Consider the following 57,671-nt stretch of genomic DNA (forward strand, 5'->3'; position numbering starts at 1 on the left):
ATTATATGTATGGTTACTATTGAGCCATACAGTTTTTTAATAATAAATTTAAAAATAAAGAAGATGAAGAAAAATTAATATCATGAGTTAAAATTTTAAATTCAGATTTTAAAGAACCATTACCAAATATTAAATTTATAACTTCAGGTACTCAATTTAGTGGTGATTTTACTCAAGGTTCAAAAGGCTCACAAGCAATTAATGATGATCTTGCTCGACAAAAAACTAATATTATTTTTCCGGTAGCAGGACCACAAACTGAAGATACTTTATCATCATTAAAAAAATCTGGTCAAGGTAAAATTATTGGTGTTGATACAGATCAACAACTTCAATACCCACAATCTGCAGATAGGTTTATTACTTCTGCAGAAAAAGATTTAATTAGTTCAATTAAACTTATGCTCTGAAAATCAGTTGGTAAAACTGATCAGAATCCAGAGCATCCAACTGATCCAACTGCCGATCAAACATTTATTGATGATGCACCATACAGAGGTGGGCCTAATTTTACTGGAATAGCACCAAATAAAGCAATTAAAAATGGTGATAAAGATATTTACACACCATTAATGACAGAAACTACTAATTGATTAGATAAAATTTCTGCTGGATGACAAAAAGTACTCAATTTAAAAGATCATTATTGAATTAATGGTATTAAAAAAGAATATGATCCATTTAAATAATTAAGAGGGGTGATAAAATGCAAGTAAATATTGAAAAACAGAACTTACAATATGCTGTTGAAATGGAAAGTATTACTAAAGTTTTTTTAGATACTATTATTGCTAACAATAATATTTCTATTAAAATTAAAAAAGGAGAAATTCACGCTTTGGTTGGCGAGAATGGTGCAGGTAAATCGACACTAATGTCAATTTTATTTGGACTATATCAACCAACAAAAGGTATTATTAAAATTAATGGTAAAGAAGTAGTAATATCAGGACCAATTAGAGCAGGCGAATTAGGTATTGGAATGGTACATCAACATTTTAAATTAGTTGATAACTTCACTATTTTACAAAATATTATTTTAGGTAGTGAGCCAGTTCATAAATGACAGTGAATTAATTATAAAAAGGCTAAATCTAAAATTTTAGAAATTTCAAAAAAATATAAATTAGACATTAAACTTAATTTAAAAATTGAGAATGCTAGTGTTGGTATGCAACAACGTGTTGAAATTTTAAAAGTTCTTTATCGTGGTGCTAGTATTATTGTACTTGATGAACCAACCGCAGTTTTAACACCACAAGAAATTACTAGTTTATTAACAATTATTGAAGAACTTAGACGTGATGGTAAAACTATTATTTTTATTAGTCATAAATTAGAAGAGGTTAAACAAGTTGCTGATAATGTTACAGTAATTCGTTTAGGTAAAGTTATTGAAACTTTTGAATCTAAAAGTAAAACTAAAGAAGAAATTGCTACTTTGATGGTTGGTAGAGATTTAGTTGATATTAGAAATCAAGGTAATGTTGTATTAGGGCCAGTATTATTAAAAATTGATAATTTATTTGTTCATAAAATTGGTAATAGGAAATCAATAATGGGTCTTTTTGATTTTAGTTTAGAAGTTAAGTCACGAGAAATTGTGGCTATTGCTGGTATTGAAGGTAATGGTCAAACTGAATTAATTTCAGCAATTACTGGTTTGATTAAGCCAGAAAAAGGTGATATTTTTTTTGGTAATAAGAATATGAAACACAGTTCAATTCGAAGTTTATATAAAAGTGGTTTAAGTCATATTCCTGAAGATCGTCATAAATATGGACTTGTTTTAGATTATAATGTTATTGATAATATGGTTTTACAAAATATTAGCGAATATCCTTTTTCTAAACATGGTTTGATTCGCAGTAAAGCTATTCAATCTTATGCACAAAATATTATTAATAATTATGATGTTCGTGGTAGTAAAAGTGGTTTTGCTTTAGTTAGAGGTTTGTCAGGTGGTAATCAACAAAAAGCGGTTGTTGGTAGAGAATTAACAAGAAAACATAAAATTTTAGTTGTTGCTCAGCCAACACGTGGCTTGGATATTGGTGCTATTGAATATATTCATAGTCGTATTCTTGATGAAAAAAATGAAGGTAATGCAGTATTATTAATTTCTTATGAATTATCAGAAGTTATGTCATTAGCAGATCGAATTGTTGTTTTACATGCTGGTAAAATTACTGGTAATGTTAGTGCTAAAAATGTTACTCGTGAACAATTAGGATTAATGATGGCGGGACAAAAAATGTTAATGGAAGGAAATGAAGATAATGTTTAAACAAAAAACATGATTTTTAAAACGACGAAGTCGTTTATATCTTGGTTCAAAAGAAATGAATAGTAGTCTTACTAAATTTAAGGGTTCAATTTTTGCCATTATTTTTGGATTAATTATTGCTTGTTTTGTTATAATTGGTTCAGGTCAAAATGCTTTTACTTATTTTCAGTTGTTATTAACATATGCTTTTACAAGTTGGCCAGCTAATAATTGAGATAATACTTTAGTTTGATGAGCAATTTATATTGTGGCAGGATTAGCGCTAGTTATTTCTTTCCGTTCAGGAATGTTTAATATTGGAGTTGCGGGTCAAATGTTAGCAGCAGGAGCTGTTGTTATCGCAATTGGTGTCCGTTATGACTTATCACAACCATTAGCTATAATTAGCGCGCTTTTTGCTGGAGTATTAGCAGCAATATTAGTGGCGTTGGTAACAGTGTTATTAAAAGTTTTTTTTAATGTTCATGAGGTTGTTACTTCTATTTTATTAAATTGAACAATTTGATATTTAGTAAAATGACTATTTAAAATCAATAAAGATTTATATGATGCTGATCATGGAACATCAGCAACTATTCATGATAGTATGAGTATGAGTATTAATGGTTATAATTGTATACTACCATTATTAATTTCTATTATTTTAATAATAACAGTTTGATTCTTATTGAAAAAAACAACTTTAGGTTATAAAATTCGAACAGTAGGTTTAAATCCATTTGCTGCGGTTTATAGTGGTATTAATCATAAACATTATTGCATAACATCATTTGTTATTTCAGGAGCATTAGCAGGAGTAATGGCTATTATTTATTACATTGCCAAAAATCCTTCAATTAGTTTTTTAACTGATGATTTACCAACTATCGGTTTTGATAGTATAGCTGTTGCCTTAGTTGGTCAAATTAATCCAATAGGTGTTGTGGGTTCTGCTTTTCTTTGAGGCTTAATTAAGAGTGGTGGTTCAATTGGTTCAGTATTAACATTACCAACAGCAACTGGTGATATTATTTTTGGTGTTATTATTTATTCAGCTGCTTGTGCAGTTTTATTATCTCGTTTACAGCCAATTAAATTTTTAATTCGTTATTTAAATATAACCTTTGATGGAGAAAAACGAAAAGTTACAAATAGTTTTATTGCCAAGATGTACTATCATTTTATTGAAAATTTTAAAATAAAGAGACAATATAATAAGTTAAAATTAGATTTAATTAAAGAAAAAAATAATAAAATTAATCACTTAAAGATAGAATATAATAAGTCATTATCAGATTATGAGTCAAAAGTTAAAAATTTAAAACAAAATCTTTCACAAGAAATTAATAAAGTTAATAGTGATATCAACTTACAGTTACAAGCAGTTATTAATAATAAAAATGATAAAGTTGGTGTTAATTGAGCACAATTTTTCCAAGAAAATAAAGCTTTAAATCATTATATATGTAAACAATATGATGCAATTTGAAAAAAAGGTAAAATTGGTAATTGAAATAATTTTCAACAAAAAATAAAAACGATTTATGGTGAAAGTTTAAATATGTATATTAATGAAAAAATGAAATATGAAAATAATGTTTATAACTATAAGCAAGATTTAATTCGAGAAATAGTATTATTAAAAAAACAAAAAGTAATATTAGATAAGTCAAGAGTAAAAGACTTAAAATTAAATCTTTATCGAGAAATTAATAAATTGAAACAAGAATTAAGTGATGAATTAAAGTTATTAAAAAATCAAACAGTTAAAACTGACGATAAAAAAATAAAAAAACAATTAATTTTAGCAAAACATCAACTTCAAACTAATTATAAAAATAATGTTAAAAACTTAATTAAAAATTATAAAATTGACAAACAGCAATTAAAAAGTCAAATTATCCCAATTAATAGTAATATTAATATATTAACTAAACAATTTACTAAAAAAGCGGAATTTGAAAAGACAACTTTTATTAATAAATTTACTGATATATTTAAAAATGAACAACAAGCAATTATGAAAATAAAAACTGAAAGAACAGGAGGAAAAAGTTAATGGAAGCACTCAAAATAATTTTTGAACATTCTAGTTTAATTTTTGTTGTTTTAGTACTTGGTGCATTATCTGGATTAATTTCAGAACGTGCTGGTGTTGTTAATATTGGTATTGAAGGAATGATGACAATTGGTGCACTTGCTTTTTCTTCATTTGGAAAAAATATAGGTGTTAATTGAGGTAATTGATCACAAATTGTTGCTTTATTAGTAGCTGGATTAGCGGGAATGGGATTTGCTTGTTTCCATGCTTTTGCATCAGTTACTTTAAAATCTGATCAAATTATTTCTGGCGTTGCAATTAATATTTTAGCAGCAGCAATTGCAGTTTTTGTTGTTCAGTTACCAGGGAATAATGGTTTTATTTCATTAACAAATATTTATCAATTACCAAAAATTGGTAATAATGAATTTTTTAATTTATATTTATTTTTAGCAATTATAGTTTTAGTAAGTATTGCTATTATTCTAAAATATACTAAATGAGGATTACATCATGTTGCGACTGGTGAAAATCCCAATGCGGTTGATGCTACAGGAATTAATGTTATTAAACAACGATATGTTGCTGTATTATTATCTGGCTTTTTAGCAGGAATTGCTGGTGGTATTTTTCCAATGTATGCTAGTCAAACTTTTCGTGGGACAGTTAGTGGAAATGGTTTTATTGCTTTAGCTATTTTAATTTTTGGACAATGAAGAGTACCATTGATTACAATTGGTGCTGCCTTATTTGCTATTGTTGAAACAACAGGTGCCAGAATTACGTTTTTACCAAATATTCCTCAATGAATATCAAGTAATTCTGATATATGGAATATATTGCCTTTTGTAACATCTTTATTAGTTTTAGTGTTTACATCAAAATGAAGTAAAACACCAAAAGCATTGGGTATTGCTTTCAATAAATCTAAACGATAAAATTAGTTATTAATAATTTTAATGATGAATTAATTTTGAAATTAAATTTTACTTTTTTAGTAATATTTTCTAAGATTTAATTAAAAATGATATAAAAAATAAAAAATTTTATGGGTATTTTATACTATAAAATTTTTTATTTTATTAAGAATTTGAAAAAAATGCAATAATACAGTTTTATTTATTAAAAAAATAAATATAATTTTTGATAGATAGAAAAAATGTGGTAAAAGTTTAAATTAAATTTAATTAATTATATTTAGAGGGAAAAATCATGAATAATGGAAATATAGTTATTAATACAGTTTATTCATTTCAAATTAATGAAATAGTTAATAAACAATCTAATAAAGAAAAACAGCAAGAATATAAAAAAAGATTATGTCAACTTAATAAGAAACGGGAAATGAAAAAAAGTAAAATATGATATCAAAAGAATAAAGAAAAAATGAGAGAATATGCTCAAAGGCCCGAAATAAAAGCAAGAAAACGAGAATATGATCAAAAACCCGAAGTGAAAGCAAGGAGGAGAAAATGTGATCAAGAGTTATATCAAAAAAACAAAGAAAAAATGAGAGAATATGCTCAAAGACCTGAAGTAAAAGCAATAAAGAAAAAATATGTTCAAAGGTCTGAAGTAAAATTGAAAATGCGACAATATGCTCAAATGTCCGAAGTGAAAATAAGAAAAAAAAGAATATAGACAGACATTATATAAAACCAATAAAGAAGAGAAACTAAAAAATAATCAAAAATAAAGATATCAACTTAATAAAGAAAGAATACGACAATATGCTCAAAGGTCCGAAGTGAAAGCAAGGAGGAGAGAGTATGATAAAAAGAGATGTCAACTTAATAAGGAAAAAAAGCAAAAACAAAGAGAATTACAATCTGGGTATGTTTCTACTTTAGAACAAAATTTTGAGTTAAGCAATTTTAATTGTGATGATATGTGTAGTGAACAAATAAAAATATTCCATGAGATGTTTTAGAATTACAACTTTATTCAGAAACACAAGAAACAGAATTAGATAAGTTGTTAGAGGAAGCAGAATTTGAATATATGGTTAATGAAGAACAAAGTTCGGTAATGAGTAGTGAAAATTTGTCATCTAATTTAATTTTTGATGATGTGTATGGTGAACAAATTGTAAAAGATGTATCAAATAATTTAGAATTATCTCAATCTGGTGAACAATTATTAGTTAATAAAAAAATATCACAACAAAATTTTAATTGAAATAGTAATATTATACTTACAAGTAATTTAAACAGTGATAATTGTGATTATAATTTGGCAACTGGTTTTATCTTTAATTAAATATTAAAAAAACAGTTAAAATTGGTAAACCTAATTCATATATTTATTAATATAAAATTTAATTAATTATATTTAGAGGGGAAAATCATGAATAATGGAAATATAGTTATTAATGAATTTTATTTATTTCAAAAGAATAAAGAAAAAATGAAAGAATATGTTCAAAGACCTGAAATGAAAGAAAAACTAAGACAATATGCTCAAAGGTCCGAGTGAAGGCAAGAAGGAAAGAATATAAGAAAATAAGACAGCAACTTAATAAGCAAGAAAAGGAAAAACAAATAGAATTGCAATCTAGTCATGTTTCTACTTTAGAACAAAATTTTGATTTAGGCAGTTTTAATTGTGATGATATGTGTAGTGAACAAATAAAAAATATTGCATGAGATGTTTTACAATCACAACTTTATTCAGAAACACAAGAAACAGAATTAGATAAGTTGTTAGAGGAAATAGAATTTGAATATATGGCTAATGAAGAACAAAGTTCGGTACTAAGTAGTGAAAATTTGTTATCTAATTTAATTTATAATGGTGTATTTGGTGAACAAGTTATAAAAGATGTATTAAATAATTTAGAATTAGATCAATTAAATTTATTAGATAAAGCTATTGAACAATTGTTAGTTAGTGAAAAAATAGCAAAACAAAATGTTGAATGAAATAACAGTATTCTATTTGTAAGTAATTTAGATAATGATATTTATGATTATAATTCAGTAACGAGACTTATTCCTTAATTAAATTTATTTTTAATTGTTAATAATATTTTTTAAGTTTAAATTTATTTAAAAAAGTATAGGAGTATAAGAAAAATCAAAAATAATAAATAATATTAATTTTGTTATAAAATATTTTTTATTTGTAAAATAAAAAAGTAGTAAAAATTCAAATTAAATTAAATTAATGGGGGAAAAAATATGGATAATGGAAGTGTAGTTATTAATGAAATTTCTTCATCATTTTGAAATGAAGAAGTTAATAAACAATTTATGCTAGGACAAAAATTAAAAAAAAGTCAAATATGATATCAAAAAAATAAAGAAAAAAAACTAGAGTATTCTCAAAGGCCTGAAGTGAAGGCAAGAAGGAAAGAATATGAGAAAAAAAGATATCAACGCAATAAAGAAAAAATACAAGAATATAGAAAAATGTTATATAAACTTAATAAAGAACAGAAACTAAAAAATAATCAAAAATGATATAAAAAAAATAGAGAAAAAAAACTAGAGTATAATCAAAATTCTGAAGTAAAGATAAGAATGCAAGAATATTATAAAAAAAGATATCAACTTATTAAAGAAAAACAAAAAAATATGTTCAAATGCCTGAAGTGAAAGCAAGAAGGAAAGAATATAAACAAAGGCCAGAAGTGAAAGCAAGAAATCGAGAATATGCTCAAAGACCTGAAGTAAAAGAAAAAAAACGAGAATATGAGAAAAAAAGATATCAACTTAATAAAGAAAGAATGCAAGAATATTTTAAAAAATCTGAAGTGAAGGCAAGAAAGCAAGAATATAGAGGCTTTTTAGTAATCTGTGTTTCTTTGTTTTACAAAGTACTAGTTCAGATTAATTCTGTCTTCAAATTTTATCATAAAATGAGCAATTGCTGTATTTCAATTTTGAATAGGCAATGTTCATTTTTTTGTGATATTTTCAATTGCTAAGTAAAAAATTTTAAAAACTGCCATATCATTAGGAAAAACTTTTTTATTTCTAATAACTTTTCGTAATTGGCTATTAACAGATTCAATAGCATTTGTAGTATAAATTACCCTTTTAATTTCTGCTGGATAACTAATAAAAACCATTAAATTTTCTCAATTTTTATATCAAGATTTAGCAATTTGTGGATATTGTTTATTTCATTTACTTTCAAATGATTCTAAAGCTTGCATTGCTTGTTCTTCACTACATGCTGTATAAATTGGCTTTAAATCGATAACTAGAGACTTTCGATGTTTGTATGAAACATATTTTAAGCTATTTCTAATTTGATGAACTATGCATAATTGATGTTCAGTTTTAGGATAAACTGATTGTATTGCCTCTGACATGCCTGTTAAATTATCACTACAAGCAATAAGAATATCATTTAAGCCTCGATTTTTCATTTCTGTAAAATTATTTAATCAGAATTTAGCACCTTCATTTTCACTAATTCATAAACCTAAAACATCTTTTTTACCTTCTAAATCAACTCCTAAAGCTATATAAACTGATTTGTTAATAATACGTTTATCCTGACGTACTTTAACTACGATACAATCAAAATAAATGATTGGATAAACACTATCTAATGGACGATTTTGCCATGCTTTGACATCATCAATGACATCATCAGTAATTTGACTAATTACGCTTTCGCTAATATCTGCGCCATCATATAACTCTTGCAACTGCATTCTAATATCTGATAAAGTCATACCTTTTGCATATAGTGAAAGAACTTGTTGATCAAAACCATCAAATCTTCTCTGTCTTTTTGTGATTATTACTGGTTCAAAATTACTATTACGATCTCTTGGTACATCAATTTCAATTTTACCTTGTTGAGTTATTAATTTTTTTGATGTTGTACCATTACGAACATTGTCATTATTACTGCGTTGATTTCTTTCGTGTCCTAAATAATTTTGCATCTCAGAATTCAACATTTTTTCTACCAATCGTTTAGTTAATTCTTTATATAAGCCTCACTCTTTAAAAACTGTTGTTAAATCCTCAGTATTTTCTAATAATAAATCTACTGCTTTTGATATTGGATCATTGTTATTAAGATTATCTTTTTTAGCCATCTGTAACTCACTCTTTCTAGATATATAAATTATATTTACTAGAATTAATTAAACATAGTTATTTTTGTAAGTCACACAGATTACTAAACATTCCCAGAATATAATAAAAATGATATCAACTTAATAAGGAAAAAAAAGCAAAAACAAATAGAATTGCAATCTAGTCATGTTTCTACTTTAAAACAAAATTTTGATTTAGGCAGTTTTAATTGTGATGATATGTGTAGTGAACAAATAAAAAATATTGCATGAGATGTTTTACAATCACAACTTTATTCAGAAACACAAGAAACAGAATTAGATAAGTTGTTAGAGGAAATAGAATTTGAATATATGGCTAATGAAGAACAAAGTTCGCTACTAAGTAGTGAAAATTTGTCATCTAATTTAATTTTTGATGATATGTGTGGTGAACAAGTTATAAAAGATGTATTAAATAATTTAGAATTAGATCAATTAAATTTATTAGATAAATCTATTGAACAATTGTTACTTAGTGAAAAAATAGCACAACAAAATGTTGAATGAAATAATAGTATTCTATTTGTAAGTAATTTAGATAATGATATTTATGATTATAATTCAGTAACGACACTTATTCCTTAATTAAATTTATTTTTAATTGTTAATTTTTACTTAAACTTAAAAAAATAAAATTTTATAGTTGAATTTTTGGGAAACACAAAGTACTTTTTTAATCACAAAACAAGTCTAGTGTAAAATAATTAGGTATAGGAATATTGGGGGTGTTTATTTTATGGCATTATTAGTGGCACATCGTGGATTTCGTTCTACAGAAGGTGAAAATCGAATCATTGATTTCCAAAATGCTTTGAAAATTTGCCAAGCAGTAGAGTTTGATATTCGATTAACAAAAGATAATAAAGTAATTATTTTTCATGATGATACATTTGAAAGAATTGCCAATAATAAAAGTGAGGTTAGTAGTTTATTATATGAAGAAATTATTAATTTGGAATTTTTTAAAAATAATAAAGAATGAATTCCACCATTATTTAATGATTTTATTGAAAAATTAAGTAAAAATTATCAAATGATTAATGTTGAAATTAAAGAAGAAATTAATCGTAAATATACCTCAAATCAATTAATGGTTATTTTTTCAGAAATTAAAAAATTAGAAAAAAAAAGTAAAGCTGAAATTATTGTTTCTTCCTTTAATCACCAGTTATTAAACGAAATTGTTAAAAGAATTAAATATCCTATGAAAAAAGGTTATTTATTTGAAAATAAAAATGATTTTAGTGAAAGGTATATTAAAAACTTTGATTATTTGCATCCTTCAATTTCCGTAGTTTTAGATTTTGAAATGATTAGTAAGTTAAAAAAATTAAAAAAACCGTTAAATATATGAACATTTAAGAGTGATGAAGAAGCTGTGAAGATAAATGAAATCTATGGTAATCAAGTAGCTGGCTATATTAGTGATAATCCTAAATTATTATGAAAGCAGAAAAATAAATAATGAAGATATTTTTAAGTAAATGTTGAAAAAGTTTTAGGAAATGTTTAGTAATCTGTGTGACTTACAAAAATAACTATGTTTAATTAATTCTAGTAAATATAATTTATATATCTAGAAAGAGTGAGTTACAGATGGCTAAAAAAGATAATCTTAATAACAATGATCCAATATCAAAAGCAGTAGATTTATTATTAGAAAATACTGAGGATTTAACAACAGTTTTTAAAGAGGGAGGCTTATATAAAGAATTAACTAAACGATTGGTAGAAAAAATGTTGAATTCTGAGATGCAAAATTATTTAGGACACGAAAGAAATCAACGCAGTAATAATGACAATGTTCGTAATGGTACAACATCAAAAAAATTAATAACTCAAACAAGGTAAAATTGAAATTGATGTACCAAGGGTGGTTGCTACTTAGCCCTTTTTACTAGACCATTAATTTAAAAAAAACTTGAATGTATTCGAAAAACAATTGTGTTATACAATTAACACTAATTTTGACATGAAAGGATTTTTAATAATGGATAAAATTAAACAAATAGCATTAGTAATTAACAAGTTAAATATCAAACAAAAAATTCAAATTATTGATGATAGCAAAAACCAATATTCAATTAGATATCTTTGCCAACATCTTCAACTAAACCGATCAACATATTATTTTGTAAAAAACAAACAAAACCCTATTAAAAAAGAAAAAAATCAAATTAGTAATTGTACACATAAATATCAAGAATTATGCCAACTTTTACTTGAATTTCATTTTACAAGAAAAGGACAAATTTATGGCTATTTACGAATTTTTTCAGCATTTAAAGAATGATTAAAACAATACAAACATATTATTTTAAATCTAGAATTATCAACAAAACAAATGCGAAAAATTATGAAAGATCACAATCTTCAAGGATTAAAACAAACTAAAAATAACTATCCTAAAAACAAAAAAAATCCAAATAAGTGAATACCTACAATGGATAAAGTAAACAAAGATTATAAAAGTACAACCTCTTCAAATCAAATTTGATCAATGGACACTAAACAAATAAATACTAAAGAAGGTTGATTATATCTTTTTGTAATTATTGATTTTTATTCAAATAATATTGTAAGCTATAATACATGTTCAAACAAATCCTATCAAGATTTAATCCTTCCTGCACTTGAAAAAATAAATCAACAATTCTCTTGAAACCAAGTAAAAAACGTTATTTTACACTCAGATAACGCCAACGAATTTTATTGTCAAGACATCACAAATTGAGCTGCTGATAAGCAAATAATTTTAAGCAAAAAACAACCTTATGATATTGGTGGCAATGTAATATCTGAAAACTGATTTTCTCATTTATCTCAAGAATGACTACCTAAAGGTTCAAATCAATATTTTTCTCTCAATGAAGCTATAAATGATGTAAACCAATATATTATGTTTTATAATTACGAAAGAATACATTCTAAATTTCTAAAACCACCAATTTCACAAATAAAAATTTAAAACTGTCTATCCAAAAGTGGTCCAGTATTTAGGGCTAACCACCAACCACCTTTTTAGCTCCAGGACAAAATAATATCAATCGCTTACAAGCACCATGAATTAGCGATGAAGATGTTTCAGAATTAATAAAGTTTATTAAAGAACAATCTTCGGTTAAATATGATAATAATTTTATTGAAAAAATGAAAGAAATTAAAGATTCAAAAAATAAAATAATTATTTTATTATTGAGGTAATTTTATATCTTCATAAATGGGAAATTTTTTTAAAAGCATATCAACTTTTTTTCTTAATTCATTTAAACCATCATCATTAATACCCTTAGGTAATTTTCAAGCACTAATAATAATCTTTCCTAATTCAATAAACTGCTCTTCTTTAAAACCTCTAGTTGTCATTGCTGGACTACCAAAACGAACACCACTAGTAATAACAGCTGGTAAAGGATCAAAGGGAACACCATTCTTATTAGCAACAATATTAATCTTTTCTAAAATATCAACAGCTTCTTTACCATTTAAACCGTTAATATTAGTAACATTAACAGTTAATAAATGATTATCAGTTCCACCCGCCACTACATGAAATTTTGCGTCAAGAAAAGTTTTCGCTAATGCTTGAGCATTTTTAATTACTTGCATTTGATAAGTTTTAAATTCTGGCGTTAATGCTTCATAAAAAGCTTGTGCTTTTGCTGCAATAATATGTTCCAATGGCCCACCTTGATTACCGGGAAATACCGCACTATCAATTTTCTTTTTTAATTCTTCGGTGCAAAGAATAGCACCACCACGTGGTCCTCTTAATGTTTTATGAGTTGTTGTTGTTGTAATATCAGCATAACAAATAGGATTTTGATGTAATCCAGCAGCAATTAATCCAGCAATATGCGCCATATCAACCATTAAATATGCTCCAACAGTATCGGCAATTTTACGAAACTTTGATCATTCAATAACTCTTGAATAAGCACTAGCTCCTGCTACAATAATTTTTGGTTTACATTCTTTAGCAATTTTTAAAATTTCATCATAATCTAAATATTCATCCTTTTTACTTACGCCATAATTAACACCGTGATAAATTTTACCAGAAAAATTAATTTTATAACCATGAGTTAAATGACCACCGGCATCAAGTTCCATACCAAGAATAGTATCACCTGGACGTAATATAGCAGCATATGCTTCAGCATTAGCTTGACTACCAGAATGAGGTTGTACATTAGCATGAAAATTACCTTTTTTACATTGACCTGGTTTATGATTACAATTAAATAATTGTTTAAAACGCTCTATTGCCAAATTTTCAATTTTATCAACATTTTCGCAACCATTATAATATCTTCTGCCAGGATAACCTTCTGCATACTTATTAGTTAATATTGTTCCAGCAAATGTAAGTACAGCTGGTGATACATAGTTTTCTGAAGCTATTAATTCAATATGATTTTGTTGACGTTGTCATTCATCTTTCACAATTTTTTTTAATTCTGGGTCAAGACCCTTATTAAAAGATTTATCCATTTTTAAACATCCTCTCTTTAATAATTTAATAGTAAAATTATTTTAGTTTTGCAACTCTTAATTGATGTCTTTTTTCATCACTTGTTTTAGTATTTAAAAATAATTTCACAAGTTCTACTGCTTTATAATCAGAAATAATTCTAGCACCTAGTGCTAAAACATTAGCGTCATTATGAAGCCTTGCCAATCTTACTGTTTCTTCTTCATAGCAAAGGGCACAACGAACACCATTAATACGATTGGTAGCAATGCTAATACCAATACCAGTACCACAAATTACAATACCAAAATCTGCTTTTTTACTAACAATAGCATTAGCAACATTAAAACCAAAATTAGGATAATCAACAGGCTCACTGCTATTTGTTCCTAAATCTAAAATTTGATAGCCTTCTGTATGTAAAAATTTAATAATTGGTTGTTTAAATTCATAAGCGGTATGATCATTACCAATAGCAATTACTAAACCATTAGTTTTCAACTTTATCACTTCCTTAGTTTAAATATTAGTTTTATTATACCTATTAATTTTAAAATTAATATATTTTCTTTTTAAAATAATTTTTATTACAAAAAGAAAAATATTTTTTCCTATAATAATCAAATTTAATCATTATTGCTATTAATAAATATGTTAAAATACTGCTAAAAGAAAGGTGAGATTCTTATTATGAAAATTAAAAAAATGATCGGAAATAAGTATGCATTAATTATTGAAAAAGATGAAATGATTATTAAAACTTTAGAGCAATTTGCTATTAAAGAAAATATAGGAATGGCACAATTCCAAATGATTGATGCTATTACTAATGTCACTTTAGGCTATATTCCTAAAAAAAGTACTGATTATGTAAAAAAACTTTTCTTGAACAATATGAATTGTTATCAACAATTGGAACAATCATTTGAGATGAAAAAGATAGAAATAAACCAATTATTCATTGCCATACTACTTTTGGTGATGATAATTTTAACGTAATTGGTGGGGTCATATGTTAGACGCGAAAGTTGCTATTAAGGCTGAAGTAATAATTGATATTTTAAGTAATGAAAAAATATCACAAGTTATTGATAATAAAAGTAATTTTCATATTTGAAATTTATCTTAATTTAAGGAAAATTATTTAAAAATGGTCATATTAATAATAATATGACCATTTTTTTAAGATTTTCCTAATGAACCAAATTCTGTTAATAATTCTTTAGCTTTAAGTTTAATTGCTTCCATTCCTGGCTTAAAAATTTTTCTAGGATCAAACCCTTTATCTTCATTAAGTTTTCCTTCCGTAACATATTTTTCAATAGCTGCGGCGAACACTTCTTGTAATTCAGTATTAACATTAATTTTACTAATTCCTAAATTAATAGCTTTTTTAACCTGATCTTTTGGAATTCCAGAACCACCATGTAATACCATTGGCTTATTTGAAGCTACTGATAAATTTTTTAACACATCAAAATTTAAACCATCTCAATTTTTAGGATACTTTCCATGAATATTATTTATTCCGGCTGCTAAAAAGTCAATTCCTAAAGCTGCTAATGATTTACAATCTTCCTCACTAGCAATCTCACCACTACCAATAAGTCCATCTTCTTCACCACCAATAGTACCTGCTTCTGCTTCAACAGATGCATTTTTTTTCTTAGCATAAGCAACTACTTCTTTGGTACCTTTTATATTTTCATTAAAATCTAAATGAGAACCATCAAACATAACAGAACTAAAACCAGCATCTAATGCTTTCTTACAAGAATCTACTGATTGACCATGATCTAAATGTAATGCCACTGCAATAGTAATATTTAAATCATTCAATAACGCTAAAGTCATACTAGCAACTGTGTTAAATCCACCCATGTATTTAATAGCACCTTCTGAAACACCTAAAATAACAGATGATTTAGTTTCTTGTGCAACTTCAAGAATAGATCTTGTTCATTCTAAATTATTAATATTAAAGTGAGCAACGGCATATTTACCTGCTTTTGCTTTATCAATCATATTTTTTGCACTAACAAATTTATTCATTTCTTTTCCTTCTTTCTTAAAATATTATAACCTTATATTATATATTTTCATAAAAAATCTAGTTGCATATATATTTTGAGAATATACAATTCATAAAAATTATAACAATTTTAAAATTAAATTTTCTTACTTTATCATTATTTTTTAATAATACTTTTAATTAATCCTAAAAATAAAGGATTTGGTTTATTAATTCTTGATGTGAACTCAGGATGAAACTGACTTGCAATAAAGAATGGATGTACTTCTTTTGGCAACTCAATCATTTCTACCAAATCTTCTTTATTATATATACCACTAAAAATTAATCCATTTTTTGCAAGTAATGTTTTATAACTATTATTAAATTCATAACGATGACGATGACGTTCAATAATAATAGTTTGTTTATAAAGAGATTTTGCTAATGAATCATTAATTAAAGTGGTTGGATAATTACCCAATCTTAAAGTTCCCCCGATTTGATCATTTTTATTTTTGCCACGTAATAAATCAAAAATAGGATTTTTAGTTTTTTCATTAAATTCAGTAGAATTAGCATCTTGTAAATTACATACATTACGAGCATATTCAATACAAGCTAACTGCATACCTAAACATAATCCTAAGAAAGGAACTTTATTAACTCGAGTATAATTAATTGCATTGATTTTACCTTCAACACCACGATTACCAAAGCCACCAGGAACAATTATTGCTTGAAAAGCAGAAAGCATAGAATTAATGTTTTTACTATCTAAACTTTCAGCGTTAATAATTTTATAATTAACTTTAGTATTAAGACTATAACCTGCAATTTTCAATGATTCAATTACTGATAAATAAGCATCACTTAAATTCGAATATTTTGCCACAATACCAACAGTAACTTCTTGATTAATATTATCTAACTTTTTAACAATTGTATGTCATTCTGACATATCTGGTTTAGTTTTATTTAATTTTAATAATTCTGAAACTACTTCATCAATTTTTTGTTGTTCTAAAGATAATGGCACTTTATAAATATTATCACAATCAGGAATTGCTAAAACATGCCTGCGTTTAATATTACAAAATAAAGATAATTTATCAAAAATATGATCAGGTGGCATAGTTTCACTACGACAAACCAAAATATCAGGTTGAATACCTAATGATAATATTTCTTTTACTGAATGTTGACTGGGTTTCGTTTTAAATTCACCAACCGAATGTAAATAAGGAATTAATGTAGTATGAATAACAATAACATTTTCATGACCTTTTTCGTTTTTAACTTGTCTAATGGCTTCAATAAAAGCTAATGATTCAATATCACCAACTGTTCCACCAATTTCGGTAATAATAACATCAGCCTTACTATTAATTGCGGAATTAAAAATATGTTTTTTAATTTCATCAGTAACATGTGGTACAACTTGTACAGTTTTCCCTTCATAAAAACCATCGCGTTCCTTTTTTAAAACAGTTTGGTATACTTTTCCGGCAGTAATATTGGAGTCTCTAGTCAGATTTTCATCAATAAAACGTTCATAATGACCTAAATCTAAATCAGTTTCAGCACCATCACTAGTTACATATACTTCACCATGTTGATAAGGACTCATAGTACCTGGGTCAACATTAATATAAGGGTCAAATTTTTGCATAAAAATCTTAATATTTTTTTGCTTTAATATACGCCCAAGCGATGCTGCTATAATTCCTTTACCTAAAGATGATACAACACCACCAGTAATAAATATATACTTTGAATTCATTAGTTTTCTCCTAAATATTAATTAATAATATCATTATTATTCATCATCATAACTATCTTCTAATGGTTGAATACTAATGGTATTTAAATCATCATCTTCATCTTCTACGTCTTCACTTAAATCTATAGTTTCATCATTATCTGTAACTGTTTCAGTACTATCAATTTCTTCTTTTGTATTACTTGGAATTTCTACTCTTGTCATATGTTCTTTAATTTCCTCTAATGAGACTTCATTACGTGGATATCAAAGTTTATCATTTTTTAAGAAAAAATTGGTATTTAAAATAATTCCAGTATAAAGTTCACCAGCAATTTTTTCTTCATCTTCTTTAGAAATATTACATTGTTTTTTAACATGTGTTCAAATTTCATTAAAACTACTTTTTTTCTTTTTGCATAAAAAACTATATGCTACTTCTACTAATGTTTGTTTGTTTTGCATTTCTTAATCACCTTCTAAATTGTATATTATAAATAATAAAAAATATATTTTTTACATCTTTTTAGGCGCATCCACACCAATTAAATTTAAAGCATTTGCCATTATTTGTTTTATTGCTAAAAATAATGTTAATCGTTGAGTTGTTAATTGTTGATCTTCACTAATAACTTTATGTTTATTATAATAAGAATGAAATAACTTAGCTAATTTTTGAATATAATTTGTAAGCAAATGTGGTTGATGCTGTTTTTCAATTTTTTGCAAAATAATTATATATTCATCTAATGTAATCAATAATTCTTTTTCCTTTTGTTCTATTAATAAATTAATACTATTTGCAATTTCAAATTTTGGATAATTCTCTATAATTTGATTTATACGCGCATGAACATATTGAGCATAATAAACAGGATTTTCGTTAGACTGTTGTTTAGCAAGTGCTAAATCAATATCAAGATGTGATTCAACTGATCTTGATACTAAAAAATAACGTAAAGCATCCTTTCCAATTAAATCTATCATATGTCTTAAAGTTATTGATGTTCCTGCTCTTTTTGACATTTTTTGTTCTTTACCATTATCAATAACCTTTACCATTTGCATACATAAAATATCAAGTTTAGTGGCATCATTATTAAGCATATATAATCCCGCTTTAATTCGTGGAATATAGCCATAATGATCTGCTCCTCAAATATTAATTAACACATCACTACGTTGAAATTTAATATGATGATAAGCCAAGTCAGGAAGCATATATGTATAAGTTTTGTCTTTCTTAACAATTACACGATCTTTATCATCTTCAAATAAAGTAGTTTTTAAAAAAATAGCACCATCAAGTTGATAAGTATTGCCTTGCATTTCAAATTGTTTGATTAAATTAGAAATAATATTTTCTTTATATAAAAATGATTCAGAAAATCAAATATTAATTTTAACTTTAAATTTTTGTAAATCTTTTTTAATTTCTGAAAGCATATAATTAATACCAAATTCTTTAAAAATTAAAGAAGAAGTTTCATCAAAAGGTTTATTTGCAAATTTATTACCATTTAATTTCAAAAATGATTGTGCAGCAGCTAAAATTTCAGAACCACGATAACTTTCTTTTGGTAATTCAACAGCATTGCCACAAAGATTTTGATAATTTATGAAAATTGAATTGGCCAAAACATTAATTTGATTACCAGAATCATTAATATAGTATTCTCTAACTATATTATATCCTCTATGTTCTAATATATTAGCTAAACTATCACCAATAGCAGCATTTCTTGCATGTCCTAAATGTAAAAGTCCGGTTGGATTAGCACTAATAAATTCAATATTATAAGTAATATTTTTTTTATTAGATTGACCATATAATGATTTCTCATTAATAATTTTCATTAATAATAAACTAAATACTTCAACATTAATATTAATATTAATAAAACCAGGAGTAATATAATCAATTTTTTTAATTAATGGGTGTTTCTGATGAATATTTTTAACTATAATTTCAGCAATGTCTAATGGTTTTTGTTTATATTTTTTTGCTAATATCATTGCTATTGATGTAGAATAATCACCTAAGTCATTATTTTTATTAATTTCAATAACAACCTGATTCAATTCTATTTCATAATTTGCAAATGCTACTGCATCAAGAATAATAGTAGTGAGTTCATTAATAACATAACTGTCCACAGTTCAGACCCCTTTCAATATCTAAAATATTATACTCATAAATTTAATTTATATCATATAAAAAAGTAAAAATAAATACTTTTTTATAAAAGTTGTTCAATTGTATCATTAACATACTGTATAAATCCAATTCTGATTAAAAATTCCAAAATAGCAACATCATTGTAATTTAAATCAATTAATTCTTGATAGTTACCAAAAATTTGATTATCAAGCACATTTCTTAATTTATCATTAATTTTTTTTGGATCATCTTCGATTTTAATTCCTGAAACTTTAAATAATTCTAAATCAATTTTTTTTTGAATTTTAACTTTAGTATTATCATCTTTATATAATTCTATTAATTTTAAATATAATTCTTGTAATAAACTTAAAGCCTTGACAAAATTACTTATTAATTCTTGTTCATTAATTATATACGAATTTAAATTATGAAAATAATTATGATTTATCTCAGCTTCATATCTTGCTGCTTGACCGCCAGGATTAATTTGTTCAAAATAACGCAAACGTTCTCTTAAGTTTAATAATATTTTACTCATTTCCTCACTTTCAACTCTTGTAGTACTAATTAATTTAATCAATCGTATTAAATTATGAAAATTAAATTTTTTCTTATTAGCTGAAGGTTCAACTTGAATATATTTTCTTAAACACTGCTTTAATTTTAATTCTAACGATTGATATACTGAAAAAAGAGTAATATGAAAATTATCATATCCAATCCCTTTTTTAATATTTAAAATAGCGTTAACTGCATACATATTAGCGCGATCATTATCATTACCCAAAACATTAGTTAAATGCAAAGTTCTTGGAAACTTATTAATCATTGTAAGTAATGTTTCTTTAAATTTAATTTTTAACGTACTATCTTTAAATTTAATTTGATTTATTTTAACTGATTTTAAATCATTATATTCATTACCTATTATAAGGTAGGCAAAAATAGAAAAATAAACAATTACTTTTTCTTTAAAATTTATTCAAGTAAAATTTAAAGTTTTAATAGCATTTTCAATTTTTTCTTTATTAATTAATACACCCAATATCACTATTACTTCTTGCGTTGCTAAATGATACTCATGTGAATTTAAGTAAAAATCTCCTGGCGTTAAATCTAAAATATTTGGATACTCAAAAACTTTATTAATTGATTTTAAAATTTTCATAATTACCTCATTTTATAATACTTTTAAATTTCTATTTCTTTTTTAAAAAATAAATTGTATTTGGTGCTTTAATTGGATCTTGCAAAATTTGTGAGATTTTTTCTAAAGTAATATATTCTTCGTTTTTTGTTTTAATAATAATTGGATCTTTTTTAAAATAATAAAGTACATTTTTTAAATCTTGTTTAACGCCAATAACATTAGTGTTATTTTGACTTGTTAATAACAACAATTCATTTTCTCAGTTAAAACAAAATAAAATTACTTTTGATATTTTTACTAACTCATTATCTTTTTCAAAATTAATAATATCTTGCATTAACTTAATTAAAGTAGCATCTGTTCAATTTAAATATGTTTTTATTTCAACGCTTTTTCCCTCAAAAATAGCAATAAAATCATGAATATTGACTTTAAATGAATAAGTTTTATCAAAATATAATTCAGTTATTCTTGAAAATAATTTTTGTAAATTAAGATCAAAAAGAATTCCGCTTTTATGATAATAAACTTGAGAATACATATGGAACCTTGTGATTAAATAATTTTCAATAGCAGAAATTGCCTTGTATGAAAAAACTAAACCCTCTTTAATATCAATTATCATATTCGTAATAATTCAATCAATATCAATACTTCCATAACCAACTCCTGTAAAATATCCATCACGCATTAAATAATCAATACGATCACAATCTAATTGCGATGATACCAATTGAATTTGATATTTAGGATAATTTTTATAATCCTTCTTAAGAATACCAATAATAGCATTAATATTAATATTAAATTGTTTTAAAATCATGTTAATTTCAGTACTATTATCATTAATAATAGCACAAGTATAATCTTCATGAGTAAAATTTTCTTTTTTATTAACATTAAGGTTTATGATTTTTTCAAAAGTGTGTGAAAAAGGACCGTGTCCTAAATCATGTAATAAACCAGCAATTTTAATGTTTGTTTTTTCCTCTTTAGTTAATAAAGAAGAGCCTTCAACTTCACTAAGAACACGATTTAATATATGGTAAACACCAATACTATGAACATATCTAGTATGAGTTGCATTAGGAAAAGCAATTTGCACACCACCAAGTTGATTAATTCATCTTAATCTTTGAAATTCTTTACAAGATATTAATGCCTGAATAACAGGTTCGCTGATATTAATATTTTTGTGTATAGCGTCACGAATAAAAGTTACTTTATAATTATTGCTTGACATAAATTTTAACCTCTCATTAATATCTTATAAATTTTAGGTATTATTAATTTTTTATTTTAATAGTAACATAATATAAAATTTTTCTTCTATTTTAGTAATTATTTTGAGTAAAAAGAACAATTTTATAATTTTTATTTATAACAAAAGCAAATATTATATTTTCTATATAAGTAATAATATTTATTTTTCTTTAATATTTAAAATTTAATTTCACATTATTAATAATGGTATCATAACCTAATAGTTTAATAGTGCTAACTAAATCAGGTCCATGCATTTGTCCTGTCGTAATAATTCTAATTGGCATAAATAATAATTTACCGTTAACATTAGTTTCTTTTTTAACTTCATTAATAATGTTTTTAACATTATCACTAGTTCAATTTTTACAATCAATAATCTTTTTAATAAATACTGTACAAACTAAGTTACATTCATTATCATTCAAAAAAGTTTTTGCTTCTATATCTAACTTAAAATTATTTTTAAAAAATAAACTTACCAATTCATTAATTTGACTACCATATTCTAACTGTGATTGATAAATTAATAATACTTCTTTTCATCATTCGATAGTTTTGCTATTTCAATTATATTTTTCTTTAATAAAAGGTGTAACTAAAGCTAAGTATTGTTCAACATTTAATCTTTTAATATAATAATTATTCATTCACACTAATTTTTCTGGATCAAACATACTTGGTGCTTTACTTAAATATTTTGGGGTAAATAATTTAATTAATTGTTCTTTAGTATAAATTTCTTTTTCTTCATGTGAACTTCATCCTAATAAAGCAATAAAATTAAAAATTGCTTCTGGCAAATATCCTTCTTTACGATATTGATGAATAAATTGGATAATGCTACCATCACGTTTTGATAATTTTTTACGTTTATTATTAACAATTAATGTTAAGTGGGCAAAAATTGGCATTTTCCAATTAAAATATTCATAAATAACTAATTGTTTTGGTGTATTTGACAAATGTTCTTCACCACGAAAAACATGACTTATTTCCATTAAATGATCATCAATAACAACAGCAAAATTATAAGTAACCACTCCATTTGATTTAATAATAATATAATCTCCTAAGTCTACTGAATTAAATTCAACATTACCACGAACTAAATCTTTAATTTTATAACTTTTATTAGTGGGGATTTTAACTCTAATAGCATATGAAATTTTATTTTGTAAATTTTCTTCAATTACAGACTGCTCTAATTTTGAACATGTTCCATCATACTGGAAAGCTAAAATATTTTTATCTGCTTGTTTCTTACGCATTTCTTCTAGATATTGAGGTGTACAAAAACAATAATATGCTTTTTTTTCTTTTATTAGTATTAATGCATGTTGAATATATATATTTAAACGTTCAGTTTGTTTATAAGGACCATATTTACCTGGTAAATCAATAGTTTCATCAGGAATTATTCCCATTCAACGTAAATTATCTAATTGTGAACTAATTCCATCTTCAATATTACGTTCTAAATCAGTATCTTCAATTCTAACTATAAAATCTCCTTTGTTATTTTTTGCAAATAAATAATTAAATAATGCTGTTCTAGCACCACCAATATGTAAATACCCAGTAGGACTAGGTGCATATCGTACACGAATTTTCATATTTTCACCATCTTTATTTAATTTAAGATTTTTTAATCTTATTAACTTTTTTTTCTACTTTATTAGTCTTATTTTTAGAATTTAATTTTTTTTATTATTTTTAGAGGATTTCAATGCTTTTTTACGATTAGTTTTTGATTGTAATTTTTCATTTACTTCTTCATCAAGAAAAATTGTAATAGTCTGTGTATCATTTGGATCAAATTCATTAGAACTTGGTAATGGTTGTTTTAATTCTGGTTCAAAATCAATTGCTGCTTCAATACGTTGACGATAAAAGTGATATGTTTGAACATTAATTAAATTTAATTTAAGTAATAAAATAACTGCTGCAACAAGTAATGCAAAATAAAAACCAAAAATTGATCAAACAATAGTTGAAGAAACTCAATTTCTATAATAAAAGCTTGGTACTTTAATCGTTCCTCCTCTATTAGGTATTATTTGTGCACTATCATTACTTCATTCACAATAAAGCAATTGACCAGAAAAACTTATCAAAAATCCAACAACAAAAATTATAAAGTTTACAACTAAAAATACAAATTTAAAACGAGGAGATTTTTCAAGAAAAACTCTTGCCGTAAAAATACAACCAATCAAACCGAAACTGCTTACAACTAAACCTATTACTGGTAAATAATAAATTGCAGTATAACTTGAAGGATTAAAACTTGGTGAAGGTTCTGCAATTTGAAAACCATAATAATATAAATCTTTTAAAACTGTATTTTTTGACAAAGGAATTAAAAAAAATAATTCATAAATAATAAATGTGCTTAATAATAAATAAAAACTAATAAACCACCAATTACGAATTCTCATAAATCTACCCCCCCTTATTTAATATTCAAAGTTTTTTTTACTAAATCCCTTTTCTTGTTTTTTATTTTTTTAATTCTTGTTTTCTAATTCGTATTTGTTTTTTTTCCATACTTCTAGTAGTATAAATTTCATAATCTGAGTTCATAAATGTAAACTTTCTACGCATAATTCAAAAAAATAGTTGTGTAATCAAAATTAAAAAAAGACTAAAAATAATAAATATTCTTGCAATAATTGGATTAATTCAATGATAATTTTCATTATATAATATTCCAGATTGTGAAATATAAGTTAATTGTACTTCTGAACTTAACATTACACTAAGAATTAATAATCAAAAAGTAGTATAAAACATTCTACTGCTATACTTTGAAGAGACAATACTTACTCTAGGAGCAAATATTAATAAAATCATACTTACAGTAATTGCAATTAAACAAACAATTGGAGCATAAAATAAATTCAAAATAGGATAATTAAAATCAGTAAGTTTTACATTATATAATTTATATTTTGATACATTAATAGCAGCAAATAAAGAAAAAATAAAAACTGATAAAAAAAGAACTATTGATATTGTCAAATAAACAAAATATGCATTTTTAGTCTTTTGTTCATATGGAATAAAATATGTTTCTTTGTTTTTAATATTATCTAAATCTTTAATTTTCATTATTTTCACCTACTTTATTTTTCATTAGGTAATTCTTCAACTACTAAAATTAAAATAATCGCTGCTATTACTTCACATATTCATACAATTAATGATATTAATGAAAAAAATAGTAATACTGGTATTGATCAAAAAACTAGACTACCGCTTAACATTAATGTTGATAATATTAATGTTAAAATAGCAGTAATTCTAAATGAAGATTTCTTTTTAAGTTTCTTTGCTGGTATCATAAAACAAATAATACTGACTAAAATTGCAATTCCAACATATGATAATGATAAAGCTAATTGCAGTTTACTAAATTCAAACCCCATTTTTTGCCCAACAAATGCATTAACTATTAATAGTATTAAAAAAGCAATACTACCAATAATTTGCACAATTGGTGATCAAAAAAGTAAAGCCCTTGAAACTTTTATTTTATTAAGAACATCAAACTTTTTAGTTTTTTTATTTGGAACATAATTGTTTTCTTGAATGTCAGAATCAGGATTTTGTAAATTACTTTTTAACATAATAATTTTTTCCTTTCTTGCTAGTATATTTTCAAATTAATTATAACAAAACTATAACCTTTTTATAATTAATATTATCTTAAAACTAAACATTAAAAAGGAAATGACAAATATCACCATCTTCAACTATATAATTTTTACCTTCAACTCTTATTTTTCCCTTTTCCTGAACATTTTTTTCACTACCCAATAATTCTATATCTTGATAATTATAAACTTTAAGTCTAATAAAACCTTTCATGAAATCTGTATGAATGATACCAGCACACTCTGGTGCTTTCATTCCTTTAATAAAAGTTCAAGCATGAACTTCTTTGGGTCCAACAGTAAAATAAGTACCTAAATTTAATAGTTTATAAGTTGCTAATACAATTTGATCAATTCCTGATTCAAAAATATTTAACTCTTTAAACATTTCTTTTTTTTCTTCTGCTTCTAATTCAGAAAGTTCACATTCTGTCTTAGCACAAACAACAATTACAGTAATATTTTTTTTGCTCATATATTGTTGTAATTGTTCAACATATTTATTGGTTTTAGTTATTAAATCTTTTTCATTAATATTAGCAATAACAATTATTGGTTTAGCAGTTAAAAAATTATAAGGTTTAATCATTAGTAATTCTTCTGAACTTAACTTTTGATTACGAATAGCAACACCATTGTTTAATTCATTATTTATTTTTTCTAATAAAGCTACCTCAGCAATACCTTGTTTATCTCTAGTTATTTGCGATTTTTTACGAACTTTTTCTTTTCGTTTACTTATTACTTCTTGATCAGCTAAGATTAATTCCAATTCAATAATTTCAAAATCATTAATTGGATCAATTTTATTTTCAACATGACTAACATTAATATCATCAAAACAACGAATAACTTCGCATATTGCATCAACTGTTCTAATATTAGCAAGAAATTGATTACCTAATCCTTCACCTTTACTAGCATCTTTGACAAGTCCGGCAATATCATGTAATTCTAAAATTGTTGGTACAACTTTTTGTGGATTAAAGATTTTTATTAAATTTAAAATTCTTGAATCATTGACTGGAACGCTACCAATATTTGGTTTTATAGTAGCGAAAGGATAATTTTCAATTAATACTTGTGAATTGGTAATGGCTTTAAATAATGTTGATTTACCTACATTAGGTAAACCAACGATACCGGCAGTTAACATATAATATACACCTGTTTCTTTTACTTATATGATTACATCGTATCATAATAAATTATAAAGAAAAATATAAAATTAATTATCAATTAAGAAAAATTTAATTTTGAAGTTGATTTGGATGGTAATGGTACAGTATTTACTAAATTATTAGATTCATTAATAGTATTACCAGCAAGTTCTTCATCATCGCTTTCATCATCAAAAGGATTTGTACTAACTGGTTTAGGAGTAATCTGACCAGAACAAATGCCACTATCACTAGATGCTGTTCTAATAAGACAATGATTAAATTCTTGACGAGATGATTCAGTACTGCTTTCTAAATCACTATACTGTGGAAAACTATAACTATTAAGTTTTCTTAATATTTTATCGATATCAATAATAGAATAATCATTTTCTTCAAATTCAGAAGAAAGTGAACTTATCGCACTATCAGTACTATTTGAACGTGATAATTTAGGTTTTTTTTCAATTATTCATTCATCTCAAGGCTCAGATGTTGGTAATAGTTCTGGTATACTTTGTCTTTGATAAGGTACGCTTATTTCATCTATTGATGTTTTATTATCATTTAAATTTGCAATTAAAGTTCCAAAATTTTTTGTATTATTTTCTTTAACTGTCTTAATAGCTATTTTTGTTTTTTTTCATGTTCAAGATATTTTATTTATTATTTTCTGTCATCAACTAAGTTTTTTAAATTTTGTTTTTGATAATTCTACTAAAGATTTTTTACAATTTTCAATGTCAATATCTTTAATATTATTAATTTTATTTAAAGATACTGTTTTATAATGATCAAAATTATTATAACCACTATATATTTTTAACTTATTTTTAATAATTTGATAGTTTTTATCTCAATACAAATATTTTTTCATATCTGAAGGTGTATCTTCGGTAACTCGATCATAATATCTAATAAAAGTTATATAATCATTATAAAACAATGAATTTTCTACTTTTTGGGCACTTAATTTAAAAATTTTATCTTTAATATTAACTAATTGTTCATTAAGTTGTTCAATATCTAATTTTACTTTTGCTATTACTCGTTGATTTTGAAATTGAACATTTAAATTTGTATGATTACTTAATGTTTCCCATTCTTGTTTTTTAGTTTGTAAAAGATTAAGAATACTATTGTGTAAGTCATGTAAATCATTAGCTACGGTTCTGATCTTACTATTAACTACTACTACTGAATTTCTTATCTTGCTAACCTCTTCTTTTATGGCTGCTAATCTTTTTTTTGCAATTGAACTATCTCTATTAATTTTAAAATTAATTGCAGATGTTTGTTTCTTATAATTACCTAAAAAATTTGAATGATAACTAATATCAAATATAACACTTGTTTTATTTACACTTTCTTTTAAACTTTTAATTTTTTCTTTACTATTTTCAGTAAAATCAAATGTTAAAATATTATTACTAATAACATATCTTAAATCTTCATTATTTCTTAAACGTTCTAAATGTGTCTCTTCTATTAACTGCTTATCATTCATTATTTCTTTATCAATAATCTCTAATAATTTTTCTTTAATTTTTTGCAAATTAATTTCTCATTCTCAATCATTAAAAGAATTTTGGTTATTAACTTTTACAAAACCCAAAATTGGATCATTAATTTTTTTAAGTTTTTCCAGTAATAATAATATATATTCTGGTATTATTTTATCTTTTCAAGTTATATAATCATTTATTAATGTTTGTGAACCAATGATTTCCTCTTGACTTGGGAAGTTTAGATTTTCTTTAGTAAAAGTAAAATTAAATGATTTACAATTAATAATTGTAATATCTCTTATTTTATAGTCTCATGTTTTTTTTGAATTTAAATATTGAATAATAACAGTAAAATTATCTCTATTTTTTTGTAAAACCTTAAAATAGACTAATTCATTTTCTTTAATACCATCAATATTAACCAAACTATTAACTGCAATAATATCATTAACTTCTCATTTACCTAAATTTATTTTTGCTCTTTCTTCTGAAATTTGAAATGCATCAGATAATTCTTTTTGAAAACCTTCTGATAGTTTCTGATTTGTTTTTAATATATTATTAGCTTTCATAAGTTTTAATTTTGCTATATTATGACTATCATTGTATTTAAGAATATTAGTTTGTAATATTTGTTCTTCTAATAAAAAGTGTTCTTCTAAACTAAATTTAGGTAAAATTTCTTGTTTTTCACTAGGAAAATAAACATTTACTAATTCATTAATTAATGTAGTAAAATCATACGATTTTAAAAATTTAACCCTTAAATCTTCTAATTCTTGTTTATATATTTTAAATTCTTTACTATTTTTTACAGACTTTGATAATTTTATTTCTAAATCATTGGTTAATCATACAAATTGTGAAAAAGATCCTTCATAATTTGAAAAGTTTAATAGAGAAAGATAAACTTTTGCCATATGTTCTTCATCAATAATAATTTCTTGCCCTAAAAGTTTATTCATTTCTATTTTTTTAAAGTTATCTAAAAGATTTAATAATTTAGAAACAATATAGACTGGTCTACTCTGAAATTCAATTGGTAATAACTTATATATTTCAACAAACTCAGAAAAATTATCATTTAATAAATTATCAATTTCAGCAATTGAATCAATAGGAGGAGAAATGTTATCTGGATTTTTACTTTTTACATATCTCTCAATATTTTGCATTGAAAGAAGTGAAAATGAATTATGTACCCGACAAAAAACATCACTTGCTATTAAATATTCTTTACTTTTTAAAAATAAACTCTTTTGTAAATAACTTAACATTTGTAAATTATTAACTAATTTCATATCTATAAGTAAACTATTAAGTGTTTTTTGTTTATGTTCTTCATTTTTAAATAAAATATCTTCGATTTTTTTAGTTACATTTTCTAATTCTTTTTTATCTTTTTTAATACCTGCTAAACGTTCTGTATCAGATAATTCTTTTTTATTTTTTCAATCAACAATATTTTTTTCTCATTGTTGCTGTGTTTGTAATAAAGCATGAACTGTTCTTTTATCTTCATCACTTAATTTAATAAATTCTTCTATTACATTATCTATTTTTTTAATTTCGAAATCTAATTGAGAAAAAAAAGATAATTCCTTTTTTCCTTCTTGCATAGACATTAATTTCATTGAAATCATTGAAAGATTACCACAATGTAAATTAAATAATAAACTTACTTTATTTTTTCTTTTAGCTTTAATTTGGAATTCAGAAGAAGAAAAGTTTCCGCTTCAGGTATTATTATCAACTTTATATGCAAGATTTAATTGTACTTTCAAAATATTATCATCTTCATCTTCATTATTTTCAATAACTTCTAACTTAATTTTAAATTTTGTTAACTCTTCTTTAGTAAAATTTAAACCAGTTTTAATATTTAACTTATGTAATAATTCACTTTGTAAAATTACATCATTAATGTCTAAAATTTTCTTATCTTCTGATTCTTGATAATAAACAAAAAGATCTATAGCCTCAGGTATTTGATTGATTGCTTCAATAAATAAAGTTACTCTTTCTTTCATTGTTAATAATCTAGCGGTGTCTAATTGTCAATCTTCTCCAATTCTTGCTAATGCTTGTTGAATAAGTGAAACATTTTCATCTATTGGTAATTTTCCTCTATTATTTTTTAATAAAATATCTCTAACTCTTGCTTTTAAGAAAAATAATTTTATATCATTAAAGTTATAAGTGGCTTCTTCAGAAACATAAAATTTACTTTTTTCAAAACAAACTTTACCATCAAAAGCACCATCATATTTTCTTAAATTACCTTCTGAATTTAATAAATAAATTTCTTCTACATCAAGGAAGCGAGATGTTACTCCAAATCAACGTTCACTTATTCATTTAGTACAATTGTTAAGACGTGATCTGTTATCATTAACATTGCGATACTTAATATCTAATTCTGCTCCAGTAAAAGCAGGAATTAATACTTTTTCTCCTTCCAATGTTTCACCAAATACGACAAATCTTGTACCTTGCGAAGCATTCTCTGTCTTAAAAATTAATGTTTTATTATTATTAAAAAAAATTATTAATTGTTGACCTTTTGTTATGTTGTTAAAATTAAATGTGTTTGGCATTATTTTCCTCCCTATTTTTTGTTTTTTATTAAATTTAATATTAATATAATAATTTCATTATTGTTATTTCAAATATTTAAAACAAAAAATACCAACTTGAACTGAAAATCAAGGTGGTATGTTATAACCTTTTAAAATTAAATAATATTAAAAGAAATTAACTTTTAATATTTAGGATTATACATATTTTTAAAAAAAATACAATTAAAAACTATTTCAATATCTTTAATATTTAATTTAATTACTAATTTTAGTATAATTAGTTTTTTTAATTTATTTATATTACTGCTATTACAATTAAATAGCAGTAAATGATCTCACTAATTCAGAAGTAGATAAACTGGTATCTAAGCATATACCACTATCGATAATATCTTGTTTAGAAAATGCTTTTTGACTATTGGAAATAAATATAGTTTCTTCTTTATTTAAACCGCTATTTTCTGCAATCATTATTTTACTTTCATTTTCAATATCTTCTTCATCAGTATCTTCTCATTTATCAATAAGAAAATAACGTGGAGGAAGTTCATCTAATATTTCATGTATACTATTTAAATCTTCTGCCTTTTTAAGTAACTTAGCAATTTCAATAACTTTAGTAGTTTCATCATTTATATTCATTTTTTCATTAAACAAATCAGTTAAATCCAATACATTGTCTTCAGAAATTTGTTCTTTTTCTAATCAATTATTAATTTTTTGATTAAATAATTTAGTTAAAATTACTGCATCTTCCTCAGAAATATTAAACTTTTTTAATCAATTATTATTTTTTTCATTAAATAACTCGGTTAAAATTGCTACATCTTCTTCAAAAATTTTTCTTTCTTTAAACAAAGAATTAATCATTTTTACTCAATCAATTTCATCTTTATATTTTCTAAAAATAATACTTTTAAATAACGTATTCTTATCTTTTTCTGGCATATTTAATTTTCCTTTCAATGTTAAAATAAATTATTTTAAATAACATTATAACATCAAATATAATGATAAAAACTTTTACAATAGTATATAATTATAAATAAGTAAGGCTTAAAAATAAATATAACTTTTAGGAGGAAAATATGGAAAAGAAACTTTTAACTTATGGTCATGATATATCAAAAAAGTTATTAATCATACTAGGTATAAGTAAAATTGCAATTGGTTTGTCTATCTTATTTCTTTTTATTACAAACTTAATTATCTATACTAATTCAGGATTAATATTTCCTTTTAGAGAAATATCATAAAATAAATTTACAAGATAAAAAATGAGTATAAATGTTTTAAAACATTTATACTCATTTTAAATTTATATTAATTTTAAAAATTCTAAAATTCGATTTAATTCTTTGTGATTACTATAATTGATGATTAGTTGTTTTTTATTGATTTTTACTTTAGTATCTAAAGTTCTTGATAAAGTATTTTCTAATGCTACTAAATGAAGATCTGACTTTTTATTAACATTTTGTTTTTGATTTAAACTTAATTGTTGCATCTTAATAACATCTTCAACCTTACGAACACTCCATTGTTCACTATATGCCCTTTTAGCAATAGTTACCATTAAATTAAGATTAGTGCCTAAACTTAATAATGGTTTAACATGACCCATTGTTAATTCATTGCGTTGAAGCATTTGTAAAATCTCTACTGGCAATTGCAAAATTCGTAAAGTATTAGCAATGTGACTACGTGATTTATTAACTTTTTGTGAGAGTTGTTCTTGAGTTCATTTCATTTTACTAATTAAAGTTTGATATGCCTGTGCTTCTTCAAAAGCATTCAAATCAACACGTTGAATATTTTCAATCAAAGCAAATTCCATTAATTGTTGATCTGTTACTTCAATAGTTACTGCAGAAATCTCTGTTAGACCTGCTAATTTTGCAGCTTTAGTTCTACGCTCACCAGCAACTAATTGAAAAACACCATCTGTTATCGTTTTTTTAACAATAATTGGTTGAATTAAACCATGAATTTTAATTGAATCACTTAGTTCTTTAATTTCTTGTTCATTAAATACTACACGCGGTTGATATGGATTAGGAATAATTTTAGCAAGAGAAATAGTTTGTGAAAAAGTTTTAGCAATTTCTGGTGAACTTTCAATGTTAGTTATCAAATCATTTAAACCTTCACCAAAAATTGATGCTAAGCCTTTAGCAGAAATACGATTTTTTTTATCATTAGACATTATTTAACACCTCATTCACTAAACTTTGATAAGCAATAGCACCACTGCAACGTGGCCGATAACTAAAAATATTTTTACCATGACTTGGTGCTTCACTTAGAGTTACATTTCTTGGAATATAATTTTTATAAACTTTTTCTCTAAAATTTTTTTGAATTTCTTTGATAACTTCAACAGAAGAAGTTGTTCTAATATTAACCATAGTTAATAAAATTCCTTCAATTTCTAAATTGGGATTAAATAATTGTTGTACTAAACGAATAGTAGATAATAATTGTACCAAACCACCTAATGCATAAAACTCAGCTTGCAATGGAATAATAACTGAATTAGCTGAAGCTAAAGCATTACGATTAACTAATCCTAAACTAGGTGGACAGTCAATAATAATAAAATCATATACTTCCTTTACGGGTTCTAATTTTTCTAATAAAATATTTCTTTTATTACGAGATTGTTCTAATAAAAATATTTCGGCTCCCGCCAAAGAAATGGTTGATGGTAATAAATCTACTCCTTGACAAACTTCAGTTTTAATTACTTTTTCCAATGGAACATCATGTACTAAAACATCATATATATCTTGTTCAACTTTATCAGCAGCAAAACCCATTGAAATAGTAGCACTACCTTGTGGATCCAAATCAATAAGTAACACTTTTTTATTTTTTATACCTAAACCTGCAGCAAGATTAGTAGCAGTAGTTGTTTTTCCAACTCCACCTTTTTGATTAGCAATTGCAATAATTTTGCCCATAATAATTACCTTTCTAAATTAATAGACTAATATTTTATCCTACTAATTAAGTTTAACACTAATTTTAATTAATATTATTTACAAAGGTTTACTTTTAATTTGTTGATAAGGTCTTGGATATTTTAAAGCACATAATTTATATTTTTGAAAATGAAGGATTGTTCTTTGACCATAGTTGTTTGGTAATTGAACAGTAAATTGATTAATTAACTTTGCACCCATTGTGTTAATACTATTTTGTGCCAACGCAAGTTCTTCTTCAACTTTAAGACCCTTATAAGCAATAAATAATCCTTCAACTTTAACTAATCCTAAACATAATTCACTTAAAATATTTAGCGGTGCTAATGCTCTTGCTGTTACAATATCAAATGTTTCACGATATTGATGAGCAAATGTTTCTGCTCTTTGATTAATTATATAAACGTTTTCTAAGTTTAGTTCAGTAATTACTGTTTTTAGAAATTGACATTTCTTTGTATTTGATTCAATAATAGTTAATTGTAATTTGGGAAAACAAATTTTTAAAATTATTCCTGGTATACCAGCACCACTACCAACATCACAAATATTTTGATCCTCCAAAATGATATTATTACTAATTAAAAGAGAATCATAGAAATGTTTATAATAAACTTCCATTTCTTCAATGATCGTTGTTAAGTTATATTTTTTATTTTCAGCAATTAAAATTTTATAATACTGACTTAATTGTTGTTCCATTATTGGGGTTAAAGTTAAATTAGTTAAACCTATAGCTCAATTTTTATTCATTGCTTACTCCTAAATCAATCATTTAATAAAATACTTTATTTAAAGTAGACTATAAATATAATGCTTTAAATAATTAAATTATATTTAATTATAATGTTTTTTTAGTATATGTTTGAAATTTTATCACATAACTACTATCCTTCAAAATTAAATATTACTAAAAATAATTTAAAACCTTTAAAATATCATTTTCGTTGTATTTTCTTTAAACTCAAATATAATTAACACATATAATAATAATTATTAAAAAATTATAAAAGTTTTTTAACTCATTGCTTAATTTAAAGTAAATGAGTTTTTATGTTTTAATTTATATCATTGGTGGTTAGCCCTAAATACTGGACCACTTTTGGATAGACAGTTTTAAATTTTTATTTGTGAAATTGGTGGTTTTAGAAATTTAGAATGTATTCTTTCGTAATTATAAAACATAATATATTGGTTTACATCATTTATAGCTTCATTGAGAGAAAAATATTGATTTGAACCTTTAGGTAGTCATTCTTGAGATAAATGAGAAAATCAGTTTTCAGATATTACATTGCCACCAATATCATAAGGTTGTTTTTTGCTTAAAATTATTTGCTTATCAGCAGCTCAATTTGTGATGTCTTGACAATAAAATTCGTTGGCGTTATCTGAGTGTAAAATAACGTTTTTTACTTGGTTTCAAGAGAATTGTTGATTTATTTTTTCAAGTGCAGGAAGGATTAAATCTTGATAGGATTTGTTTGAACATGTATTATAGCTTACAATATTATTTGAATAAAAATCAATAATTACAAAAAGATATAATCAACCTTCTTTAGTATTTATTTGTTTAGTGTCCATTGATCAAATTTGATTTGAAGAGGTTGTACTTTTATAATCTTTGTTTACTTTATCCATTGTAGGTATTCACTTATTTGGATTTTTTTTGTTTTTAGGATAGTTATTTTTAGTTTGTTTTAATCCTTGAAGATTGTGATCTTTCATAATTTTTCGCATTTGTTTTGTTGATAATTCTAGATTTAAAATAATATGTTTGTATTGTTTTAATCATTCTTTAAATGCTGAAAAAATTCGTAAATAGCCATAAATTTGTCCTTTTCTTGTAAAATGAAATTCAAGTAAAAGTTGGCATAATTCTTGATATTTATGTGTACAATTACTAATTTGATTTTTTTCTTTTTTAATAGGGTTTTGTTTGTTTTTTACAAAATAATATGTTGATCGGTTTAGTTGAAGATGTTGGCAAAGATATCTAATTGAATATTGGTTTTTGCTATCATCAATAATTTGAATTTTTTGTTTGATATTTAACTTGTTAATTACTAATGCTATTTGTTTAATTTTATCCATTATTAAAAATCCTTTCATGTCAAAATTAGTGTTAATTGTATAACACAATTGTTTTTCGAATACATTCAAGTTTTTTTTAAATTAATGGTCTAGTAAAAAGGGCTAAGTAGCAAGTAGCAAGTAGCTATTAACAAATCAGTTTATATAGCTTTAGGAGTTGATTTAGAAGGTAAAAAAGATGTTTTAGGTTTATGAATTAGTGAAAATGAAGGTACTAAATTCTGATTAAATAATTTTACAGAAATGAAAAATCGAGGCTTAAATGATATTCTTATTGCTTGTAGTGATAATTTAACAGGCATGTCAGAGGCAATACAATCAGTTTATCCTAAAACTGAACATCAATTATGCATAGTTCATCAAATTAGAAATAGCTTAAAATATGTTTCATACAAACATCGAAAGTCTCTAGTTATCGATTTAAAGCCAATTTATACAGCATGTAGTGAAGAACAAGCAATGCAAGCTTTAGAATCATTTGAAAGTAAATGAAATAAACAATATCCACAAATTGCTAAATCTTGATATAAAAATTGAGAAAATTTAATGGTTTTTATTAGTTATCCAGCAGAAATTAAAAGGGTAATTTATACTACAAATGCTATTGAATCTGTTAATAGCCAATTACGAAAAGTTATTAGAAATAAAAAAGTTTTTCCTAATGATATGGCAGTTTTTAAAATTTTTTACTTAGCAATTGAAAATATCACAAAAAAATGAACATTGCCTATTCAAAATTGAAATACAGCAATTGCTCATTTTATGATAAAATTTGAAGACAGAATTAATCTGAACTAGTACTTTGTAAAACAAAGAAACACAGATTACTAAAAAGCCTCAATAAATGCTTTAATCTAATTTACATTACTATACATTTATTTTTTTAGATTTAAAACTTATTACTTCATCATCATTAATTTTTTGATAGTTAATATTAGAAATTTTATTAATTATTTTTTTCTCATTATTTTTAAATGCTTTTCTTTTTTTTAATATTTTTTCTAAACTGTCATTGTTCTGTTCAATCAATTTCTCAAAACTGTCATTTAAGTTTTTTACCATAATTTAAAATTCCCCTTTTTCATTGCTTAATAAATTTATTATACAAAATAAAAATAAAAACTGAATTTATTAAAAAACATTTAAAACATTATATTTATTAAACTTGATAAAGGTTTTAAAATATTGCTAGCATATAATTTTATTGTCATTTTCTACCTGCTTTAACATAAGGTTGCGCTCAACTTTTTACCAATTCTGTATTAGGACGAAAAATCATTAATGATACTAATGCTATTAAATATGGAAACATTCCTCATAATCAACTTGGAATATTATTACTAATAACTATAAATGTTTGTGAAGCATTAATATACTGATATAAAAAAGAAAAAATAAAACAAATAATAGAAGTTAAAAAAAATCTACTGTGTGCTATCATTCATAAAGCAATTGCTAAAAATCCAATACCAGCAAAATTATTACTATAAATAAAAGTACTTGGAAGTACATAAACAAATAAAGCACCTGAAAAACAAGCTAAAGAACTAGAAAATAACGAAATATAAAATTGAGAACGACGAACATGAATATAATTTAAAGCCACTGCAGTTGGATTCTCACCAATTCCTCTAATGTATAATCCAAGCTTAGTTAAAAACAAAATAGCTGCAAAAATATAAATTGCTAAAAAGGTTACCAAAATTGCAATTCAAGAAAATTGATAAATATAAATACTTGCTAATGAATAATTTATTTCTCCAGTAAATGTTAATGGTAAAATTACTGCTAATCCATAACCAAAGTAATTAATAACCATTGATACTAAAAATTGATTTGTTCTAAACAATAAGGTTGCTAAACTATGAATTAAACCAAATACAATTCCGATGATAATAGTCATAAAAAATGCCAAAATTGCAACTCCAGCACCAAAATTATTTTTTAATTGTGAAACAATTATACAATATGTAGCAGCACCAGTACACATAATACCATCAAAACCAAAATTAACAATTCCTGCTCTAGTATTTAAAATTCCACCTGTACATAACAATAATAATGGACAAGCAAATAATAATGTATTAACTAAAATTGTTGAAAATGAGAGTAACATAATTATTTTTTTCTCCTTTTACTTTTAAATATTTTCCTTTTTTTAAAAATTTTTGAAGATTTTGATTCAACATTAACAATTTAAACATTTTGTTGTTCATCCTTAATTAATTCTTTTTTTCAAATTAGCTTCTTTTTTAGTCTTATTAAATATTCTTTAATAGCAATAGAATGAGTTAAGTAATGCCAAATAAAAGGATAAATACCAATAATGTAAATGGTTATTGATAATACTATTATTGCAATTTCTGGATTTTTCAAATACATAAAAGCATTATTTTCAATAGGACTAATAAATAAACTCATAAAAAATGATGAAAATAAAATAACTCCTGGTGTATATCCCGCTAAAGCAGCTACTACTATCCCATAAAATCCTTCTTGAATTGGAGCAGAAAGCGAAGGTAAATTATTATTAACTCCTAAAAAATAAAGATAACCAGCAATTCCTGCTATCGCTCCTGAAATTGGTAAAATTATTAAACCCTGATATTGAGGATTTAATCTGGCATATTTTGCAGCAACGGGGTTTTTAGCAATTGCGTTTAATTTAAAACCAAGAGTGCGATTATTAAAAATAATAATTGCAATTAATAAGACAATAATAGCAATAATAATACCAGCAGAAAATAAATTACTAATGCTAAAAGGTCCACTAATTAATGAAAATCTAATATTAGTAATTTGTGTTGGAATGTTTAAGTTATGATAAACATTACTGGCTATTAAACCTTTATATCCTTCTCAAGCAATAAAATTAAATAAAATAGTGCTAATAATTTCATGAATTTTAAAATAAGTTTTTAAAATTGCAATAATTAAACCGGCTAAACCACCAATTAAAACTGCAATTAATAAAAGAAAAGGAGTAATTCATTGACTATGACCACCACTCTTATAAATAGCTACTGCCAATACATATGTTACCATAGCACTAAATAACATTTGACCACTAACTCCAAAGTTATAAATACGATACTTAAAAGTAATAGCTACTGCTAATCCTGTTAATATTAATATACTATATGTTTCAATTAAATTACTAAAACTTACTAAATTAGTTAAAGGATTAATAAAAATAGTTTTCCAAAATGATAATGGATTAACTTGTAAACATAGCATTAATAAACTAACAAAAAATAGAGTTATTAGTAATAATAATGCACGCACTAATCAAAAATTTCATTTTTTAATATTTTCCAACATCTTTTAACCCAACCTTGACCTAATATTTTCCATTTTTTTATTAATTCAACTAGTAATTTTGACAAATGGTCTTTTCAAATAATTAATTGTTCTAATTATTTTTTTCTTTTTCAAACTTCACTTTGTTTGTGGTAATTGATACATTTTATCAGTTTTAACAATTATTTCATTTGTAATAGGATAATCATGTCATAGTGCTGGATTGTTCATTATTTCAACTTTAACATTTTTATTTTCCAATTTACAAACAAATTGTTTATGATAAATAACTGCTACTCGTTGACACAATAATTGTAATAAGTACGGATCAGTATCAATAATTAAAATGCTTGAGCCACTTTCGCGTAACTCTATTATCTTTTTAATAATTAATAATGAAGAATTTTCATCTAAATCAGAAAATGGATTAGATAAAATTAATAATTGTGGTTGCTCTTCAATACTTCTTGCTAATACAAATTTCTGCATTTCTCCTTTTGATAATTTATTAATTTTAATAAAAATATTATTATCGTTAAATATTTGATATTTTTTAATAATTTCTCGTACCTTTTTATTAACAACGGCTGTTTTGACAACTCCGGATTTAGTTACATATTTTTCTTTATTATAATTTCAAAAGGTAAAATTTTCAAATAAAGTGGCATCAGGAATTATAGCAGTATTACTATAATGTCCAGATATTCAATCAATTCCTAAATTACTAATTTCTTGCGGTTTAAAATAAGTTACTTCTTGTTCTTGAAAAAAAATGCGTCCTGTTTGCGTTTTAATCATACGTACTATACTTTCAAGTAAAACCTCGCTATAAAGGTTTTCATAATCATAAATACCATATATTTCACCAGGGCGAATTGCAAATTCAATTTTATGAAAATTTGAAATATTAGGTTTATTCAAAGAAAGATTATCAATATAAAGCATTGATACTGAATTTATCGATTTTGGCTTTTTATAATTAAAAATCTTACCTCAATAATTAGTTGTAAACAATTTAGTATTTTCTTCTAATTTCATTACTTTTGTTTTACCAATATTTAAGTTTTCAATTCAAGATACTCGGTTAGCAACCATTTTAGCAAATTCTTCATCTCTAGTTGTGAAAAGGACCGTTATTTCTTCATTACGAAATGTTTTAAAAATCATTCAAAACTCTACTTTTTGACTATCAGATAAACCAACAGTTGGTTCATCTAACAACAATATTTTAGGTTCTTTGAATAAAGCACGAAGTAAAGATAATTTTTTTAATTCTTCAATCGCAAGTGTTGATACTCTCTTATTTAAAGAGAGCTTAATTTTATATTTTTCCATTAAATTATTAATTTTAAATTCAGCTTCTTTTCAATTAGGAAAAATTTTGGCAATAGTTGGTTCATTACCGAGTATAATATTTTGTTTAACAGTAAGATTGTCTAAGAAAAAATCATCTTGACCAGCATAAGCCATTCTAAAATAAAGCATTTCACTAGGATCACGAGGAAAATAACACCCTTTTCTTAAACTATTAATAACAATTTTTCCTTTAGAAGGTTGTTCAAAACCAGCAAGCATTCTAATTAACGTTGATTTACCAACGCTATTATTACCAACAATGGCATGAATTTCTTGTGTTATTTCTAAATTAACATTTTCAAATATAACACGAGTATCATAATATTTACTAATTTTTTGTAACTTCAATATTGTTTTTTCCATAATTATATATCTCCATACTGATTAGTAAAATCAATGCTATTAACACCATAAGTTTTTATTTTACTTTCTGAAGCACTAGGTATAATTTTAAAATTAGGATTAATTTCTTCGTTAAATGTCTCATCAAAAATTTCCAAACCAGGCATAAAACCAAAAGCTAAATAATTAATATCATCATAAACATAGTCATTATTATTAATGACATTAGATCCAATAAAACTAATAGTTTTACTATAAGTTGGACGTGAAGATATTAACCTAGCAGTATAAGCAATAATACTGTTATATCAATAATTAGTATTAATAATAAAATTAACACCATGTGTTTTATATAATGATTGGGCAATCTGACCAACACAGGCAACACTATCAACACTATAAATACTACTTGTTACAAAACTATCATGAGGATTAGCATAAATAATTTTATATGTAATTTTTGGATTATCAATACCATTAATTATCTCAGCAAATTGATTCAAAATAGTTTGATCATAATCAATACCAATATTATTAATAATACCAATTCTAACTATCAATTTACCGTTGTCATCAACATCAAAGTTATATTTTTTATTTATTATTCCATCCTGAACATTTTGTTGAAAATGTTCAGCAATTTTACTGCCATAATTTAAATGGCTACTAGTTACGTTATCAGTATTATATCTAATATCATAAATATTATTAGTGACTTTGACTGTATCAGCAATAGTATTATTAAAAAAATAAAATTTAATATTCTGAAATTGTTGTAATACTCTAATTAAGTTTTTAGTAAAATAACTACTAGTTTCACTATGATGTGGAATATACTTTTGAAAACTAGGATTTAAAATATAAACTTTTTTGATATTATATGTAGATAAAAAGTTTCTCAACATTAATGCATAATAATTATCATCTTGAGAACTAAACAATGTTACTACATGATCTTTACCATAAAAAGTTTGTAACTTTTGATAAACAAGTCGGTCATAAATGTTTTGATTTTGTGCTTGTTGATAACTTGTTATTAATAAAACTGTTGGTTGTAAATTCCAAGTACAAGCATAAATAGTACTACTAATAGTAGTTATTGTTGGCAAAATTATAGTGAATAATAGAAAACGTCGAAACATAAAAACCACCTACTAATAATACTTATTTATAATTATACAAGAAATCTTAGTTTAATATCAAACAATCAATTTATTACAAATTAATTAAACAGTTTATTAAAAAATAATAAAGAATATAGATAAAAAGGATTTATGACAATTAATTTTATTAATAGTAATAGAGGCTTTTTAGTAATCTGTGTTTCTTTGTTTTACAAAGTACTAGTTCAGATTAATTCTGTCTTCAAATTTTATCATAAAATGAGCAATTGCTGTATTTCAATTTTGAATAGGCAATGTTCATTTTTTTGTGATATTTTCAATTGCTAAGTAAAAAATTTTAAAAACTGCCATATCATTAGGAAAAACTTTTTTATTTCTAATAACTTTTCGTAATTGGCTATTAACAGATTCAATAGCATTTGTAGTATAAATTACCCTTTTAATTTCTGCTGGATAACTAATAAAAACCATTAAATTTTCTCAATTTTTATATCAAGATTTAGCAATTTGTGGATATTGTTTATTTCATTTACTTTCAAATGATTCTAAAGCTTGCATTGCTTGTTCTTCACTACATGCTGTATAAATTGGCTTTAAATCGATAACTAGAGACTTTCGATGTTTGTATGAAACATATTTTAAGCTATTTCTAATTTGATGAACTATGCATAATTGATGTTCAGTTTTAGGATAAACTGATTGTATTGCCTCTGACATGCCTGTTAAATTATCACTACAAGCAATAAGAATATCATTTAAGCCTCGATTTTTCATTTCTGTAAAATTATTTAATCAGAATTTAGCACCTTCATTTTCACTAATTCATAAACCTAAAACATCTTTTTTACCTTCTAAATCAACTCCTAAAGCTATATAAACTGATTTGTTAATAATACGTTTATCCTGACGTACTTTAACTACGATACAATCAAAATAAATGATTGGATAAACACTATCTAATGGACGATTTTGCCATGCTTTGACATCATCAATGACATCATCAGTAATTTGACTAATTACGCTTTCGCTAATATCTGCGCCATCATATAACTCTTGCAACTGCATTCTAATATCTGATAAAGTCATACCTTTTGCATATAGTGAAAGAACTTGTTGATCAAAACCATCAAATCTTCTCTGTCTTTTTGTGATTATTACTGGTTCAAAATTACTATTACGATCTCTTGGTACATCAATTTCAATTTTACCTTGTTGAGTTATTAATTTTTTTGATGTTGTACCATTACGAACATTGTCATTATTACTGCGTTGATTTCTTTCGTGTCCTAAATAATTTTGCATCTCAGAATTCAACATTTTTTCTACCAATCGTTTAGTTAATTCTTTATATAAGCCTCCCTCTTTAAAAACTGTTGTTAAATCCTCAGTATTTTCTAATAATAAATCTACTGCTTTTGATATTCGATCATTGTTATTAAGATTATCTTTTTTAGCCATCTGTAACTTACTCTTTCTAGATATATAAATTATATTTACTAGAATTAATTAAACATAGTTATTTTTGTAAGTCACACAGATTACTAAACATTCCCTAGTAATATTTGGTTTGTTATTATTTTTCAAAGTTATTTTCTTTTGTTATTCCTAAAATGTAATGATGAGGAAATTTAATTTTATTTTTAGTCCCATTTACGTTCTTATTTATATCTTTTGCTAGATCATTTATTTGAAATTCTAATTTTTCAATAATTTTAAAAAACAAAAAAATAAATTATTTACTATTAACTTTAACTTATTTATATAAATTTTACATACTTTATATTTATTTGTTATTTTTCTTAAAATATTTATTTCTATAAGGTGGTTAGCCCTAAATACTGGACCACTTTTGGATAGACAGTTTTAAATTTTTATTTGTGAAATTGGTGGTTTTAGAAATTTAGAATGTATTCTTTCGTAATTATAAAACATAATATATTGGTTTACATCATTTATAGCTTCATTGAGAGAAAAATATTGATTTGAACCTTTAGGTAGTCATTCTTGAGATAAATGAGAAAATCAGTTTTCAGATATTACATTGCCACCAATATCATAAGGTTGTTTTTTGCTTAAAATTATTTGCTTATCAGCAGCTCAATTTGTGATGTCTTGACAATAAAATTCGTTGGCGTTATCTGAGTGTAAAATAACGTTTTTTACTTGGTTTCAAGAGAATTGTTGATTTATTTTTTCAAGTGCAGGAAGGATTAAATCTTGATAGGATTTGTTTGAACATGTATTATAGCTTACAATATTATTTGAATAAAAATCAATAATTACAAAAAGATATAATCAACCTTCTTTAGTATTTATTTGTTTAGTGTCCATTGATCAAATTTGATTTGAAGAGGTTGTACTTTTATAATCTTTGTTTACTTTATCCATTGTAGGTATTCACTTATTTGGATTTTTTTTGTTTTTAGGATAGTTATTTTTAGTTTGTTTTAATCCTTGAAGATTGTGATCTTTCATAATTTTTCGCATTTGTTTTGTTGATAATTCTAGATTTAAAATAATATGTTTGTATTGTTTTAATCATTCTTTAAATGCTGAAAAAATTCGTAAATAGCCATAAATTTGTCCTTTTCTTGTAAAATGAAATTCAAGTAAAAGTTGGCATAATTCTTGATATTTATGTGTACAATTACTAATTTGATTTTTTTCTTTTTTAATAGGGTTTTGTTTGTTTTTTACAAAATAATATGTTGATCGGTTTAGTTGAAGATGTTGGCAAAGATATCTAATTGAATATTGGTTTTTGCTATCATCAATAATTTGAATTTTTTGTTTGATATTTAACTTGTTAATTACTAATGCTATTTGTTTAATTTTATCCATTATTAAAAATCCTTTCATGTCAAAATTAGTGTTAATTGTATAACACGATTGTTTTTCGAATACATTCAAGTTTTTTTTAAATTAATGGTCTAGTAAAAAGGGCTAAGTAGCAAGTAGCAAGAGCATCAACATATGGTAATTCATATCTTTTGCTTTTATCATCCCAAGCAATAATTTTAACTTTTGGATCTTTTGGTTTTTTAACTATAAATTCAATATTTACTGAATCAACAATTTCAGTAGGAAAAAAGTTTGCCCATGGACTATTTGAAATTTTAAANTCATTGTTATTAAGATTATCTTTTTTAGCCATCTGTAACTCACTCTTTCTAGATATATAAATTATATTTACTAGAATTAATTAAACATAGTTATTTTTGTAAGTCACACAGATTACTAAACATTCCCATTAAATTATAACTAGACTTGAAATACGCCCTAAATAATTTTTCTTTTTATAATTAATTAAAAAATTTTCTTTATCATTTGCTTTATTATTAATAATTATTTGTTTATTGCCACCTGTATTAATTGTTTGTTTAAATATTGGTTGTTCTTTAATCATTTTTTAATAGTTTCTTCAATTTTTGAATTTTCTAGATTATTTGTTTTAAATTTTAAGTAATCATAAAATTCAGTTTTAACTTGATATTTTTTAAATATATTAATCATTTCTTTTTCTTTAATTTCTTGATTAAGTTTATTTAACTTATTTTCTGCTTCATTAACTTTATTTTCTATTTCTTGTTAAGCATTATTTTCATTTAAAGGTTCAGTTGTTTGTTGAACATTATTTTCATTTTCTAACATTTAACATTCTCCTAATCTTATCCCAATAATCAATCTTTAACTAATTGTGGCATTTCACTTATTAGTTTTTTATAATCATTAACAGCATTTTCTAATGTATTGATATCAGAAAATTTAAAACAATTATCAATATGTAAATCAAAATCTCTATCAATACTGATATCTTGTTTTCTATATTTTTCATTAAATTCAATTTTTGTCATATTATTTTTCTCCTTTATTAATTTTTTCGTTTAATTTTGCTAATTTTTTTTTGATGTTTTATAATTTTGTTATTTGCTCTAACATGTTTTGGAGTTGTGATAAATCTTTTTAATAAAACAATAATTTCTCTGCAAATTAATGTTCCAACACTTGTTCCAATAATTATTAATTCATGTAAAAATTCTTTCATTTGAATATTTTCCTTTCAATTTTTAATTTTTTTAATTATTCATCAAATTGCCCACCATTAATTCTTTCAATCATTGATTGTGAATTACTTATAATAGTTACTAATAAAGAAATTTCTTTATTTAATTGTTCCATCCTTTCTTTATGTGTTTTTATTTCGTGATTATAATATTCAATTAATTTTTCTTTATTCATAAATTACTCACCTCCTTTATAAACTCATGTGATTATCTCAATTTAGTGAAGCATTATCATGATTTAATGGTACTTCGCTCATATTATCACTACCATATTGACTAGTTGTTTCACTATTAATTGTGAATCTATTATCATTAATTAATCTTGCAGTTTCATTATTAAATGTTGTTTCTTGCATTTCTTCATTATGATGTGTGGTTTCCATAGGTAATAAATTATTGATAATTTCAGAAGCACCAGCAATTATGGTAGGTACTGCATAAGCATTATTAAAATCATTATTAATTACCATTGCTATACCACTTGATATTAAACATCCACCAGTTGCCATATTACAAATCTTTCTTATTGTTTCAAATTTATTAGGTATTAACTCAGTTAATCCACTAATAAGATTTGATATACCATAAGCATTTAAACTAATATATGTATCTCAATCCATTAATGACTGATTTTCTTGTTTATTTAATAGTAATCATGGAGGACCCTCAGTTGTAGTTGTAGTAGTTATTGGCATTTGTGTTGTTGGAATAATTGGAGTAATATTATTCTTTGTTCATTTACTATAATTTGCTAAACCAATTGTTCCTAAACCTAATAAGATTTTTTTAGAACTATTAATTAATTTAGTTTTAGTATTTGGTCTTTGATTTAAATTTCATATATCTAAACCTAATTTTTTACCAAATAATAAACTATTAATTGAACCTAATACTGGATTTACAATTACTTGACCATAATAAGCACTTGTACCAATCATTGCACAAATTGGGCTTATTCCAGTTCTAATTAATTTAGTTAAAGTATAATTTGATTGTGTATTTTCTATACTTGGCATTTTAATCTCCTTTAATTTTCTAATTTTTTAATTGTTACTTTAATTCAACCTTGATAAACATCATTATCACCAACTATTAATGCAACATTACTTTCTGGGTCAGAAACAATTATGTGTTTGGATTTAACATTTGGGTATTGTCTTAAAATAATTGCTCTAATATCATTACTTGTATGAATTGCTTTTGGAAATGGTGATAATATTTCAATTTCATCTTTATTTTCAAACAAAGTAGGTAATATAATCATTAATTATTCTCCTTATTTTTAATTTGATTAGCAATTTCACTTAATATTTTCAATACTTTATATTCATTTTTTAATTCTTTAATAATAAATATTAAAAATATTATTAGTGTTATACTTGTTATTAATATTGGTACTATTAATAAAATTTTTCATAATATCATTTTTTACTCTTTTCATTTTTTAAATCATTTAACATTAATTGAACAAAATGCGCGATTTTTAGGAATGTTTAAACTATTAAAGATTTCACCAGTTACTATAATTTCATCGTTTTTGTTTAATAAAATACAGCGTCTATAAAGTTTTGGGTTATTAAAAATTAAAGTAACATAGTTTAATCCATTTCATTGACCACAAACACTATAATATAATTCCTTATTACCTTTTTCGTAATATTTTGTTTCAATAGTGTTACTAATTTTTACTGTTAATTTGACATAATTTACTTTATCTTTCATTTTTATAATTTCCTTAAATAATTATCAAAAATTAATATTTTTTTATGATTTTTTAAATAATATTGAATATGCTTATAAGCATCTTGTTCATGTTTTGTTAATTTTATATTTCCTTTATAATTTGTTATTTTATTTTTATTTTTTGGTTGGTTTTCTAGATAATCTCAGTTAAAAACATCTTGTACTAATACCATTAATGAACCAATAATTTTAGGAGTTGCTAATGGATTAGTTAATAATTGTTTTGAACTTAAAAAGAAATTTTCTACAATAACTAATATTTTTTTATTAATAAATTTTTCTTTATACATATTTTTAGTTCATAAAACAGTTAATGTATTGAATGTTTCATTAAAAACAATATTATTAGTTTCATTTGAATATATAACAATTCCATTATTACCAATACCAGCGGGGTCAATTCCAATAATTAAGTCATATTGCATTATTAATCAAATTCTCCGTTTTTAATTCTTTTAATTAATTCATCAATACCTTTTATATTTGGGTCTCTATTTGAAGATAATAAAAATTGTTTTCCATTATAAGCATTTGCTCTATTATTAATTAAATATTTAATTAATTTTTCTTTATCCATATTTATACCTCCTACTTAACCTAATATTTAAAATGCAGTCATAACAAATCGCTTTACTATTTTTATCTCTTAAAAAATATTTTCTTGTTTTTATATCATTAGCATTAAAGAATAAATAATCTAATTTATTTTGTTTACATGTTCAACAAAAATACTTTTTCATTATGAGTTGAAATTTCCTTATAAGAAGTAACTATATAATTAATTGGTAAATCATCATGTTTATATGGATTATTTATTTTAAAACCTTTTCTGTTTTCTTCTCATGTAATGTTATATTTAAAACAAGGATTAGTAATTTTAGTTTTGTTATCTGTTATTTGACCCATAAATCAACTATTATGATGTTCATAAAATCTTAGTGGTTCAAGTTTTATATCATTAAGATAATATTCTTTTGGAGCAGTTGGTTTATTAATAGTTATTTTTTGTTCTTTAATATATGGTTCTAATAATTTTATTAATTCATTACCACTTAATTCTCTTTTAATATTTTCTAAATTAAAAACTCAATATGTATATTTATCATCAGCAATAAAACTATTATTTTTAACCATTCATTTTGGGCATTGTAATTTATATTCACCATAATCAATAAGAATAGATTGTGGTTTATCTTTAACAATTTGTTCTTTTTTAAATTCTATTTGCATAATTAATCACTTCTACATCAATCACAAACATATCCATATGGGTTTGTATAATCTAAATGTTCAGCAATATCATAATCATCTTCAAATTTTCTAATATCGTGTTGTTCTGATTCTAATTCTGTTTTAAAGTAATAAAGCATATTAATTTTGTCATCTTCATATAATTCATTACATTCAACACATCTTTTTCTTCTTTTTTTAATTTTTTTATCAATCTTTCTTAGTGCTTCATAATCAAGAATTTCTATTGTCATAATAATCCTTTCCTAAATATGTCCTGTTGCTTCCTAGCATAAAGGACATATATTTTTATTTTTAAATTATTAATACTACTTTTATTAGTTTTATTCATTCCACAAATCGTGGGCTCAAAAATAAATTTCAAAAAAAATAAAAAATAAAACCAACACTTGCTCACTTGATAGTGGCAAGGTTGGTTAAATAAAGAATAGAATTAATACAATAGGTCCCTACTACAACAGGTCTATATATACTAGTTTCCAATTCGCTCCCACCCCAAGAATTACCATTTCTGGTTAGTATATTTTATTAGGTATCACTCCACTTTTTATTTATCCATGCAAGTCCACATGCTAGCTACTATTTTTAACAACTGTATTGTAGTTCACTTTTTTAGTTCCCTAACACGTGTTGATAATAGCGTTAAAGAAGGTTATTAAAAATTTTAAAATTTTACAATTACAAAAAAAGACAAGATTTTTATTCTCGTCTTTTATAATTTATTTTTAATTCAAGGGTAAAAAAAAGAAAGGCGCTATTTTTAAAACTTTTTAGTTATCGACATCTTCGACACGCTCCCAATTTTTAAATATTTAAATTTGGATATTTGCGTTTTAAAAAAAATAATAAAACTTGAATATCAGCAGGACTAACACCAGAAATTCTTGTAGCATGACCAATTGTTAATGGTCTAACACGCTTTAATTTTTCTCTAGCTTCACCAGTAATACTTTCTACTAAATCATAATCAATATCACTAGGAATTTGTTTTTTTTCTAAACTATTAGTTTGTTGCGCCATTTTTAGTTGTTGATTAATATACCCTGAATATTTAATTGTAATTTCTAATTCCATTAATTCATGATATTGTAAGTCATTTATTAAAGGTAACTGTGAAGTAAACATTGATAATTTGACACCTGGGCGTTTTAATAATTCATAAGCAATAATATGATTATCGGGAATTGGACCTAAATTATTATTAATAATATACTTAGCAACTTCTGAATTGGGACTAACTTTAATAGTTTTTAATTTTTCAACAATATTGGACATTAATGTTTGTTGAATATTAAATTGTGATCAACGTTGTTCACTAACTAAGCCAACTTGATAACCATACTTAATTAATCTTGTTTGAGCATTATCATTTCGTAATAATAAACGATGTTCAGCTAAAGAAGTTAATAAACGATAAGGTTCAACTGTTCCTTTTGTTACTAAATCATCAATTAAAACTCCGATATATGCTTCATCACGCTTTAAAATTAATGGTTTTTCTTTTTTTATTTTTAAATGGGCATTAATTCCGGCTATTAAACCTTGACACGCTGCTTCTTCATAACCACTAGTACCATTAATTTGACCAGCACTAAATAAGTTTTTAATTAATTTAGTTTCCAATGTTGGTCATAATTGTGTTGGTTCAAAAGCATCATATTCAATAGCATATGCTCATTTTAATACTTCACAATTTTCTAAACCAGGTAACGTTCTCAACATTTTATCTTGCACATCAATTGGCAATGATGTTGAAAAACCTTGGACATAAATTGAATCCAAAGCAAGTGATTCTGGCTCTAAGAAAATTTGATGACGAGGCTTATCAGCAAAACGTACTACCTTATCCTCAATACTTGGACAATAACGTGGTCCAGTACCTTGTGCTTCACCATTATACATTGGTGATTTATCTAAATTATTATTAATAATGGTATGAGTTTTATCATTTGTATAAAGTAAATAACAAGGTAATTGTTTTGCTAATGGTAAAAAATTTTTAGTTTCATGTGAAAATGCTAAAGGTAAATCACTACCTAGTTCAATATTAGTTTTGTCAAAATCAATACTATTTTTTTTAATACGAGGTGGTGTTCCTGTTTTTAAACGTATCATATTAAAGCCTACAATTTTTAATTGTTCAGAAATACCATTACTTGTTCTTTGACCATCTGGTCCTTCTGATTTCTTATTATGACCTTGTAAAGTTAAAGCTGTCATATAAGTACCAGTAGTTAAAATCACAATTTCACTAGTAATTTTTTCGCCATTCTCTAAAATAACACCCTTAGCAGTGTTTTCTTCAATTATTAATGATTGTACCATAACTTCTAAAATTGTTAAATTTTCTTGTTTATTTATTGCATTTTGCATATATTGTGAATAAGCAATTTTATCAGATTGAGCACGAATAGCTCAAACTGCTGGACCACGTGAATGATTTAATAGTTTCATTTGCAAAGCAGTAGCATCTGCTGCTTTAGCCATTTCGCCACCAAGTGCATCAATTTCACGAACCACAACTCCTTTGGCGGGTCCACCAATAGAAGGATTACATGGCATTAATGCAATTTTAGTTTTATCAAGAGTAATAATAGCAGTTTTATGACCTGCTCGTGCAGAAGATAATGCCGCTTCAACACCAGCATGACCCGCACCAATTACAATAATTTCATAGTCATATTTCATTGATTTCACCTCCATTTCATAAAATATTACATATCAAAATTAATAAGATCAAAAATAAGAAATTTTATTTTTAATTTCTTTAGTAATGTTATCATAAACAAGCAAAATATTCATGTACTTTTTAGACTTTTATTAAACAAAAATTGAATTTTAGTTAATAATCTTCTCGATTATAATTGATTATATTTTATACAAGATATAAATATTATTTAAAGAATTAGTGCTGCACTTAAAAATAGCAACTGTTTTAACTACTAATCATTAATACTAATTTAAAACCAGTAATTATTTACTTTTAAGTATTTTATTTATTAGCACAAGATGTGTTTTTATTGAAAAGACACTTTTGTCATTAACATTAGTGACTGTATCCAATGGTGATAAAACATATGCAACATCTATTTCTTTTTCCATAACTGTAACCTCTTTTGTATACAATTTGACTTAAATAATTTATCTTAATATCCCTACATAAGTATAATTATAATGTTAATTTTTAAATTTGCAAATTTTTATTTACTATACCTTTAAACTTAAAAAGTATTTTTATATATAAAAATACATCTTATATTAATTAAGATAAAGAATCACCAAATAATCTCCCCATTTTAATATTAAGATTATTACATAAAGTTTTTAAATGGTAATGTTCACTGAAATATATATTAATTAATTTATGTAAAGTGGTAACATCTGCCAATGGATCATGATGATCAAATTTAATTTGATTACTATGAGCAAGAGCACTTAAACGGTTATTAGGATAATCATATGTTCTTCTAAATAACTTAACTGAACAAATGTAAAAAAAATTAGGGCACTCTAAATCATAATGATTAATTAATGATCTTAAGATATTAATATTAAAGTTAGCATGATGAGCAATAACAACAGTATTTTCAGTAAAAAAAGTAACAATGTCTGCTCATAATTCTTTAAAATTTGACATTAAAGATACACTTTCATTTGTAATTCCATGAACATGAGAAAAAGTAAATTCTTCGGGATGTGGTTTAATTAACGAACTATAAGTTTTGACAATTTTACCTTGTGTTACTTTTATCATAATTAATTGACAAGCACTTGTTTTATTCGAATTTGCAATTTCAAAATCAATAAAAACATAATTAGTATTATCAATCCCTCAATCATGAACACTAAATTTTTTCTTACTATTTAATTTTGATTGCTTTGTTTTTAATAACATTTTTTTAGCAAAAAGATTTTTACTATCTTTACTTTTTTTTATACTGTTTAAAAGGTGTAATTATTTCTTGTTTTCCTTCTATATTAACTTCTGATTCAGAGTTATCATCTGTTTCAAAATCATCATTTGTCTTCTTGAATTTTACACTTTTAAAAAACATATTAATGGCAATAGCACCTTTCTATCTAAATTTTCATAAATTAATATTAGTTATTCCTTTGATAAATTATAACATTGATAAGTTAGAGTAACTATATTTTTACTTATAAAACTTCATTTTTTACAAAATTCAGTCATTAATTATCATTCTTTAACAACTAACTTAATATAATTTATAAAAATAATATTATGAATAAAATATTATATTGTTGAAAATAAAAAAGATTGCAATTGCAATCTTTTTTTAAATAAGAAAAATATTATAATGAAAATGAAGTTGAAGAATTATTTCTAGTAATTAACGGTTCACTATCATTTACTTCATTTTGAAAATTATTAATTTTTTTTAACTTTTTAGCTATTTTAACTTGTTTATTAAGTTCTTTTTCTTCTAATCTTTGATTTTTTGCTTTTAAATTTTTTAGCTTATTTTCTGCTTCTTGCAGTTTATCTTCTCTTTTTTTAATTTTATCTTTACTTTTTACAATTTTATCACTAAGTGTTCCTAATAATGGACTATTTTTTTTATTAAGTTTTCTTTGACGTTGCGCATCTTTAAGATTCATTCTTACTAGTTTATCTTTTTGCAGTTTAGTTATTACCTTATAAATCTTGACACTTATTGCAGCAGCAATTGCTCCTCCAATAACTATTGGTACAGCATAAAGTAAAAAGTCTAATCCTTCAAATAAATCACTAAAAAATGATTCTATCCCTTGTCAACCTTTTTCAAAAAAATTTCCTACGTCTTTTGTAAAATCCTCAAATCCTTTTGAAATATCTTCTCAAATGCTACTTGCTACTTGCTACAAGTGCTGGAAAATAAGTAGGTCTTTTTGCTCTAATTCCTGACTGTCTAAATTGAATAATTGTGTCTTTAAGTGTTTTAAAATCTTTACCACAGTTTCAATCAAATTTTTTATGCGTTGATATTTTATTAAAAATATCGTATCGTTCAATTCATTTATCAATAAATTCTTTATGTGATAAATAAAACTTTCGATTTTTATTTACAAATTTTTGCTTTCATTCAGGCAACTCACTAATTATTTTATTTGTCTTATCTTTGGTTTGATAAAATTTTTTACTATTAAATTCGTCATCACTCAGTTTATGTCCAAAGTAATCTATTCAAATTGGTACATTACTTGATTGATAATTAGTACCTTCTCTAAATTCGTCTCAAATATCTAAAATATCTTTATCGTTTTTAGATAAAAGATATTTTTTATCCGGATTAGGTTCTAATATAGTCCAAGCGTCTCCGTTATTAAGCGCTCGTAATGCTGATGATACATTAGTAAGTCTTAATTCTTCTAAATGAATAAATCCATTTGTTAATTTTTTGGGGTCTCTTAAACCTTTCTTAATTCCAAGAATATAAACCCTTTCTCTTATTTGTGGAATACCAAATTGGCATGGAGATAAAACAACAGTTTTTTCTGTCACAAAAAAATCTAATTGTTTTAATTCTTTTTGTATAATTTCTCAATTTTCAGTTTTGTCAGATAAGTTACGAACATTTTCTAATATAATAAACTTGCACTCTTTATGAGCTTTTAAAATATCAATAATTACATCAAATAAATTTCCACGTTCTTTATCATTAAAACCATTTTGTTTACCAGCTTTACTAAATGGTTGACATGGAAAACCACCACATAAAATATCAAATTTTGGTAATTTTATCCATTCTTTTTTTATATCACCAAGTATCACTGTATTAGGAAAATTTTTTTATATATTTCAATACAATTCAAATTAATTTCTGAAGCTGCAACACAATTTCCACCTAAAGATTTTAACGCTTGATGAAATCCACCTATACCAGAAAAAAGGTCTATAAAATTAAAATTTTGGTTTTTTATTTTATTTTTATCTAATTTTTTATTTTTCAATGTTGCCTCCAAATATTATTAAATTTTTCAAGTTCTTGAAATATTTTTAATACTTTTTAAGATTGAATAGTTTAATTTTTTCACTTTACATGATTTAAAATTATATTGTAAATTATCAATTAATAATTTAATTAATTTATATGACAATAATACTAAAATAATGTTTAATATTAAATTTGTTTTTTTAATTTATTCAATCTTTTTTTTAAACTTAAAAGAAAATTCATCCCTAGAAAAAGAATAATTATATTAAAATTTATTAAATCATAACCTCTTTAAAAATAACTTTGAAAAAACTCTATAAAGCTACTCTTTAAATAATATTAAAATATTATTTAAAATACTCACTACGAATAATACTAAATATTTTACAATCACTAACTTTACCGTCTTTAATAAAATTACTACGAGAAATTCCTTCAAACTTCATGCCAACACTTTCCATCGTTTTCGCTGAAGCAATATTCTCTTTAACACAACTACCTTCAATTCTAATACTATTAGTATTTTCAAATCCATACTTAATAGCAGTCAACAATGCCTCTTTGGCATAACCTTTACCCCACTCTTTTGGATTAAAAGCATAACCTATTTCCAAACATTTAGTATGAGCAAAATATCTAATAAAACCACAAGTACCAATCATCGTATTAGTTTTATCATCTTTTAATTGCACTGCTCACATTAAAGAACTTAATTGTTTATATTCTTGTAATAAAGAATTAATAAAACCAATACTATCATTAATACTTTTATGAGCTTTTCACGGTACATATTTTGTCATATTTTCATTCTTTGCATAATTAAATAATGCTTGTCCATCATTTAAAGTAATGGGTCGTAGTTTTAAACGTTGACTTTCTAAAACTGGGATAGCAGGTAAACGATCAATATCATTCATAATTTTCTCCTTTAAATATTTTTAAACATATTTATTATATATTTTCATAATTTTTTCAACACTTGGCAATAGTTTATTAACCTGACTAACACTATAAGTAACTTCCATATTTCTAACAACACCATGTGAAACAAAAAAAGTATTTAAATAATATGTACCATAATAATATTTAATTGCTTTTAAACTTCCACCAGCTGTTAACCCTGTAGCAACAAAACGGACATTTTCATCTTTTACTAAATCTTTAGCAAAATAATATTTATTATATGATAATTTATATTTTTTAATAGCAATATCTTCAATATTAACACGAATCTTAGTATCTTCATCAGTGGGTCATATTGTTTGATAAGAAATTAGCTTAGTTTTAATATTGCCACCAGCACTTAATGCTAATGCTGCCATTAATGCCCCTTTCAGGAGCACCACCAATACCATAAACAAAATCTGCTTCCTTATTAATAACATCAATAGCAGCAAGCACATCACCATCACCAATTAAACGAACAATAATACCTAAATCATGCAACTTTTCAATTATTTTTTGATGTCTTGGTTTATCTAAAATAATATCAATTAAATCATTATGTTTTTTCATCTTTTGCATAGTTTTAATATTAGTAATAAAATCATCTTCATTGTTAATAGCATCTTGTAAATCGGGTCCAACAAATAATTTTTCCATATACATTTCTGGTAACTTTAAAATAGTATTAGGTGCTGCTGCTAAACAAGCAATACTACCAGCAATATTATAAGTAGAAGAATAAGTACCTTCTACTGGATCAACTGCTAAATCATAAGTTAAAGTTTTTCCTTTTCCTAACTCTTGATTAACAAATAACATTGGTGCTTGATCTAACTCACCTTCACCAACGATAATACGACATTTAATAGGGGCATTATCTAACATAATTGTCATTGCTTCAACAGCAGCAAAGTCAACAGCATTCTTATTTTTACGACCAATAAATTTATAAGCAGCAATTGTTGCCATTTCTACTGCTCTAATTAAATACATATCCTTATTCATATTTTTCTCCATAATTAAGATGTTCATTGTTAATTATATGATAATTTTTAACAAAAAACTTAATTATTAAATCTCTTTTTTATTACTTTTAAATATTAACGCTATTGATACTTAGTTTTAGAAAAAATTTATGAACAAAATTTTGAATTTAAAAAACACTGCCTAAAAAATATGAAAAACTTTAATAATTTCCAGAAGTTATTTCATAAAAAATTATTTTAAAGTTTTATAATTTAAAATAAAGATTTTGACAGATTAAATAGATTAAATCTAGTAAGAAAATAAAAAAGAATTAAGTATTTAGTAATACTAACTTTAACTAGTATATTAAGTAATAATATGATTATAAACAGCAATATATTTTAAAAAATTAATCAAATATTAAACTCATCGCAAACTAAATAATAACT

General features: G+C 24.3%; 61 protein-coding genes and 4 pseudogenes (1 of these 65 only partly in view). 17 read left to right on the forward strand and 48 right to left on the reverse strand.

Going from position 1 to position 57,671, the window contains the following annotated elements:
• The 9 genes from SPIRDC1_RS01310 to SPIRDC1_RS01350 form a co-directional block, all read left to right on the forward strand.
• Positions 1-689, forward strand: partial view of a BMP family ABC transporter substrate-binding protein gene (locus SPIRDC1_RS01310; RefSeq protein WP_174480163.1) — the 3' portion only. Its footprint begins 619 nt before the window's first position; 689 of the gene's 1,308 nt are visible here — the last part of the coding sequence; the start codon falls outside the window, past its left edge; it ends in the stop codon at positions 687-689.
• A 17-nt stretch (positions 690-706) separates the two neighbouring features.
• On the forward strand, positions 707-2,287 hold the full coding sequence (locus tag SPIRDC1_RS01315; RefSeq protein ID WP_174480165.1) for an ABC transporter ATP-binding protein: 1,581 nt from the start codon (positions 707-709) through the stop codon (positions 2,285-2,287).
• Positions 2,280-4,325, forward strand: a complete 2,046-nt coding sequence (locus SPIRDC1_RS01320; protein ID WP_174480166.1) for an ABC transporter permease subunit — start codon at positions 2,280-2,282, stop codon at positions 4,323-4,325. Before SPIRDC1_RS01315 ends, SPIRDC1_RS01320 begins: the two co-directional genes overlap by 8 nt.
• Positions 4,325-5,245 (forward strand): ABC transporter permease, encoded by a 921-nt coding sequence (locus tag SPIRDC1_RS01325; RefSeq protein WP_174480169.1) that lies wholly within the window; start codon positions 4,325-4,327, stop codon positions 5,243-5,245. The genes SPIRDC1_RS01320 and SPIRDC1_RS01325 overlap by 1 nt, the downstream gene beginning before the upstream one ends.
• Before the next feature lie 274 nt (positions 5,246-5,519).
• Positions 5,520-5,948, forward strand: coding sequence for a hypothetical protein (locus tag SPIRDC1_RS01330; RefSeq protein WP_174480171.1), 429 nt, complete (start codon positions 5,520-5,522; stop codon positions 5,946-5,948).
• A gap of 360 nt (positions 5,949-6,308) precedes the next feature.
• Positions 6,309-6,566, forward strand: coding sequence for a hypothetical protein (locus tag SPIRDC1_RS01335; RefSeq protein ID WP_174480173.1), 258 nt, complete (start codon positions 6,309-6,311; stop codon positions 6,564-6,566).
• Between the two features lie 87 nt (positions 6,567-6,653).
• Complete coding sequence (locus SPIRDC1_RS01340) at positions 6,654-6,812, forward strand: hypothetical protein (protein ID WP_174480174.1); 159 nt, start codon at positions 6,654-6,656, stop codon at positions 6,810-6,812.
• Positions 6,779-7,306, forward strand: coding sequence for a hypothetical protein (locus tag SPIRDC1_RS01345; protein ID WP_174480176.1), 528 nt, complete (start codon positions 6,779-6,781; stop codon positions 7,304-7,306). Before SPIRDC1_RS01340 ends, SPIRDC1_RS01345 begins: the two co-directional genes overlap by 34 nt.
• Before the next feature lie 180 nt (positions 7,307-7,486).
• Positions 7,487-7,981, forward strand: a complete 495-nt coding sequence (locus SPIRDC1_RS01350; protein WP_174480178.1) for a hypothetical protein — start codon at positions 7,487-7,489, stop codon at positions 7,979-7,981.
• 146 nt (positions 7,982-8,127) lie between these two features.
• On the opposite strand, the gene SPIRDC1_RS01355 is transcribed toward SPIRDC1_RS01350, so the two are convergent.
• Entirely contained in the window at positions 8,128-9,366 is a 1,239-nt protein-coding gene (locus tag SPIRDC1_RS01355) for an IS256 family transposase (protein WP_174480179.1), read from the reverse strand.
• A gap of 153 nt (positions 9,367-9,519) precedes the next feature.
• On the opposite strand from SPIRDC1_RS01355, the gene SPIRDC1_RS01360 reads away from it, so the two are divergent.
• The 4 genes and pseudogenes from SPIRDC1_RS01360 (at position 9,520) to SPIRDC1_RS01375 (ending at position 12,355) form a co-directional block, all read left to right on the forward strand.
• Positions 9,520-9,972 (forward strand): hypothetical protein, encoded by a 453-nt coding sequence (locus tag SPIRDC1_RS01360; protein WP_174480181.1) that lies wholly within the window; start codon positions 9,520-9,522, stop codon positions 9,970-9,972.
• Between the two features lie 151 nt (positions 9,973-10,123).
• Positions 10,124-10,852, forward strand: coding sequence for a glycerophosphodiester phosphodiesterase family protein (locus SPIRDC1_RS01365; RefSeq protein WP_174480182.1), 729 nt, complete (start codon positions 10,124-10,126; stop codon positions 10,850-10,852).
• A 131-nt stretch (positions 10,853-10,983) separates the two neighbouring features.
• A pseudogene (locus SPIRDC1_RS01370) lies at positions 10,984-11,260 on the forward strand (transposase); the annotation flags it as partial.
• 99 nt (positions 11,261-11,359) lie between these two features.
• On the forward strand, positions 11,360-12,355 hold the full coding sequence (locus tag SPIRDC1_RS01375) for an IS3 family transposase (protein ID WP_174479968.1): 996 nt from the start codon (positions 11,360-11,362) through the stop codon (positions 12,353-12,355).
• Between the two features lie 224 nt (positions 12,356-12,579).
• Here the strand turns inward: SPIRDC1_RS01375 and glyA are convergent, their stop codons facing one another.
• Together glyA and rpiB are read right to left on the reverse strand one after the other, a co-directional pair.
• Complete coding sequence (glyA, locus tag SPIRDC1_RS01380; protein WP_174480185.1) at positions 12,580-13,881, reverse strand: serine hydroxymethyltransferase; 1,302 nt, start codon at positions 13,879-13,881, stop codon at positions 12,580-12,582.
• 37 nt (positions 13,882-13,918) lie between these two features.
• Positions 13,919-14,347, reverse strand: coding sequence for a ribose 5-phosphate isomerase B (gene rpiB, locus SPIRDC1_RS01385; RefSeq protein WP_174480264.1), 429 nt, complete (start codon positions 14,345-14,347; stop codon positions 13,919-13,921).
• Between the two features lie 219 nt (positions 14,348-14,566).
• Here rpiB and SPIRDC1_RS10660 point away from each other — a divergent pair.
• Together SPIRDC1_RS10660 and SPIRDC1_RS10665 are read left to right on the forward strand one after the other, a co-directional pair.
• Positions 14,567-14,719: pseudogene (locus SPIRDC1_RS10660) on the forward strand (PCC domain-containing protein); the annotation flags it as partial.
• Positions 14,720-14,760: 41 nt separating this feature from the next.
• Positions 14,761-14,880 (forward strand): PCC domain-containing protein, encoded by a 120-nt coding sequence (locus SPIRDC1_RS10665; RefSeq protein ID WP_497463135.1) that lies wholly within the window; start codon positions 14,761-14,763, stop codon positions 14,878-14,880.
• 163 nt (positions 14,881-15,043) lie between these two features.
• Here SPIRDC1_RS10665 and fba read toward each other — a convergent pair whose 3' ends face one another.
• From fba to SPIRDC1_RS01455, 13 genes are all read right to left on the reverse strand, one after another.
• Positions 15,044-15,913, reverse strand: a complete 870-nt coding sequence (fba, locus tag SPIRDC1_RS01395; protein WP_174480188.1) for a class II fructose-1,6-bisphosphate aldolase — start codon at positions 15,911-15,913, stop codon at positions 15,044-15,046.
• Between the two features lie 137 nt (positions 15,914-16,050).
• On the reverse strand, positions 16,051-17,655 hold the full coding sequence (pyrG, locus tag SPIRDC1_RS01400; RefSeq protein WP_174480189.1) for a CTP synthase: 1,605 nt from the start codon (positions 17,653-17,655) through the stop codon (positions 16,051-16,053).
• Positions 17,656-17,691: 36 nt separating this feature from the next.
• Positions 17,692-18,099, reverse strand: coding sequence for a DNA-directed RNA polymerase subunit delta (rpoE, locus tag SPIRDC1_RS01405; RefSeq protein WP_174480191.1), 408 nt, complete (start codon positions 18,097-18,099; stop codon positions 17,692-17,694).
• A 51-nt stretch (positions 18,100-18,150) separates the two neighbouring features.
• Positions 18,151-19,791: an arginine--tRNA ligase gene (argS, locus tag SPIRDC1_RS01410; protein WP_174480193.1), complete on the reverse strand. Its 1,641-nt coding sequence runs from the start codon at positions 19,789-19,791 to the stop codon at positions 18,151-18,153.
• Between the two features lie 83 nt (positions 19,792-19,874).
• Positions 19,875-20,966 (reverse strand): HEPN domain-containing protein, encoded by a 1,092-nt coding sequence (locus SPIRDC1_RS01415; RefSeq protein ID WP_174480194.1) that lies wholly within the window; start codon positions 20,964-20,966, stop codon positions 19,875-19,877.
• Between the two features lie 31 nt (positions 20,967-20,997).
• On the reverse strand, positions 20,998-22,191 hold the full coding sequence (locus tag SPIRDC1_RS01420) for an HD domain-containing protein (protein WP_174480196.1): 1,194 nt from the start codon (positions 22,189-22,191) through the stop codon (positions 20,998-21,000).
• Between the two features lie 190 nt (positions 22,192-22,381).
• Entirely contained in the window at positions 22,382-23,827 is a 1,446-nt protein-coding gene (gltX, locus tag SPIRDC1_RS01425; protein WP_174480197.1) for a glutamate--tRNA ligase, read from the reverse strand.
• Positions 23,828-23,908: 81 nt separating this feature from the next.
• Positions 23,909-24,652 (reverse strand): hypothetical protein, encoded by a 744-nt coding sequence (locus SPIRDC1_RS01430; RefSeq protein WP_174480199.1) that lies wholly within the window; start codon positions 24,650-24,652, stop codon positions 23,909-23,911.
• A gap of 61 nt (positions 24,653-24,713) precedes the next feature.
• The gene (locus SPIRDC1_RS01435) at positions 24,714-25,325 is read right to left on the reverse strand and encodes a hypothetical protein (protein ID WP_174480201.1); all 612 of its coding nucleotides are present in this window, start codon (positions 25,323-25,325) and stop codon (positions 24,714-24,716) included.
• Positions 25,326-25,339: 14 nt separating this feature from the next.
• Positions 25,340-25,843 (reverse strand): hypothetical protein, encoded by a 504-nt coding sequence (locus SPIRDC1_RS01440; protein WP_174480202.1) that lies wholly within the window; start codon positions 25,841-25,843, stop codon positions 25,340-25,342.
• A gap of 85 nt (positions 25,844-25,928) precedes the next feature.
• Positions 25,929-27,026 (reverse strand): redox-regulated ATPase YchF, encoded by a 1,098-nt coding sequence (gene ychF / locus SPIRDC1_RS01445; RefSeq protein WP_174480204.1) that lies wholly within the window; start codon positions 27,024-27,026, stop codon positions 25,929-25,931.
• 83 nt (positions 27,027-27,109) lie between these two features.
• A complete protein-coding gene (locus SPIRDC1_RS01450) occupies positions 27,110-31,135 on the reverse strand; it encodes a hypothetical protein (protein WP_174480205.1) in 4,026 nt (1,341 codons plus the stop codon).
• Positions 31,136-31,432: 297 nt separating this feature from the next.
• On the reverse strand, positions 31,433-32,065 hold the full coding sequence (locus SPIRDC1_RS01455) for a hypothetical protein (RefSeq protein ID WP_174480206.1): 633 nt from the start codon (positions 32,063-32,065) through the stop codon (positions 31,433-31,435).
• 140 nt (positions 32,066-32,205) lie between these two features.
• On the opposite strand from SPIRDC1_RS01455, the gene SPIRDC1_RS01460 reads away from it, so the two are divergent.
• A complete protein-coding gene (locus SPIRDC1_RS01460) occupies positions 32,206-32,373 on the forward strand; it encodes a hypothetical protein (RefSeq protein ID WP_174480207.1) in 168 nt (55 codons plus the stop codon).
• 62 nt (positions 32,374-32,435) lie between these two features.
• Here the strand turns inward: SPIRDC1_RS01460 and SPIRDC1_RS01465 are convergent, their stop codons facing one another.
• The 4 genes from SPIRDC1_RS01465 to SPIRDC1_RS01480 form a co-directional block, all read right to left on the reverse strand.
• Entirely contained in the window at positions 32,436-33,323 is an 888-nt protein-coding gene (locus tag SPIRDC1_RS01465) for a ParB/RepB/Spo0J family partition protein (protein ID WP_174480208.1), read from the reverse strand.
• The gene (locus SPIRDC1_RS01470) at positions 33,316-34,080 is read right to left on the reverse strand and encodes a ParA family protein (RefSeq protein WP_174480209.1); all 765 of its coding nucleotides are present in this window, start codon (positions 34,078-34,080) and stop codon (positions 33,316-33,318) included. Before SPIRDC1_RS01470 ends, SPIRDC1_RS01465 begins: the two co-directional genes overlap by 8 nt.
• Positions 34,081-34,158: 78 nt before the next feature.
• Entirely contained in the window at positions 34,159-34,854 is a 696-nt protein-coding gene (gene rsmG / locus SPIRDC1_RS01475) for a 16S rRNA (guanine(527)-N(7))-methyltransferase RsmG (protein WP_174480210.1), read from the reverse strand.
• Positions 34,855-35,217: 363 nt separating this feature from the next.
• A complete protein-coding gene (locus SPIRDC1_RS01480; protein WP_174479968.1) occupies positions 35,218-36,213 on the reverse strand; it encodes an IS3 family transposase in 996 nt (331 codons plus the stop codon).
• A 108-nt stretch (positions 36,214-36,321) separates the two neighbouring features.
• Here SPIRDC1_RS01480 and SPIRDC1_RS01485 point away from each other — a divergent pair.
• A pseudogene (locus SPIRDC1_RS01485) lies at positions 36,322-36,993 on the forward strand (IS256 family transposase); the annotation flags it as partial.
• Between the two features lie 69 nt (positions 36,994-37,062).
• Here the strand turns inward: SPIRDC1_RS01485 and SPIRDC1_RS01490 are convergent.
• The 28 genes and pseudogenes from SPIRDC1_RS01490 to SPIRDC1_RS10675 all read right to left on the reverse strand — a co-directional run bounded on the left by SPIRDC1_RS01490 (position 37,063) and on the right by SPIRDC1_RS10675 (position 57,261).
• Positions 37,063-37,257 (reverse strand): hypothetical protein, encoded by a 195-nt coding sequence (locus SPIRDC1_RS01490; RefSeq protein WP_174480211.1) that lies wholly within the window; start codon positions 37,255-37,257, stop codon positions 37,063-37,065.
• A gap of 139 nt (positions 37,258-37,396) precedes the next feature.
• Positions 37,397-38,311, reverse strand: coding sequence for an ABC transporter permease subunit (locus SPIRDC1_RS01495; RefSeq protein ID WP_174480212.1), 915 nt, complete (start codon positions 38,309-38,311; stop codon positions 37,397-37,399).
• 80 nt (positions 38,312-38,391) lie between these two features.
• Positions 38,392-39,432 carry an ABC transporter permease subunit gene (locus SPIRDC1_RS01500; protein WP_233214955.1) on the reverse strand — a complete coding sequence of 347 codons (1,041 nt, stop codon included), beginning with the start codon at positions 39,430-39,432 and terminating at the stop codon, positions 38,392-38,394.
• An 87-nt stretch (positions 39,433-39,519) separates the two neighbouring features.
• Positions 39,520-41,214, reverse strand: a complete 1,695-nt coding sequence (locus SPIRDC1_RS01505) for an ATP-binding cassette domain-containing protein (RefSeq protein WP_174480214.1) — start codon at positions 41,212-41,214, stop codon at positions 39,520-39,522.
• Between the two features lie 2 nt (positions 41,215-41,216).
• The gene (locus SPIRDC1_RS01510) at positions 41,217-42,335 is read right to left on the reverse strand and encodes a hypothetical protein (protein WP_174480215.1); all 1,119 of its coding nucleotides are present in this window, start codon (positions 42,333-42,335) and stop codon (positions 41,217-41,219) included.
• Between the two features lie 201 nt (positions 42,336-42,536).
• The gene (locus tag SPIRDC1_RS01515) at positions 42,537-43,775 is read right to left on the reverse strand and encodes an IS256 family transposase (protein WP_174480216.1); all 1,239 of its coding nucleotides are present in this window, start codon (positions 43,773-43,775) and stop codon (positions 42,537-42,539) included.
• A gap of 405 nt (positions 43,776-44,180) precedes the next feature.
• Positions 44,181-45,176 carry an IS3 family transposase gene (locus SPIRDC1_RS01520; RefSeq protein WP_174479968.1) on the reverse strand — a complete coding sequence of 332 codons (996 nt, stop codon included), beginning with the start codon at positions 45,174-45,176 and terminating at the stop codon, positions 44,181-44,183.
• Between the two features lie 58 nt (positions 45,177-45,234).
• A partial coding sequence (locus SPIRDC1_RS01525; RefSeq protein WP_233214956.1) for a hypothetical protein occupies positions 45,235-45,438 on the reverse strand: 204 nt, incomplete at its 5' end.
• A 129-nt stretch (positions 45,439-45,567) separates the two neighbouring features.
• Positions 45,568-45,723: a hypothetical protein gene (locus tag SPIRDC1_RS01530; protein WP_174480218.1), complete on the reverse strand. Its 156-nt coding sequence runs from the start codon at positions 45,721-45,723 to the stop codon at positions 45,568-45,570.
• 262 nt (positions 45,724-45,985) lie between these two features.
• Positions 45,986-46,171, reverse strand: a complete 186-nt coding sequence (locus SPIRDC1_RS01535; protein WP_174480219.1) for a hypothetical protein — start codon at positions 46,169-46,171, stop codon at positions 45,986-45,988.
• 17 nt (positions 46,172-46,188) lie between these two features.
• On the reverse strand, positions 46,189-46,362 hold the full coding sequence (locus SPIRDC1_RS01540; protein ID WP_174480220.1) for a hypothetical protein: 174 nt from the start codon (positions 46,360-46,362) through the stop codon (positions 46,189-46,191).
• A gap of 35 nt (positions 46,363-46,397) precedes the next feature.
• Positions 46,398-46,556 carry a hypothetical protein gene (locus SPIRDC1_RS01545; RefSeq protein ID WP_174480221.1) on the reverse strand — a complete coding sequence of 53 codons (159 nt, stop codon included), beginning with the start codon at positions 46,554-46,556 and terminating at the stop codon, positions 46,398-46,400.
• A 16-nt stretch (positions 46,557-46,572) separates the two neighbouring features.
• Positions 46,573-47,397 (reverse strand): hypothetical protein, encoded by an 825-nt coding sequence (locus SPIRDC1_RS01550; RefSeq protein WP_174480222.1) that lies wholly within the window; start codon positions 47,395-47,397, stop codon positions 46,573-46,575.
• 11 nt (positions 47,398-47,408) lie between these two features.
• Positions 47,409-47,645: a hypothetical protein gene (locus tag SPIRDC1_RS01555; protein WP_174480108.1), complete on the reverse strand. Its 237-nt coding sequence runs from the start codon at positions 47,643-47,645 to the stop codon at positions 47,409-47,411.
• Positions 47,645-47,806 carry a hypothetical protein gene (locus tag SPIRDC1_RS01560; protein ID WP_174480223.1) on the reverse strand — a complete coding sequence of 54 codons (162 nt, stop codon included), beginning with the start codon at positions 47,804-47,806 and terminating at the stop codon, positions 47,645-47,647. Before SPIRDC1_RS01560 ends, SPIRDC1_RS01555 begins: the two co-directional genes overlap by 1 nt.
• Positions 47,807-47,809: 3 nt before the next feature.
• On the reverse strand, positions 47,810-48,103 hold the full coding sequence (locus SPIRDC1_RS01565; protein ID WP_174480224.1) for a hypothetical protein: 294 nt from the start codon (positions 48,101-48,103) through the stop codon (positions 47,810-47,812).
• Positions 48,104-48,105: 2 nt separating this feature from the next.
• Positions 48,106-48,549: a hypothetical protein gene (locus tag SPIRDC1_RS01570; protein ID WP_174480225.1), complete on the reverse strand. Its 444-nt coding sequence runs from the start codon at positions 48,547-48,549 to the stop codon at positions 48,106-48,108.
• A 2-nt stretch (positions 48,550-48,551) separates the two neighbouring features.
• Complete coding sequence (locus tag SPIRDC1_RS01575) at positions 48,552-48,701, reverse strand: hypothetical protein (protein ID WP_174480226.1); 150 nt, start codon at positions 48,699-48,701, stop codon at positions 48,552-48,554.
• A gap of 134 nt (positions 48,702-48,835) precedes the next feature.
• Entirely contained in the window at positions 48,836-49,354 is a 519-nt protein-coding gene (locus SPIRDC1_RS01580; RefSeq protein WP_174480227.1) for a hypothetical protein, read from the reverse strand.
• A gap of 2 nt (positions 49,355-49,356) precedes the next feature.
• The gene (locus SPIRDC1_RS01585; protein ID WP_174480228.1) at positions 49,357-49,608 is read right to left on the reverse strand and encodes a hypothetical protein; all 252 of its coding nucleotides are present in this window, start codon (positions 49,606-49,608) and stop codon (positions 49,357-49,359) included.
• A gap of 571 nt (positions 49,609-50,179) precedes the next feature.
• Positions 50,180-52,063, reverse strand: coding sequence for a tRNA uridine-5-carboxymethylaminomethyl(34) synthesis enzyme MnmG (gene mnmG / locus SPIRDC1_RS01590; RefSeq protein ID WP_174480229.1), 1,884 nt, complete (start codon positions 52,061-52,063; stop codon positions 50,180-50,182).
• Between the two features lie 285 nt (positions 52,064-52,348).
• Positions 52,349-52,477 carry a hypothetical protein gene (locus SPIRDC1_RS10175; RefSeq protein ID WP_255495891.1) on the reverse strand — a complete coding sequence of 43 codons (129 nt, stop codon included), beginning with the start codon at positions 52,475-52,477 and terminating at the stop codon, positions 52,349-52,351.
• 160 nt (positions 52,478-52,637) lie between these two features.
• Positions 52,638-53,270 (reverse strand): exonuclease domain-containing protein, encoded by a 633-nt coding sequence (locus SPIRDC1_RS01595; RefSeq protein WP_174480230.1) that lies wholly within the window; start codon positions 53,268-53,270, stop codon positions 52,638-52,640.
• A gap of 419 nt (positions 53,271-53,689) precedes the next feature.
• Positions 53,690-53,995, reverse strand: coding sequence for a hypothetical protein (locus tag SPIRDC1_RS01600; protein WP_174480231.1), 306 nt, complete (start codon positions 53,993-53,995; stop codon positions 53,690-53,692).
• Between the two features lie 226 nt (positions 53,996-54,221).
• Positions 54,222-55,339: pseudogene (gene dcm / locus SPIRDC1_RS01605) on the reverse strand (DNA (cytosine-5-)-methyltransferase).
• Between the two features lie 319 nt (positions 55,340-55,658).
• On the reverse strand, positions 55,659-56,228 hold the full coding sequence (locus tag SPIRDC1_RS01615) for a GNAT family N-acetyltransferase (protein WP_174480234.1): 570 nt from the start codon (positions 56,226-56,228) through the stop codon (positions 55,659-55,661).
• 21 nt (positions 56,229-56,249) lie between these two features.
• Positions 56,250-56,633: a fructose-bisphosphatase class II gene (locus tag SPIRDC1_RS10670; protein ID WP_174480235.1), complete on the reverse strand. Its 384-nt coding sequence runs from the start codon at positions 56,631-56,633 to the stop codon at positions 56,250-56,252.
• Complete coding sequence (locus SPIRDC1_RS10675) at positions 56,596-57,261, reverse strand: fructose-bisphosphatase class II (protein ID WP_174480236.1); 666 nt, start codon at positions 57,259-57,261, stop codon at positions 56,596-56,598. The genes SPIRDC1_RS10670 and SPIRDC1_RS10675 overlap by 38 nt, the downstream gene beginning before the upstream one ends.
• Positions 57,262-57,671 lie beyond the last annotated feature (410 nt).

It is taken from the genome of Spiroplasma endosymbiont of Danaus chrysippus (assembly GCF_902809815.1).
Classification (GTDB): domain Bacteria; phylum Bacillota_I; class Bacilli_A; order Mycoplasmatales; family VBWQ01; genus Spiroplasma_E.